The organism is Paenibacillus terrisolis (assembly GCF_056171975.1).
Map to the genome: position 1 here is coordinate 57,672 of NZ_JBKFGG010000022.1, position 41,996 is coordinate 99,667.

36 protein-coding genes, 1 pseudogene and 1 riboswitch are annotated in these 41,996 nt (G+C 50.5%); of the genes and pseudogenes, 31 read left to right on the plus strand and 6 right to left on the minus strand.

Going from position 1 to position 41,996, the window contains the following annotated elements; genetic code table 11:
* The first annotated feature begins 301 nt into the window (after nt 1–301).
* The 9 genes from ACI48K_RS17620 to ACI48K_RS17660 all read left to right on the plus strand — a co-directional run bounded on the left by ACI48K_RS17620 (nt 302) and on the right by ACI48K_RS17660 (nt 8,436).
* Nucleotides 302–1,342 (plus strand): hypothetical protein, encoded by a 1,041-nt coding sequence (locus ACI48K_RS17620; protein ID WP_475028923.1) that lies wholly within the window; start codon nt 302–304, stop codon nt 1,340–1,342.
* Nucleotides 1,343–1,355: 13 nt separating this feature from the next.
* Nucleotides 1,356–1,613 (plus strand): CD3324 family protein, encoded by a 258-nt coding sequence (locus tag ACI48K_RS17625; RefSeq protein ID WP_475028924.1) that lies wholly within the window; start codon nt 1,356–1,358, stop codon nt 1,611–1,613.
* 195 nt (nt 1,614–1,808) lie between these two features.
* The gene (locus ACI48K_RS17630) at nt 1,809–3,524 is read left to right on the plus strand and encodes a histidine kinase N-terminal 7TM domain-containing diguanylate cyclase (protein WP_475028925.1); all 1,716 of its coding nucleotides are present in this window, start codon (nt 1,809–1,811) and stop codon (nt 3,522–3,524) included.
* 31 nt (nt 3,525–3,555) lie between these two features.
* Nucleotides 3,556–4,221, plus strand: a complete 666-nt coding sequence (locus ACI48K_RS17635; RefSeq protein WP_475028926.1) for an LbetaH domain-containing protein — start codon at nt 3,556–3,558, stop codon at nt 4,219–4,221.
* A 132-nt stretch (nt 4,222–4,353) separates the two neighbouring features.
* A riboswitch (glycine riboswitch) is annotated at nt 4,354–4,433 on the plus strand.
* 147 nt (nt 4,434–4,580) lie between these two features.
* Entirely contained in the window at nt 4,581–5,957 is a 1,377-nt protein-coding gene (locus ACI48K_RS17640; protein ID WP_475028927.1) for an amino acid permease, read from the plus strand.
* Nucleotides 5,958–6,122: 165 nt separating this feature from the next.
* Complete coding sequence (locus tag ACI48K_RS17645; RefSeq protein WP_475028928.1) at nt 6,123–6,608, plus strand: pyridoxamine 5'-phosphate oxidase family protein; 486 nt, start codon at nt 6,123–6,125, stop codon at nt 6,606–6,608.
* A gap of 59 nt (nt 6,609–6,667) precedes the next feature.
* Nucleotides 6,668–7,393: a CPBP family intramembrane glutamic endopeptidase gene (locus ACI48K_RS17650; RefSeq protein WP_475028962.1), complete on the plus strand. Its 726-nt coding sequence runs from the start codon at nt 6,668–6,670 to the stop codon at nt 7,391–7,393.
* A 67-nt stretch (nt 7,394–7,460) separates the two neighbouring features.
* Nucleotides 7,461–7,802 (plus strand): hypothetical protein, encoded by a 342-nt coding sequence (locus ACI48K_RS17655; RefSeq protein ID WP_475028929.1) that lies wholly within the window; start codon nt 7,461–7,463, stop codon nt 7,800–7,802.
* Nucleotides 7,803–8,043: 241 nt separating this feature from the next.
* Nucleotides 8,044–8,436: a VOC family protein gene (locus ACI48K_RS17660; protein WP_475028930.1), complete on the plus strand. Its 393-nt coding sequence runs from the start codon at nt 8,044–8,046 to the stop codon at nt 8,434–8,436.
* 655 nt (nt 8,437–9,091) lie between these two features.
* Here ACI48K_RS17660 and ACI48K_RS17665 read toward each other — a convergent pair.
* Nucleotides 9,092–9,265 carry a hypothetical protein gene (locus ACI48K_RS17665; protein WP_475028931.1) on the minus strand — a complete coding sequence of 58 codons (174 nt, stop codon included), beginning with the start codon at nt 9,263–9,265 and terminating at the stop codon, nt 9,092–9,094.
* A gap of 148 nt (nt 9,266–9,413) precedes the next feature.
* On the opposite strand from ACI48K_RS17665, the gene ACI48K_RS17670 reads away from it, so the two are divergent.
* The 8 genes and pseudogenes from ACI48K_RS17670 to sfsA all read left to right on the plus strand — a co-directional run bounded on the left by ACI48K_RS17670 (nt 9,414) and on the right by sfsA (nt 21,237).
* The gene (locus ACI48K_RS17670; RefSeq protein WP_475028932.1) at nt 9,414–10,991 is read left to right on the plus strand and encodes a response regulator; all 1,578 of its coding nucleotides are present in this window, start codon (nt 9,414–9,416) and stop codon (nt 10,989–10,991) included.
* A gap of 5 nt (nt 10,992–10,996) precedes the next feature.
* A complete protein-coding gene (locus tag ACI48K_RS17675; RefSeq protein ID WP_475028933.1) occupies nt 10,997–12,811 on the plus strand; it encodes a cache domain-containing sensor histidine kinase in 1,815 nt (604 codons plus the stop codon).
* Nucleotides 12,812–12,983: 172 nt separating this feature from the next.
* Nucleotides 12,984–14,273 carry an ABC transporter substrate-binding protein gene (locus ACI48K_RS17680; protein ID WP_475028934.1) on the plus strand — a complete coding sequence of 430 codons (1,290 nt, stop codon included), beginning with the start codon at nt 12,984–12,986 and terminating at the stop codon, nt 14,271–14,273.
* A 77-nt stretch (nt 14,274–14,350) separates the two neighbouring features.
* Nucleotides 14,351–15,241, plus strand: a complete 891-nt coding sequence (locus tag ACI48K_RS17685; protein WP_475028935.1) for a carbohydrate ABC transporter permease — start codon at nt 14,351–14,353, stop codon at nt 15,239–15,241.
* Nucleotides 15,241–16,065 (plus strand): carbohydrate ABC transporter permease, encoded by an 825-nt coding sequence (locus tag ACI48K_RS17690; protein WP_475028936.1) that lies wholly within the window; start codon nt 15,241–15,243, stop codon nt 16,063–16,065. The genes ACI48K_RS17685 and ACI48K_RS17690 overlap by 1 nt, the downstream gene beginning before the upstream one ends.
* A 78-nt stretch (nt 16,066–16,143) precedes the next feature.
* Nucleotides 16,144–19,257: a beta-galactosidase, LacZ type gene (gene lacZ / locus ACI48K_RS17695; RefSeq protein WP_475028937.1), complete on the plus strand. Its 3,114-nt coding sequence runs from the start codon at nt 16,144–16,146 to the stop codon at nt 19,255–19,257.
* A gap of 463 nt (nt 19,258–19,720) precedes the next feature.
* Nucleotides 19,721–20,523, plus strand: a pseudogene (locus tag ACI48K_RS17700) (hypothetical protein).
* Between the two features lie 24 nt (nt 20,524–20,547).
* Nucleotides 20,548–21,237: a DNA/RNA nuclease SfsA gene (gene sfsA, locus ACI48K_RS17705; protein ID WP_475028938.1), complete on the plus strand. Its 690-nt coding sequence runs from the start codon at nt 20,548–20,550 to the stop codon at nt 21,235–21,237.
* Nucleotides 21,238–21,769: 532 nt separating this feature from the next.
* Here sfsA and ACI48K_RS17710 read toward each other — a convergent pair.
* The gene (locus ACI48K_RS17710; RefSeq protein WP_475028939.1) at nt 21,770–25,759 is read right to left on the minus strand and encodes a carbohydrate-binding protein; all 3,990 of its coding nucleotides are present in this window, start codon (nt 25,757–25,759) and stop codon (nt 21,770–21,772) included.
* Nucleotides 25,760–26,094: 335 nt separating this feature from the next.
* Here ACI48K_RS17710 and ACI48K_RS17715 point away from each other — a divergent pair, with 335 nt between their 5' ends.
* The 6 genes from ACI48K_RS17715 (at nt 26,095) to ACI48K_RS17740 (ending at nt 30,674) form a co-directional block, all read left to right on the plus strand.
* Complete coding sequence (locus ACI48K_RS17715; protein ID WP_475028940.1) at nt 26,095–26,370, plus strand: response regulator; 276 nt, start codon at nt 26,095–26,097, stop codon at nt 26,368–26,370.
* Between the two features lie 5 nt (nt 26,371–26,375).
* On the plus strand, nt 26,376–26,939 hold the full coding sequence (locus tag ACI48K_RS17720) for a hypothetical protein (protein WP_475028941.1): 564 nt from the start codon (nt 26,376–26,378) through the stop codon (nt 26,937–26,939).
* Nucleotides 26,940–27,046: 107 nt separating this feature from the next.
* Nucleotides 27,047–27,634 carry a TetR family transcriptional regulator C-terminal domain-containing protein gene (locus ACI48K_RS17725; RefSeq protein ID WP_475028942.1) on the plus strand — a complete coding sequence of 196 codons (588 nt, stop codon included), beginning with the start codon at nt 27,047–27,049 and terminating at the stop codon, nt 27,632–27,634.
* An 80-nt stretch (nt 27,635–27,714) separates the two neighbouring features.
* Entirely contained in the window at nt 27,715–28,530 is an 816-nt protein-coding gene (locus ACI48K_RS17730) for an SDR family NAD(P)-dependent oxidoreductase (protein WP_475028943.1), read from the plus strand.
* An 84-nt stretch (nt 28,531–28,614) separates the two neighbouring features.
* Nucleotides 28,615–29,382 carry a carbon-nitrogen hydrolase family protein gene (locus tag ACI48K_RS17735; protein WP_475028944.1) on the plus strand — a complete coding sequence of 256 codons (768 nt, stop codon included), beginning with the start codon at nt 28,615–28,617 and terminating at the stop codon, nt 29,380–29,382.
* A 707-nt stretch (nt 29,383–30,089) separates the two neighbouring features.
* Nucleotides 30,090–30,674 (plus strand): Crp/Fnr family transcriptional regulator, encoded by a 585-nt coding sequence (locus ACI48K_RS17740; RefSeq protein ID WP_475028945.1) that lies wholly within the window; start codon nt 30,090–30,092, stop codon nt 30,672–30,674.
* On the opposite strand, the gene ACI48K_RS17745 is transcribed toward ACI48K_RS17740, so the two are convergent.
* Complete coding sequence (locus tag ACI48K_RS17745; RefSeq protein WP_475028946.1) at nt 30,671–31,402, minus strand: DUF4386 domain-containing protein; 732 nt, start codon at nt 31,400–31,402, stop codon at nt 30,671–30,673. The two genes, ACI48K_RS17740 and ACI48K_RS17745, sit on opposite strands and share 4 nt — an antisense overlap.
* Nucleotides 31,403–31,621: 219 nt before the next feature.
* Between ACI48K_RS17745 and ACI48K_RS17750 the strand changes: the two genes are divergently transcribed.
* The 5 genes from ACI48K_RS17750 to lgt all read left to right on the plus strand — a co-directional run bounded on the left by ACI48K_RS17750 (nt 31,622) and on the right by lgt (nt 36,624).
* The gene (locus tag ACI48K_RS17750) at nt 31,622–32,602 is read left to right on the plus strand and encodes a BMP family lipoprotein (protein ID WP_475028947.1); all 981 of its coding nucleotides are present in this window, start codon (nt 31,622–31,624) and stop codon (nt 32,600–32,602) included.
* 25 nt (nt 32,603–32,627) lie between these two features.
* The gene (locus ACI48K_RS17755; RefSeq protein WP_475028948.1) at nt 32,628–34,412 is read left to right on the plus strand and encodes a methyl-accepting chemotaxis protein; all 1,785 of its coding nucleotides are present in this window, start codon (nt 32,628–32,630) and stop codon (nt 34,410–34,412) included.
* A 131-nt stretch (nt 34,413–34,543) separates the two neighbouring features.
* Entirely contained in the window at nt 34,544–34,960 is a 417-nt protein-coding gene (locus ACI48K_RS17760; RefSeq protein ID WP_475028949.1) for a BlaI/MecI/CopY family transcriptional regulator, read from the plus strand.
* Nucleotides 34,957–35,760, plus strand: a complete 804-nt coding sequence (locus ACI48K_RS17765; protein ID WP_475028950.1) for a M56 family metallopeptidase — start codon at nt 34,957–34,959, stop codon at nt 35,758–35,760. The genes ACI48K_RS17760 and ACI48K_RS17765 overlap by 4 nt, the downstream gene beginning before the upstream one ends.
* 72 nt (nt 35,761–35,832) lie before the next feature.
* Nucleotides 35,833–36,624: a prolipoprotein diacylglyceryl transferase gene (gene lgt, locus ACI48K_RS17770; protein ID WP_475028951.1), complete on the plus strand. Its 792-nt coding sequence runs from the start codon at nt 35,833–35,835 to the stop codon at nt 36,622–36,624.
* On the opposite strand, the gene ACI48K_RS17775 is transcribed toward lgt, so the two are convergent.
* Complete coding sequence (locus tag ACI48K_RS17775) at nt 36,607–37,605, minus strand: N-acetylglucosamine kinase (RefSeq protein WP_475028952.1); 999 nt, start codon at nt 37,603–37,605, stop codon at nt 36,607–36,609. The genes lgt and ACI48K_RS17775 overlap by 18 nt on opposite strands.
* 182 nt (nt 37,606–37,787) lie before the next feature.
* Here ACI48K_RS17775 and ACI48K_RS17780 point away from each other — a divergent pair, with 182 nt between their 5' ends.
* Nucleotides 37,788–38,081, plus strand: a complete 294-nt coding sequence (locus tag ACI48K_RS17780) for a GNAT family N-acetyltransferase (RefSeq protein ID WP_475028953.1) — start codon at nt 37,788–37,790, stop codon at nt 38,079–38,081.
* 68 nt (nt 38,082–38,149) lie between these two features.
* On the opposite strand, the gene ACI48K_RS17785 is transcribed toward ACI48K_RS17780, so the two are convergent.
* Complete coding sequence (locus tag ACI48K_RS17785) at nt 38,150–38,569, minus strand: pyridoxamine 5'-phosphate oxidase family protein (RefSeq protein ID WP_475028954.1); 420 nt, start codon at nt 38,567–38,569, stop codon at nt 38,150–38,152.
* 124 nt (nt 38,570–38,693) lie between these two features.
* Between ACI48K_RS17785 and ACI48K_RS17790 the strand changes: the two genes are divergently transcribed.
* Nucleotides 38,694–39,617, plus strand: a complete 924-nt coding sequence (locus ACI48K_RS17790; RefSeq protein WP_475028955.1) for a helix-turn-helix transcriptional regulator — start codon at nt 38,694–38,696, stop codon at nt 39,615–39,617.
* Between the two features lie 4 nt (nt 39,618–39,621).
* On the opposite strand, the gene ACI48K_RS17795 is transcribed toward ACI48K_RS17790, so the two are convergent.
* Complete coding sequence (locus ACI48K_RS17795) at nt 39,622–40,290, minus strand: TetR/AcrR family transcriptional regulator (protein ID WP_475028956.1); 669 nt, start codon at nt 40,288–40,290, stop codon at nt 39,622–39,624.
* Nucleotides 40,291–40,437: 147 nt separating this feature from the next.
* Here ACI48K_RS17795 and ACI48K_RS17800 point away from each other — a divergent pair, with 147 nt between their 5' ends.
* On the plus strand, nt 40,438–41,469 hold the full coding sequence (locus tag ACI48K_RS17800) for an SDR family oxidoreductase (RefSeq protein ID WP_475028957.1): 1,032 nt from the start codon (nt 40,438–40,440) through the stop codon (nt 41,467–41,469).
* The last annotated feature ends 527 nt before the right edge of the window (nt 41,470–41,996 follow it).

Consider the following 41,996-nt stretch of genomic DNA (forward strand, 5'->3'; position numbering starts at 1 on the left):
ATAAGGGCTGAGTCTTTAATCGTTTATGCCCTTTACAGGGTTATTTAAAACTCACCTTTCTAATCGGCACAATGCTCTTCATAAAAACACTTCCTTTCTCTGGAATGTAATTAATTGTAATTCACCCTATATAAGGGGTCAATGATCAAATTGTTTTTTAAAATTGCGGGCAGGAAAGTTCCCTTCGGGCAAGAATTCTTACAACAATTATCGGCATTGTTCTGAATTTCTAATGCTTCTATACTCAACTTATAAGCGAACGGCCGTTGCTTAACGTTACAAACGATGAGGTGACCAAAAAATGAAACCAACCCAAAAAGAACTGACAAACTGGGCTATCACACAAATACAGAAGAAATACAAAGACGATGTCGCTCTACTGATCGCAATCTCAGGGCATTCGTTGGAAGATGATTGCCACGGTGAGTGCTTTGACTATTTTGTACCCGCAAATGAAAATGGAAATAAGCTGGCGCAGACCTTCATCATCGACGGTGTAGGACATGATCTGTATCCTCGTTCATGGCAACGCATCGAGAATATGGCGGATTTTAATGACGATTTCACATTCGGCTTAGGCGACGCCCAAATTTTGTATTCCCGGAGTGAAGAAGACAAGAATCATTTTATAGCCATGCAAGAAAAGCTGAAGGCCAACTTGCAAGATAAAGATTTCATGTTGAAAAAGGCTCTTGAGAAGCTGGATGCCGCTATGGAGATTTACCGTACTCTGATGTTTGAAGATTCGCTTTACAAGGTGAGGATGGCAGCGGGATTTATTGCCCGTTATCTTTCAATTGCCGTCGCTTGCATCAATGGAACCTACTTTAGACAGAGACTTGATTTGGAGACCTTGGAGCTGGCACAGATGAAAGAAATACCTGAAGATTTCATCACCTATTTCGATGCAATAGTCAAAGCAAAGACGGCCCCAGAATTGAAAAGTCTCAGCCATGAAATCATCAGCACAGCTCGAAAATTTATCGCGGCTCACAAACAGTCAAAGATTGGGGAAACACAATCAACCAACTTTGAGAACTTAGCAGGCTGGTATGAGGAAGGTTCTTTAATGTGGCGAAGAATCTATTATCACTGCGAGGCTCAAAATTACAAGAGAGTTTTCCCGGACGCTATTAACTTGCAGCACGAACTCAACATAATCAAAGAGGAATTTGGATTGCATGAAATGGATTTGCTCGGGAGTTTTGATGCCGAAAATCTCAGTGTTTTTAAACAAAGGGCACAGGATGTGGAGCAGTATATCATTTCCGAAATTGAAAATCATGGCGTTGTTCTGAATAAGTATGAAACGCTGGAGCAATTTTTGGCAAAGAATAGTTAGCGGGGTGCATTTGATGAAATACAGAAATGCATCAGAGATCCTTCCGGACGAACTTTTAAAAGAGGTTCAGAAATACGCTTCCGGTGAAACCCTATATATTCCAAGCAGCCTGGAGCGTAAAAAGTGGGGGAATGGTTCAGGGGCAAGAATGTTTTACAAACAGCGCAATGAAGAAATAAAGCTCAAATATTTCCATAAAACAACTATCGATGAACTTGCTGAGGAATACAGCCTTTCAGCAGAGACGATCAGGAAAATAGTTTACAAATAATTCGTATACGTTTGGCCAGCATCGTCAGATTCGTTTCTGATAGGATACTGGCTTTTTTCTTACTGATTTCGTTAATATCGCGATAAACTTCAGTTAAATTAAATATTTTAATATCCACTATTGAAGAATATAATATAAAAGAACTACTACATAAGAACTACTATATAAAGCTGTCGGATAAAAAGGAGATGTTTTGTGAACTTATCGGTATGGTATGATCTCTTTTTGTTCCTCCTGTTGTTTGCTTTATTTTTCTATGTTTTTGCTACCGTCAGGATTACCAACTTACGCAAAGTTTACTTCCTGTTTCATTTCTTCATGATGTTTTGGCCCTTGTGCCAATTTGCCACGGACGTTACGCAGGACTCGCAGCTGCAGCTGCTATATGTCACCATGTCTTTTGTCTCCCTCTCCATGCTCGGGAGCGGCTGGCTTCTGCTTACGATTTTTCTGACCGGCAATTCGGACGAGTTTGGCAACAAAACGCTTTTTCTGATGGTTGTACCCGCGGTTATCGCTGCGGCCGGCGTGATTATGAACCCACATCATAGTTTTGTCCGTCCGCTGGAGGGCGGCTACATACATAGAGCATACGGTCCATGGTTCTGGGTCATGATCGCCATATTGTTGAGCTACTTTTTTGCTTCTCTCTATTTTCTGTTTCGGGCGCTTCGTTGTTCCAAAACGTTATTGACGATTAAAAATCAAGTCAAGATCACGTTGTGGGGAATCTTCGTACTGACCGCATTTGCTTGCACCGACCTGCTTCTTAACGTTGTCCTGAGGAAATGGCTGCCTATCATTCCGGGGCTGACTTCCGTGGGGATTTTTCTTTCCGTTCTATTTTTCGCATATGTCATTAAGAGATACAATGTGTTCGATCTGGTCTCCATCGCTCATGAGGACATCATCAATACGATTCCGTATGGAATTCTTGTATTGGACGAGCATGAATCCATTGTTGAAGTCAACAAAGCCTTGCGGTTTTTGAAAGATCTGAATTTAGGCGACCATTTTGATATCGAGGAATTCCTTGGGTCCGTTCGTACGGCCGGCAGCAGCGGGAAGTTTCTGGACCAGTATAAGCATAAAGAGGATACATTTGCTCAAATCGAAATTATCGTCAAGCAAGAAACCGTGCGGCATTTTATCCTGCAAGCTTCGCCAATTGTTGATGCGAACCGGGTGCATATCGGCCGCATCATTACGTTTCAGGATGTTTCCCAGGAGCGGTATCTTGTTCAAGAAATGAATCGGCAGAATGAGCTTCTTCAGGAGCGAAACCGTTCACTGGACAGCATTCGCCACGAATTGTTCGAGGCCAATCAAAAACTGAAGGAAATGGCGCTTACGGATGGTTTGACGAACTGCTACAACCGTCATTATTTAACCCAGCATCTGACGCTTGAGGTTGAGGCAAATATTCGATATCGGACGCCGTTTTCGTTGATTCTCTTCGATATTGATTTCTTTAAAACGATCAATGACCGATATGGACATGTGATCGGAGATGAGGTCCTTTACAGCACCGCTCAAATCGTTAAGCAATCCATCCGCAGTTCTGATATTTTGGCCAGATACGGCGGGGAGGAGTTCATGATTTATCTTCCGGATACGGACCGCCAAACCGCGGAACAATTGGCGGAACAAGTAAGACGGTTGGTGGAATCGAATCTAATTGTAGTGGAACGTGAGGACGAGCCTATTGCGATTACAGTCAGCATGGGGGTTCTGACTATCGAGGATTTCGATGACCAGCCAGTGCCCGACAACCTGGACGGGTATTTAATCAGGCTCCTAGCGGAAGTGGACAGGGCGCTTTATCAAGCCAAGACCAACGGACGCAACCGGATCGAGCTTGCCGATTTTAGGCTGTCGCCTTTCTTTAGCCAACCACATACATTGAATTAAATGTATGGTTGCAAAAGGAGGACCGAGTCATTTGCACGCCTATCCGGAAGGACCCTATAACCACTGGGTCATGTTTATCAGTCCAAATCCAGTTACAAGCTTTAACCCGCAGACGACGGAGCCGCATATTGAAGAAGGGACGTTTGTCGGTCCGTTCTCAAGCGTAATCGGAGATGTTACCGTCAAAGCTAATACTTTTATCGCGCCGAATGTCAGCATCCGCGCCGACGAAGGCACGCCTTTTTATATCGGGGAAGGAAGCAACTTGCAGGACGGAGTCATTCTTCACGGCCTAAAAGACGGCAAAGTTCAGGTTAACGGGAGGCCGTATTCGATTTACATGGATCGTTCCGTCACTGCGGCGCATGGAGCGATTATTCATGGTCCCGTCTTTCTCGGGGAAGGGGTGTTCGTTGGATTTCACTCTCTCGTTTTCCAGGCCATCGTCGGAGAAGGGACTTATATTTCGAACGACGCCATGGTCACAGGAAAGATCGTCATCGGCGATAACCGGTTTGTTCCGCCGGGCGCGATTATCGACACGCAGCAGAAGGCCGATGAATTATCCCCCGTTCCGCCGGATGATAAAGCTTTCGCGAAAGAAGTTCAGCAAGTCAACCGCGAATTTTCGTCCAGCTATCCTCTTATGTTCGGACGGCACCGGTGCTCATGCGGACTTGCCTGCAATCACCTCTGAAGGGCCGCGTTCCATGAATTATTGTTGACAAAGCATGTGACAACGAGTAGTATTGAAAAAAATTAAAGTGACCGTCAACGTTAAAAATTAAATAATAAGCAAGCTATGATTGCTATGGGTCGTACTGTAGCAGGAGCAGCTTCTGGAGAGACCGCGGAGTTCCGCGGCGCCGAAGGGTTCACAATCTCAGGCAAAAGGACAGAAGAGTATTAAATATCTATTTGTTATACGTAACAAAACTTATTTATTATTCTGATGACCGAAGAGATTGGAGCGCATCCAATCTCTTTTTTATTGTCGTTTTTCCTTGTTCATTTTTTCACATAAAATCATAAATTTCGATTAAGGGGGAGTTGGGTTTGGCGCAGCAAGAATTAAAGAGAGATTTGGCAAACCGGCATGTTCAGCTCATTGCTATTGGCGGTACTATCGGGACCGGGTTGTTTTTGGGATCGGGCAAAGCGATATCGCTGGCGGGGCCGTCTATTATTTTCGCTTATCTCATCGTGGGGATCGCCGTCTTTTTTGTGATGCGGGCACTGGGAGAACTTTTGCTATCCAAAGCGGGATATCAATCTTTTACGGACATTGCCGAAGACTATCTTGGTCCGCGGGCCGCGTTTGTCACCGGATGGACCTATTGGTTTTGCTGGATTATGACGGCGATGGCCGATGTGATTGCCGTTGGGGTATACGTCAAATATTGGTTTGACATCCCGCAATGGATCCCTGCAATCGTCTGCTTGGTCATCTTATTGGCTCTCAATCTGCTCACCGTCAAGAACTTCGGAGAATTGGAGTTTTGGTTTGCCTTGATCAAGGTTGTGACGATTCTCGCGCTCATTGCCATTGGGGTCATCTTGCTGGTGATCGGATTCAAAACGGATGCGGGCGCGGTTTCCGTCAAGAATATTTGGGGCCACGGGGGATTGTTTCCAAACGGGATCTCGGGTTTCCTGCTTTCTTTCCAAATGGTCGTATTCGCTTATGTCGGTGTGGAATTGGTAGGCGTATCGGCGGCGGAAACCTCGAATCCGAAGAAAAACATCCCATCGGCGATCAACAAAATTCCGTTAAGAATTTTATTTTTCTACGTAGGCGCGTTGATCGCGTTGCTGTGCATCAACCCTTGGACCCAGCTTAACGCATCGGAAAGTCCTTTCGTTAAAACGTTCAGCTTGGTGGGAATTCCGATTGCCGCAGGTATTATCAACTTTGTCGTCTTGACTTCAGCCGCTTCCGCATGCAACAGCGGGATGTTTTCGACCAGCCGGATTCTTTATAATCTGGGCAAAAACAACCAGGCGCCGTCCCGTTTCGCGAAACTGAATAAAAATCATGTACCGAGCAGCGCGTTGTTGATATCCACGATTGTGCTGTCTGTGGGAGCTCTGCTGAGCAAGCTGATTCCGGAGCAAGCTTTCGGCATCGTGACCACCATCAGCGCCATTTGCTTCATTTGGGTCTGGGGCGTCGTGCTCGTCTGCCATTTGCGGTATAAGAAAACCAAGCCGGAATTACAGGCAAAATCAAAGTTTAAAGCGCCGTTTACGCCGTTTATCAATTATGTGGTCCTCGCGTTGTTTGCCGTCATTCTCGTAATTATGCTGTTCGCTGAGGAAACACGTCCGGCGTTATTGTTGACGCCTCTGTGGTTTATTCTGCTGTTTGCGCTGCATGCAGGCAGAAAAGGGAAGGAAAAGAGCGACAAAGTACCGGTACAGAATCAGCTGTGATCTAAATTGGAAAGGCACCCACCCAGGTGTCTTTCGATTATAATTTTATAAATGATACGATAAGTCTGCCGCGAATGCATCTTGATATCGGAACATATGTTTGGTAAAATATGTATGTTTCTGGAAATTTACAAAATTCTTGTGCGACGATATGGAGGTTAAAGCATGGAACTCGATCTTAATACTGCTTTTCGCATATTGGAAAGAGAAAAACTCCTTTATCTAGCAACATCGAACAATAAATATCCGGATAATTCAGTGGTTTGCTTTGCATATGATGAAAGCTTGCATTTTTATTTTGGAAGTTATTCCGATACTTCAAAATGCAGAAATATTGCAGTAAATCCGTATGTGGCAATATCTGTTGGAACATTGCAAATTCATGGGATTGCCAAGATGGTTCCATATGGCAGTATGGAGTATGGAAATAAGAGAGGAATTTATGATAAACGTTTTCCCCAATATGCTTCAGTATTTGAAAAGACGAACAACGAATTATATGAAATAAGTCCTCTGGTAGTTTGGAACTATAATCCATCGTTAGGAGAAATGAATAGAGATGAACTGATATTTGATTTAGAGTATTATCAATCAATTTCCCCTTATAAATTTCATAAATATGATGAGCGTTCATCGCACGATTCGTTATGATTTTAATCAAGGTTAAAAGGATTATTCATAGAATTGCGTGGGTCATTATTTTGCCGGTTGTGTTATATGCTATCCAACATTTAGTCAACTTTCTTTCTAATGACTACCGGGGGCCGTCAGGATATTTTGTTACGGTTTTTTCCTTGCTGGGAATTGAAGAAGATATTGCTCGATTCATTTTATGGTATATCTTTCAGGTTGCCGTAACTTTCATTGGTTATAAGCTGGTTTTCAAAAAGACGCTTAAGGAATTAGGGTTTAATCTTCAAAATTTAAAAATGGGCATTAGGTACATCTCCTTTTTTTTAATAGCGTTCCCTATCGCTGTGGCCATTTCATGGTTCGCTATTTACAAATGGATCGGAATTGATGCTTTAACAGCAGGAGTGTCAAACGAGTCGATTTTTCATGCCGTTCAGGATATTCTTGCATATGGTTTATTGCCGGGCGTAGGTGAAGAACCCTTATTTAGAGTTTTTGTGATTCAGTTTCTGCTTCTCACAGCGTTTAAGGACAAGGATTTGAGCGATAGAAACACCAGGATATGGGTTGTGCTTATCTCAGCGCTGTGTTTCTCCTATGGACATATCTATGTTGCGTCATGGTCGCCATTAACCATCACATATGATGTTGTTCAATTAATGACTGCTTTTATTTTGGGTGTGTTTTATGCATTTACATACATAAGAACAAAAAGTATATTAACTGCAGTGGTTTGTCATAACTATTCCGATTTTATTATTAGATTGGTAAACTATCTTACATTTTATTTCATGGTCAAGTAGAAGAACGAGTCGTTTTGCATAGTGGATGGGAGAAAATGACAAGGTTCTTAATCAAAGGAGAATAGGTATGATATTTTTTTACTTATGCGCGGCGGTTACTTTGATCAGTGCTGTCACAAGCTTTGGGTTTTCCATAGATGCCTATTTAAAAGCGAAAAAACAAAGTGACCACTCCCTTCTGAATGCGATGTACGCGGTATCCAGGAGTTTTTCGCTTGTGTTGGCAAGCGTCGTTGCTTTTATTTACGAGAGTGATCCCTATTTATTTGCCGTATCGATTGCCATGATTGGCGTGCAATTTTTTGATGGATTTATAGGTATGAAGGCGAAAAATACGTTTAAAACGTGGGGTCCTTTTGCGACAGCTATAGGTAATGGAATCGTACTGCTATTATTGGTTATGAATTAAAGGTGCTTCCCGGCTACCAATGTGCCCCATTTTCGGTTCGGCGGCCTGGGCGGCCTAAACGAGCGGAGAGTGTGGTTTTTGCCGCTAGTTGAAATGCATTGTCGTCATCACTTGCTGCAGCTTGGCAGGGTGAAGCAAGCTTTGTTCGAGTAACAAGTTTCCGAGCAAGCGATTGCAGGATAACATAATGCTGACATAGAATTATTGAACAATACTTATCGCCGAGGGAGGAGCCATATTAGTGAGGAAGGTTGCCCCGTTTCTCATGTTTCAAGGTAAAGCGGAAGAAGCTATGAACTATTACGCGTCTTTGTTTGAAGACTGCACGATTTCAAGCATCACTCGCTACGGACCGGATGGACCGGGCGCGGAAGGCAGCGTTATGCTGGCCTCCTTTACCTTGATGGGACAGGAATTCATGTTTATTGACAGCATTGTCAAACACGAGTTCACATTTACGCCTTCACTCTCGATTTACGTCAACTGCGATACGGAAGAAGAGGCTCAGCGGCTGTATGACGGTTTATCCGTAAACGGCAGTGTTTTGATGCCCCTTGGCGACTATGGCTTCAACCGGAAATTCGGCTGGGTGACGGATCAATTTGGCGTTGCTTGGCAAGTGAGTTTGCTGTAAGAACGTCGAAGAATCAGGATCACCGATCGGTGATCCTTTTTGGCATTTTTGGAACACCCCATTGACTTTGACGCCGCGGTGCCCTGTAGACTTTGGGTGAAAGGAAATGAAGCAGAGGTTCATTCATCATATCCGTGTTAGTTATGATATAATACCCAAAAATCGGAAAGGTGCGGATGATTCATGTCTATTGTTTTAATGCTGCTTATTGCCGTGATTACGGTTTTTCTTATAGCATGGTGCGGAATACATCTATTCTTAAAACGCACCAACGATGTCCGGCGTACCGGAGCGTTTCTCTTAATAGGCGTTGTCAGCACCGGAGTGCTGGTAGAATCAATCCAGGCCTTTCTTTATAAAACTTACTCGACAAATTACTCCTTAATGCTAATGTATTTTATTATGGTGGTTATCGCTATAACGCATTTGTCACGGAAGTCAAAGTAGGATTGATCGGTAAAAATCAGTCGGCAAAGAACGCTTTTAGGTGCACGGCGACTTGTTCCGGTGCTTGCTCGTCGGGAGCGTTATGGATAAGACCTTCCGGTACGGTCCCCAATAGCTGGATGTTTTCTTGCCAATCGTCTCCTTTGGCCATCATTTTGAAGAACACTTTCCGGATAAAGCGCCAGTTTCCCCAAGCGAATTTCCTTTCTCAAAACGCCGCTCCGGCGAAGCAGCGTCTCCAAGCGTTTAACAAGAATGGTATAGAAAACGGTTTTATCACATAATCGTCGGCTTCATTGGTAAAAGCCGTCAATTGATTGTCTTCGTCCCCTAATGCGCTCATCATTAATACCGTCGTATCCTGGATTTTGCGTAGTTCCATGAGCAGTTCTTGTCCGTTCATGCCGATGAAACGGTCGAACTCGCTTCTTTGACAATTGACGAAAAATAGACGCTATAATATGAGTATTCATTATACTAAATCGATTACATGAACGCATGGACAACGAATGCGAGAAAGGCGGCCACTTGTGGACAATTACTGCAAAGTGCTGATCGTGGATGATGAGATACTGGTCCGGCAGGGCATCAAGCATTTGTTTGATTGGGAAAGCGAGGGTTTCACGATAGCGGGGGAGGCCTCCAACGGTCGGGAGGCACTTGAGCTTATTGATCGGATAAAACCGCACATCGTGATCATGGATATCGTTATGCCCGTAATGGACGGCGAGGAGCTGGCCCGGCTGATTAAGGAAAATTATCCGGGCGTAAAAATTGTCGTGCTCAGCAGCTTCAGCGAATTCGAATATGTTCGCTCCACGTTTCAGAGCGGAGCTGCGGATTATATTCTGAAGCCCAAGCTGGATGCGACGCAACTGCTGCTGATTTTGAAAAAGATTGCGGGCTCGATTCCGTCCCTGAACGCGCCTCAAGAGACGGACAATCGGGAACGTTCCGTAGATGCGCTGTTAGATAAGCTGTTGGCGGGCTATGCGCCTGAAGAAGTCAAACAGCGTGAAATGCTGGACGGCGTTTTTCCGTATCCGGCTTTTTTCTTGCTGGCTGGGGAGCAGACGGACTCCGGGGCAATGCTGCTGGCGGAGGAGGCCAGCAGCATTCTGGTGTCAAAGCTGGCTTTGCTCCTCGCCGAAGCCTCCGTGCCAGTGGTCAGCCGGTCGCTTAGCCCCGAAAATGGCCGGTTGCTCGTACTAATCAATATGGACGGCGCAGCCGCGACGCGGCTGATTGAAGTCTTGAAACGGCTGGTGGAAGCATGCGCCCGGGAGCAGTTGCACCTTGATTTGGCTTTAAGCGAAGCGTTTGAGAGCTTAAGCCGTCTGCATCAAGTCCACGCGGAACAGCTTCCCGAGCTGCTGGAAAAACGCTTTTTCCTGCCGGATTGCCATGCGCTGATTGCGGATGTGCTGCATCGGCGGGAACGGCAGCAGGCTGGTGCGTTTGACTCGGACGCCTTTGCGGAAGAGCTGGGCGCGCAGCAGTTCTTTACCGCTTTTGACCGGCTCAGAGTCTATGTTTCGTCTATGCCCGGAAGAACGGATACCGGGATGTACGAGTTTAAGTCTTTTTTGGGCCACAGCGTGTTTAACGTCATTTTGGCGCTGCTTCGCTTTCATTACGAGGCCGGGAAATTAGAAGCACGCAAATACGATTATTTCCGCAGCATCCATGAATCGCGGCATATCGGGGAGGCGGAGGCGATCATAAGCGATTTTTTGGCGGAAGCGGGGGAATGCGTCATGGAGCGCAACCGTTCGATGGGTGACAAGGCGCTACAAAACATGCTGGCGTACATTCAGGAGCATTACGCCGAGCCGCTTAGCCTGACGCAGATCGCGCATCATTTCCATTTTAATCCGTCCTATTTGTCCAACTATTTTGTAACGCACAACAAAGAGGGGTTCAGCGAGTATCTCAGCCGGATCCGGATTGAAAAAGCGTGCGAGCTACTGCACTTAAACGATACGCCGATCTCGGACATCGGCAGCCAGGTGGGTTATTCCGATCACAGCTATTTCACGAAGGTATTCCGCAAGCAAATGGGCGTTTCCCCGAGCGGATACCGTAAACAATTTACGGAGGGACAATAACCACCATGAGACGAAGATGGGGAAAACCGTCGCAGCTCAGCCTGTTCGGCAAAATGTTTGTCGTGATGGTGGTTAGCACGATTGCGGTGGCGTCGATGACGTCCTGGGTCACGGTGCAGGTCTCCCAGCGGCTATTCATGAATACCTTCAGCATCACCAATTCCAAAGTCATCCAGCAGATTAAACGCGGATTCGAATCCTATAACTATTCGATCGTCACGGTTGCCAATGAGGTGCAGCAGAGTCCCGCGATCAAAGCCTTTCTGACGCAGGGAGACCAGGGCTCCCTGTCCAATATCCAGGCGTATTATCGGATGAATGAGCAGCTCAAACGAATCCAGAGCGGGCTTGACATCAACGAGGTAGGCACGACGATTCTCGGAGTGAACGGGCGCAGCTTTTTCAGCGACCGCTCGTATTGGGACGGGCCCGCCGAGGATTTGAGGACGAATCCGATCACTCAAACTACGCTGAATCAGCCCGGAAAGCTGTCCTATCATTTTATGCGGGACGACGTCGGTACATCGGGCGAATCCCTGATCGTAGCCACCAAAGCGTTGATGGTGCCCACCACCAAAGAAATATACGGCACGCTCTACATGATGATCCGCGAAAGCGACTTTAAGCAGATGTATGAGAATTTTACGAGCCTAGGCAACGATGTGCTGATTCTGGACCATACCGGCCTCATTCTATCCAGTAACCGGACCGAACTGATCGGCCAAACGTCGCCGGATATTTTGCAAAGCGCTGACCGGATTCGGGAGCGGGCTTTAAGCTACGACACCATTGATTCCAAACGCCAAAACGTGATCGTGCTGGCCGACTACCTGCCGACCTACGACTGCTATATCGTCAATTTGATCGACAAAAAGATAGCGCTGCGCGAAATGCTGCCGGCCAAACAGATCATCCTGATCGGCGCGGGCATCGTGTCGGTTTCGCTGCTGATCTTGTTCATCATCTCCAGGAGGCTGACGCAGTCGCTCCGCATGCTGGTCAGACAGATGTCGAGTGTGGCCAAACGAAATTTGCACAATTATATTCCCGTGACCGGCAGCTATGAAACCCGGCAGCTCGGGACAGCCTTCAACTATATGCTGGACGAGCTGAACGATTACATCGCGCAGCTAGTCGAAACGCAGCGAGAGCAGCGGAACGCGGAGCTGACCGCGCTGCAAAGGCAGATTAACCCCCATTTCCTGTATAATACGCTCGCTTCCGTCAACATTTTGGTGCAGCGCGGCAACAAGGAGAAGGCGACGGAAACGATCCATGCCTTGACCTCCCTGATTCAGCATACGGTTAGCAGCGTGGCCGAAACCTTTACGGTTGAAGAAGAGCTGGCTGTCCTGAAGCATTACGTGTTCATCAATCAGGTCCGCTACGGACCGGGCATCCAGGTCGATTATTTTGTCGCGCCCGAAGCTTTAAAAGCAAGGCTACCTAAGCTGATTCTGCAGCCTTTTATCGAAAATGCCTTTTTTCACGCTTTTCAGGAACGGAGCACGGGTTTCATCTACGTGATGATTTCTAAGGAAGGCGATACACTGGTTTGCGAGGTTGTGGACAACGGAGAAGGGATGAGTCTGGAAAACGAAACGGCTAAACTTCCCAACCCGAAAAGTAAACGCCAGCTGTTTACCGGAATCGGGATCCGCAACGTGCATGAACGTCTTTTGCTGCTGTACGGGGAAGACTACGGCGTTACCATGCAGAGCAGCCTGGGACAAGGCACCAAAGCGACGATCCGGCTACCCTGGCAGATCGGCGGTGAATCGGGACAGGACGGAGAAGGTCCGATGGATTCCAAAAAATAAAACCAAAATCCAAAATAGTTACCAAAACGCAAATTGTATGCGTTTGCAAAAGCTAATAATATCGCCAATCCGCATCGATATATTCCTAACGGGCCCCTGCCGGCGAGTGCTACCATAATTACAGAAACAGCAAGCGTTTTCATAGAATGAATACCGATAAGGGGGATTTACGTTGAGAAAAACAATGGTTGTCCTGCTGGCCGCTTTTTTGCTGCTGACGGCATGCTCCAAGGGGTCCGGCGATCAGGCTTCGGGTGGAAACGGCGACGCGGTCAAAAATATCACCGCCTGGGCCTGGGACCCGAATTTCAACATCGCCGCGTTGAAGCTGGCGAAGGACGCTTATGCCAAAGAAAACCCGGATCAAAATATCGACATCGTGGAATACGCGCAAAATGATATCATCCAAAAGCTGAATACGGGGCTGAATTCGGGCACGACAAACGGCCTTCCCAACATTGTGCTGATCGAGGACTACCGGGCGCAAAGCTTTTTGAAAGCGTATCCGGACGCTTTTTACGACATGTCCAGCCTAATCAAACCCGAGGATTTCGCGGATTATAAAATCGGCCCGACCAGCCTGGACGGCAAGCAGTACGGTGTACCGTTCGATTCCGGCGTTGCGGGGCTTTACGTCCGCACCGACTATTTGCAGCAGGCCGGTTATAGTGTGAACGATGTGACAGGCATCGACTGGGACAAATTCATTGAAATCGGCAAAGACGTCAAGGCCAAAACGGGCCATGACATGCTGACTCAAGATCCGAACGATTTGGGGATCATCCGGATGATGATTCAGTCTGCCGGCTCCTGGTATCTGGATGAAGACGGTACCACGCCAAGCCTGAAAGACAACGCGACGCTCAAGGACGCGTTTGAAACCTACAAAGCGCTGATGCAGTCCGATATCGTCAAAGTCGTATCCGACTGGAGCCAATTCTTAGCCGGCTTCAACAGCGGCGATGTGGTTTCCATTCCTACAGGCAACTGGATCACGCCGTCCGTCAAAGCGGAAGCATCCCAATCCGGCAAATGGGCCATTGTTCCTTTGCCCAAGCTGAAAAATACGCCTAATTCCGTGAACGCCTCCAACCTGGGCGGCAGCTCCTGGTACGTGCTGAATGTTCCAGGCAAAGAACAAGCCGCGGAATTCCTGGCCAAAACGATGGGCTCCAATGTGGATTTGTATCAGCAAATGCTGCAAAACATCGGCGTGATCGGCACTTTGAAAGCGGCAGCCGACGGAGAAGCCTATAAAGCGGCCGACGACTTCTTCGGCGGGCAAAAAACCGTGCAGGATTTCACGACTTGGACGCAGCAAATTCCAAGAGTCAACTACGGCATGCATACCTACGCCATCGAAGACATTCTGGTCGCCGAAATGCAGAACTATCTGAACGGCCAAGACCTTGACAAAGTATTGGCAGATGCGCAGTCCCAGGCGGAAAGCCAGCTGCAATAGTTTAGCGATATGAACCCGCATGCCGTCCTGAATCCTGGGGCGGCATGCTTTTCTAGAGAAGAAAGGAGCTGGAGAAGATGGGAAACGGGGCATCCGCTGCGCGCCGCCGATACGGCGCCAGGCTGACCGGCTGGTTATTCATTGTCATCGCCATCGTGTTGATCTGCGCGTTTTATTTTTATCCGATGATTCAGGCGCTTCTGCTTTCGTTCAAAACAGGTACGGGCGCAAGCATCCACTTTAACGGAGTGCATAATTATAAACGGTTATTTACCGACCAAGTCTTTATCACCGCATTAAAAAATACGTTTATCTTTCTCATTATCCAGGTGCCGATCATGATCGTGTTGGCGATTTTTATTTCGGTCCTGCTTAACGACAGCAAACTGCGGTTCAAGGGCTTTTTCCGCACCGCGATTTTTCTGCCCTGCGTCACTTCGCTGGTCGCCTATTCCGTCGTATTCAAATACATGTTCGGCGCGGACGGGCTCGTTAATCTGGCTTTGACCAAGCTGCATTTAATCGCGGAGCCGATTCAGTGGATCACTGACCCGTTTTGGGCCAAAATTACGATCATTATCGCCATCACCTGGCGCTGGACCGGCTACAATATGATTTTTTACCTGTCGGCGCTACAGAATATCGACGCTTCGATTTATGAAGCCGCACGTATTGACGGCGCATCCGCCTTCCGGCAGTTCGGTTCGATTACGATTCCGCTGCTCAAGCCGATTATCCTGTTCACCTCCATCACGTCGACGATCGGGACGCTTCAGTTGTTCGACGAGGTGATGAACATTACGAAGGGGGGACCCGGCAACGCGACGTTGTCGATCTCCCAATATATTTACAACCTGTCGTTTAAATACACGCCGGACTTCGGCTACGCCGCAACCGTGTCCTATTCGATTGTGATCCTGATCGTGCTCTTGTCCATCATCCAATTCAAAGTGGCGGGTGATAAATAATGGTCAAGCTGAAACGCGTTTCAATTTATACTTTTCTGATCCTGGCGGCGGCGGTTTCGATTTTCCCTTTCCTGTGGATCGTGGTCAGCGCGACGAACGTGTCCACCGACGTTTCGAACGGTCGGCTTTTGCCGGGGGCGCATATGCTGGAAAATTTCCGGCATTTGACCCAGTCGATCAATTTGGGCCAGGCGCTCTGGAATTCGGCCAAAATTTCGGTGACAACGACCATGCTGGCGCTGCTGGTCGCTTCATTGGCCGGATACGGCTTTGAAATCTATCGCAGCAAAGCAAAAGATATCGTGTTCAACATTTTGCTGCTGTCGATGATGATTCCGTTTGCGTCGCTGATGGTGCCTTTGTACCAAATGTTCGCGAAGTTCTCGCGCGCCGTGCCGTTCATCGGCGTAGATACGGTCGCTTCCGTGATCCTGCCTACGTTTACGACGGCGTTTCTCATTTTCTTCTTCCGGCAGAGCACCAAAATGTTTCCGCGGGAGCTGCTGGAGGCAGGACGGATCGACGGCCTGTCCGAACTGGGCCTGTTCTTCCGCATCTACTTGCCGACGATGAGAACGACTTATGCCGCAGGGGCGATCATTACGTTCATGTCGAGCTGGAACAACTATCTGTGGCCGCTGGTCGTGCTGCAGTCTCCTGAAAAACGAACAATTCCGCTGCTAATCTCGAATCTCGGCTCCAGTTATTCCCCGGATTACGGGATGATCATGATGGCGATCGTCATTTCGACGCTGCCAACGGCGCTTGTGTTTTTCCTGATGCAAAAGCATTTTGTCGCGGGTATGACCGGCTCAGTCAAGTAAGGGCCGACCTGACCGGATCTGGAAATGGATTGATACCGTAATCATAATCGCAAGTTTTTTTATAAGGAGTGTGGACCTATGACAAATATCCGACCCACGACGGACTGGCTGAACGATCCTGCCGTGTTCCGGGTGAACCGGCTGGATGCCCATTCGGATCACCGCCACTACAAAACGATGGCGGAAGCCGAGCGGGGCGAGTCGATGGCGATGCGGCACAGCTTAAACGGCACATGGAAGTTTCATTATGCCGTGAACGCCATCTGCCCTCCGGCGGAGTTTTACCTGCCCGATTTCAGCACCGAGGGCTGGAGCGATATCCAGGTTCCCGGCCATATTCAGCTCCAGGGATGGGGGCATCCGCAGTACGTCAACACGATGTATCCCTGGGACGGACTTGAAGGTGTGCGTCCGCCGGACATTCCGCAGGAGCGGAACGCGGTAGGCAGCTATGTCAAAATGTTTGAGCTGCCGGAAGACTGGAAGCCGGGGCCGGTTTGTATTTCGTTTCAAGGCGTCGAATCGGCCTTTTACGTTTGGCTGAATGGCTATTTTGTCGGATACAGCGAAGACAGCTTTACGCCGTCGGAATTTGAACTGACCCCTTATCTGCGGGAGGGTTCCAACAAGCTTGCAGTTGAAGTGTTTCAGCGCAGTACGGGCGGTTGGCTGGAGGATCAGGATTTTTGGCGGTTTTCCGGTATTTTCCGCGACGTTTATTTGTATACCATGCCGAAGCTGCACATCCGCGACCTGTGGGTACGGACGGAACTGAACGACGAGTTTACGGAAGGAACAGTGCTGGCCGAATTTCAGCTTGGCGGACCGGGCGCAGGGAGTGAATCCGCAGCGGCCAGAATGGAGTTGAAAGATGCCTCGGGCGTGATAGTTTTAACGGAGACGGGCGCGTTCCGGAACGGCTCGTTGAGTGTAAGCCTGCCGACAGGTCAGGTGTGCTTATGGAGCGCGGAACTGCCGTATTTGTACAGCCTGTGCGTGTCGGTGCTGGACGAAAAAGGTGAAGCGGTGGAGGCCATTGTGCAAAAGGTAGGCTTCCGGCGTTTCGAAATGAAGGACCAAATAATGACGCTGAACGGCAAACGGATCGTGTTTAAGGGCGTGAACCGACACGAGTTCAACTGCCGCACTGGCCGGGCTGTCACTGAAGCGGATATGCTCTGGGATATCCGGGCGCTCAAGCAAAACAACATCAACGCGGTACGCACATCCCACTATCCGAATCAAAGCCGTTGGTACGAGCTGTGCGACGAATACGGAATATACGTCATCGACGAAATGAATTTGGAGACGCATGGGTCCTGGCAAAAGCTCGGCACAGTTGAGCCGTCCTGGAACATTCCGGGCGACAAGCCGGAGTGGGAGGCGATCGTGATGGATCGGGCGATCTCCATGCTGGAGCGGGACAAAAACCATCCGTCCATCCTGATCTGGTCCTGCGGCAACGAGTCTTATGCCGGCGAAGTGATTCTATACGTGTCGAACTATTTCCGGCAAAGGGATCAGGGGCGCCTCGTCCATTACGAGGGCGTGTTCCATAACCGGAAGTTTGACGATACGAGCGACATGGAGAGCCGGATGTATGCCAAACCCGCCGATATCGAAGCGTATTTGTCGGGCAACCCGGCAAAACCGTACATCAGCTGCGAATACATGCACGCCATGGGCAACTCGGTCGGCGGGCTTCATAAGTATACCGAGCTTGAGCGGAAATACCCGATGTACCAGGGCGGCTTCATCTGGGATTTCATTGACCAGGCGCTCATTCATAAAAATCGCTTCGGCGAGGAATATCTGGCGTACGGCGGGGACTTCGGCGACCGTCCGACGGATTACAATTTTTGCGGCGACGGACTGGTGTTTGCCGACCGGACGGTCAGCCCGAAAATGCAGGAGGTCAAATTCCTGTACCAGAATCTGAAGCTTAAGCCGAGTCGGGACGCCGTTCGGATCGTGAATGATGGGCTGTTTGCCGGAACGGAGGATTTAGAGCTTCGCGTCAGACTTCTGCTAGAAGGGCAGGAAATCTATGCCGAACGGCGACGGGATGTCAGTGTTTCGCCGCAAGGGGAAACTTCCGTCCCGCTTGACCTGGCGGAAGCGCTGGCTGCCGGCGGCTTCGGCGAATACTGCCTGCAGGCGTCCTTTCACCTGAAGGAAGCGCAGCTTTGGGCTGAAGCCGGATTTGAGATCGCGTTCGGCCAATATATCTTTACGGTGGAACCGGAAACGGAACAGGGGGCTGATCAAGGTGATCTGCAAGATATCGTTCAGGGCTCTGCTGCTTTGACTTCGTCAAAAGGTAAAGTGAAAGTGACCATCGGCGACGTCAACATCGGCGTGGCCGGAGACGGCTTTCAGGCCTTGTTCTCCAAAGGCGTCGGTTCCCTTGTCTCGCTCCGCTACGGCGGGCGGGAAATGATCGAAGTGCCGCCGTCCCCACTGTTTTGGCGCGCCACGACGGACAACGACAAAGGAGCGGGTCTTGCATATACAGCTGGAATATGGGCTGCGGCCAGCTTGGCCCGAAAATGCGTCCGAGTCGATGTCCGGCAGGAAGAAGCGGGGAGCGCCTCCGTCATGTTCGAATATGCGTTTGGCATCCACCCGGATATCCGCTTTGTGGCGGACTATACCGTTTACGGGGACGGAAGCATCCGGGTGAACGCGACGTACAAGGGAGCGGAAGGGCTGCCCGATCTGCCGATTGTAGCCTGGTCTTTCAAAATAAGCGCGGATTACGGCCGTACGGAATGGCTGGCGCTCGGTCCCGAGGAAAATTATGCGGACCGCAAGGAGGGGGCACGTCTTGGCTGGTTCCAGCGGAAGGTGGGCGAGCTAGCGTCTCCGTATCTTGTGCCGCAGGAATCCGGCAACCGGACCGGCGTTCGCCTCCTGAGCGTAACGGACGAGGACGGGCGCGGCCTGCAAATCAAGGCGAAGCCGTCCGCTCCGCTGGAATGTGTCGTTTCGCCTTACACGGCTTTTGAGATCGAAAACGCAGCTCACCGTTGGGAACTGCCGCCGGTGAATTACACGGTGATCACCGTGGCAGGACGGCAGATGGGTGTAGGCGGGGACGATAGCTGGGGCGCCCCGGTTCATCCGGAATACCTTATTCCGCCCGACCGCGATCTGGCGTTCGAGTTTATACTGAGTCCTGCTCGCAAGTAACATCAATTCAGGAGTTTAAATTGTAAGCATTGGTAGACAACTCGTTGAACAGAATTAGGTGTGATAAGAAGACGGCTCTCGGGAGGTTATCCTTTTGCGCCGTCTTTTTGCTTGATATCATAAAGCTTTCTCTGATTTGCAATTTCAAGAATGGTACAATGATATTCAATTAGAGGCTGTAAGGAGAGCGCCGTGGTAGGCATACTTATGACGGCGCTAAAGCCGCTTTCAAATTTCCTGTTAGATACGGTATTTCAATGGATTCCAAGCGGGTATAATTATATTCAAGACATGAGTGAGTTCAGTAGAAATCTGTTAATACTGACCATAGGGGTAAACTTCTTCTTTTTTACGCTGATCGGACCCATCGTTGAGGAATTTTATTTTCGAGGATTATTATTGGCCCTTAGATTATTTCAATATTCATGTATTGAATATCAGCAGAGAGTAGGATTAGACGAAAATGGCAAAACAGAAACAACAATGCTATCGCTTTAGTGAAGCGCCGATTTGGAATCTACAGCGGGCTTATTATGAAGAAGAAGGAACGAAGGCTTGGAAAAATGACCAAGTTCCTCAATATATAACGAGTAATCCGATGATTGCCTATTCCTATGCGGAAATGATTTTCGGGTTTCTTCAAGATCGGGCTAGTCAGGGGTATCATTCAGAGCCTGTTGTCATTGTGGAGCTGGGTGCAGGAGCAGGACGCCTGGCTTACCATGTATTACACCACTGGACTACTTTAATACAAGATTAGCGTATCGCCGGTTTATTGAGCGATTTGGTCCGGATGAGTTTTTTAGTATGAAGGAATGGATCGATCGCCATTTAGATAGCATGGAGTTGCCCCAGATATTAAGCTTCTGGCGTTTAGGGGGATACGACGCGGAATTTTTCATTCAAAGTACGAAGCAGATCTCCAGACTATTGCCAGACGCAAACGATGAGGAAATACAGGATCTTTCGAGAGGCATCCGGATGATGTGGTCGTCGTACTACGTTATGGAGCAGCGTTATGATTTGACGCTTGATGCTGGATTGGTACTGTTTGAGATGGATATGTATGAAGATTCGAAGCGTTATTTAGAAATATCGATAGCTTCAGAACAAGATGAGATCGTGCCAACCGTATTTTATTGCCTAGCCATTTGTTGCTTCGAGTTGGATCTGGAGGAAGATGCATTACATTACATCCGAAAATTAATTGAGGTCGAGCCTGATCATCAAGAGGCATTGGAGTTATTGAACCGATTTGAGGAATAGGGCTCACTGGAATAGGGTGAAACGATGAAATACGGGGAAATCATCCATGGCCGGCTGGTCAAGCGGGTGAACCGGTTTATTGCCGAGGTTGACGTGAACGGGATTAAGGAGCAGGCGCATGTCAAAAATACCGGCCGCTTAAAAGAAGTGTTAGTGCCGGATACAGAGGTTCTGTTGGAGGTTAGTGATCAGCCTAGCCGGAAGACCCGATTTTCGCTGATCGCGGCTACGAGGGACGGAGGTTGGGTCAACGTAGATTCCCAAGCTCCCAACCGAGTCGCTTTTGAAGCGTTGAAGGCGGGGAAACTGACAGAGATCGGCGTGGTGTCATTAGCCAAAAGGGAAGTGACTTACGGCGATTCCCGCTTCGATCTTTATTTCGAGAAAGACGGTGCAAAAGGATTTATCGAGGTCAAAGGCGTGACGCTGGAAAAGGACGGGACCGCCATGTTTCCCGATGCACCGACTTCACGGGGGACGAAGCACGTTCTGGAGCTCGCCAAGGCGGTTCAAGAGGGGTACATCGGCGCCATTCTGTTCGTGGTGCAGATGAAAGGATGCCAGGCTTTTACCCCTTATCGGCAAATGGATCCGGTTCTTGCGGATGCTTTGCTTCACGCATCGCAGCAGGGGGTGCGGATTTTGGCCTACGATTCGGTGGTGACGGAGGACGAATTGACGCTGGGCGAGCCGCTCCCGGTTCGCTTAACGTAAAGTCAACTTTTGGGACACAGGCACCGGATCGACTTCGGGGATTTGCGTTAGAGCAAATTGGCTGGTCCGGTCTGATCTAAATCAACGACGTCCCCAAACTCAGCATCCCATCCCTCCGACGCATAAATAGCGGTTTTATATGGCCTTATTTCTACTGGAGAGGCCTCATCCTGAATGAATAGCGCCGTTTTATGGCCTTATTTCTTCGGAAGAGTTCTTTTTTCCTTCGGTTTTGGACGTTTTGCCGAAAATAGGACCATTTTGTACCGCTATTTTCAGGAAAATGCGGTTTCGGAGCGAAATAAGGCCATTTTATACCGCTATTCGAGAAATCGCCGTTTGCCGTTTATTGCTTGCTTCGAGCCAGGACGGCTCCATTCAGAGCCCGCCGCCCCCGTTCAGCAAAAGCAAAGGTTGTCGCTTTATAAGCTAATAAAGAAATTTTAAACCCCCTGCCCAAAAAACAGGGGGTTTCTTGACAGTTAGAAAGGACACCCGAAAGGGTGTCCTTTGCCGTTATAACTAAAGCGGTTTACCAGTTGTTCCCGGAAACGCGGTTAACATTGAAGTTCGGGCATTGGTTCTCGCCGTAAATGGCCGTGATGCCCGGGTTATTGACCTTGACGTTAGTGAAGCTGGCTCCACCGACCGCCGGTCCTTGGCCGTTTTCGGCTTTGACTACCAGCTTGATACCGTAGCGGGTTGGGTTGTTAATGTTGATGTTCTCCAGGCGAATGTTCTGCATCGGCAGATTTTCCGGAGATTTGGATTGGAACATCAAGCCGAAGTAGACCGGGTTGTTGATATCGACGTTTTTCACCAGGATGTTCTTGAGGTCTCTGTCGCCGCCGAAGAACCAGATCGCCCCGAAGTTTTGGTAATCGTTGATCTTGTCGTCGGCTCCGACGCTGGTCCAGAAGTCGCCGCCCGTACGGTCCAGCGTAACCCCGTCGATAACGGTATCCAGAGCGCCGAATCCTAATGTGTTGTATCCGAAGCTAAGGCTGCTGACCGTGAAGCCGGGGTAAGTCAGCGTATCCGCGCCGTACAGATTTTGGAACAGGTTATCCTGTCCGCCGTATACCGCAAAAGCGGCTGCGCGTCTCACGTTGGTGGCGGTCAGGTTGGTATACTTGTTGCCTACATTGTAAGAACCGCCCGCGTCGATGGCGCTGAACAGAGCGAACGAGTCGTCGCCGGTACCGCGTGCATAGTTGTTATCGATGATGTTGTAGGAGGAGCCGTTGGTCATGTTGATGCCGTCCGCAAACATGTTCTTGATCCGGTTATTCTTGAACGTGTTATGCGAAGAGTTTACGCCCCAATACAGGCAGACAAAGTGTTCGGCCCAGACGTTCTCGATGGTGACGTTTTGCATGCCGTTTCCGTCGATGAACTTGCCGGGTCCGTCTTGCCGGTAAATATAGTTGCCCCAAGCGGACAAGTCCTTGATGGTGGAACCGTTCGCCGCGGAGCTGATATTAAATCCGACGTCCGTGTTCGTTTGATTTTGCGGCGCCATGAGCTTGGTGTACCATGGGCCAGCGCCGATAATCTCGGTTGCACGGCCGTACAGGAAGATCTTGGACGAGATGGTCCATTCGCCGGCCGGAATGAAGATCCCTTTCTTGGTCGGATCTTGACGGAAATCGGTCAACGCTTGCTCGATGGATTTCGTGGCGGAAACCTGGACGTATTTGCTTGGGTCCGGGTTGGTTGCCGGCGGAGCGACGTTTTCCGTCTCGATCATATCCACATAGATCCACGGAACGTCTCCTGCGTCTTTTTGAATCTTGATCTTCGTTCCAGCCGGATACACTTGATCCAGCATCAGCTGCGAATCTTCATACAACCAGTAAGCCTTGGAGCCGGAGTTGTCGTATCCGAGCTGTCCGAGCGTCGAAGGCGTTGCGTACAGATAGGAGAACTTGGAGGTCACGTTAAAATTGCCCTTGTCGACGCCGTCCGCGTAAATGCTGACCGTTCCGTTGGTGCTTTCGGCAACGGCGCTCCGAAGCACGAACGCGTTGGCCGGCGAAGTCAGCGTAAATTCCACATACTCACCGTTAGCGTCAAGATAGACGGCTGAACGTCCCGAAGCTTCACCGGCAAAATCGCCCGGCGTAAAGTTCGGAGCCAGCTTCGTTCCGTTGGTGCCGTTCGAGGCAGACTCGGCTTCCAGAATGGTAAACGGCATATTCGCGCCGCGGCCGGAATATAGGCTCGAGGTGCTGGTGTTGTTGGATTGCTTGATAGCCACTTCATTGGCATCCGGCGCGATCGTTGTCGTCACCGTGTAGCTGCCGTTCACCGCGGTCCATGTTCCTACGGATACATTTGAAGAGGCTCCCGCAGCCAGGCTTCCGTTGTAGGATCCGTTAAAGGTTTGCAGGGTAGCTCCCGCAGCGTTCTTCAGCACGACCGTGATGGCGTGAGCGCCGCCGGCCGAGGCGATATTCCCTTGGTTTTTAAGGTTTAAGCTGAAGGTAACGGTATTACCTGCGCTTGGATTGCTTGGCGTCCAAGAAGTCGTTCCGATGAGGTCGGCGCTTTGCACTTGGCCGACGACTAGCTGAGAAGGATTCGTGTAGCTGTTGTTCGAATTATCGGTTTCGACCACCGTATTGCTCTCGTCGACCTTGGCGGTCACGGCATATGAAGCGGCATCTTTTGGCCCGATGTTTGCGGAGACGTTCGTCGACGCTCCAGGAGCGAGCGCGCCTACGGAAGCCGTTCCGGTCAGGGCGCTGCCGAGGTAGAAGTTCACATTCGTAGCGGCGGATGCCAAGGTGCCGATATTTTGAACGGTTGCGCTCAATGTGATGGCGCTGGTTTCAATCGGAGAAGCCGGGGACCAGGAGATGCCGGTTACCGTTAAATCCGGGTTTGGAGCCGGCGTGCCGATAATTTGGAATTCGGCGACTTGTCCGCCAGGGGCTCCGGAGTTAGCCGTGAACCGCAGTTGCAGGCTGCTTGCCGTTGCGTTCACGGGAATCGTTACGGTGTTTTGCGAAGCCGGGTTAAACGTGTAAGAAGCAGCGGAGACCAGGTTCGTGAAGGCCGTGGAGTTTTGATCGTGTCCCAGCACTTGAATCGTTTGCGTGCGTGTTGCCCATGCGCTGGCCGGGTTCAGCTTGAGGACGACCGACGAGACGCTGGCGTTGGCTCCGAGATCGACGGTGAGCGTGCTTGGATGTCCGCTGCCTTCCCAGTAGGTGTTAACGTCGTTATCGTTGGCATTGGCGGCTACAAAAGTGAATGTCGAAGAAGAAGCCGAGATTTGCTTGCCGATAGCAAGGTTAGATTCATTGCCGCCTCCCGAGCCGTTCCGCGTTACGGAGTTGCTGGACGCGGAGACGTTGCCGGCGGTGTCTTTGGCGACAACGTAATAGGTCACCGTTAAGCTCGCAGGCTGCGTATCCGTATACGCAAGCGTAGATCCGTTTACGCTGCCGCGAAGCTGATTGTTCGCGAAGATGTCGTATCCCGTGACGCCTACATTATCGGTGGAGGCGTTCCAGGCGAGGCTGATTGTGCCCGAAGTCGGCTGCGTGTAAGCCAGGTTGGATGGAGCCGAAGGTGCCTGGGTGTCCGCCGTGCTGCCCGGCACAAAGTTGATCCAGTTGATGTTGAAATCAAATCCGCTGGCGTAAACGCGAAGCGTTTGCGGTCCCGCATTAAGCGTTACGTTCGCGGTGACGGTTTGCCAATTTTGCCAGCCGCCGGTGTTAGGTACCGTGGTGGTGGCCAGCGTCGTTCCGCCGGACTGGAGCTGAATAGCGCCCGCGCCGGAGTTGCTTGCTACGCGGTATTCAACGGTGTACGTGCCTGCGCTTTGCACGTTTACGCTATAGTCGAGCCAGTCGCCGGTTTGAATCCAGCCTACGTTAAGGCCGCCGCCGGTATCTGCCGTCGGTTCGGTTTGGATTCCGTTCATTGCGCTGAAGCTTTCCGCTTCGATTTTACCCGGAATTACCGAAGGTTCTGCCGGAGAAGAAGTGCCGTAGACTTCCAGTTCGGACAGCTGCGCTGCCGGCCAACCGGTGTTGGCGGTTACGTTAACCCGAACGTAACGCGCGCTGGCGGCAGGGAAATCGATCGTTACTGTATTCCCCGCATTCGGATTAAACGTATAACCGGCAGAAGCCTTGAGATCCGCAAAGCTGGTTCCGTTCGTGCTTCCTTGCACGGACAGGGTTTGCGTGCGGCTTTCCCATCCGGCCGGCAGCTTCAGTACAACTTGGTCGACTGTGGCTGCGCTGCCGAGGTCGACCTGAGCCCATTGCGGGAAGGCATTGTTGGTGCTTTCCCAATATGTGCCCGAGTTTCCGTCCGTCACATTGGAAACGACGTAAACGTCGGTATGACCTGATTCCGACGCGGTTTTGCCCGCAGCCAGATTCGGGCCTCCCGCCGCATGGACGGACTCGGACCATCCAAAGGATGTGAAGAACGTTCCTGCGATCATCGTTAAGATACATACCCAGGCGCCGATGCGTCTTTGACTTTTCACGAATTTCATTCTCCCTTCGTTATGAAAGATTCGATAGAGTACCTGACAACTAATCGTGCTACAACAGTCGCTCCTCACTTACTGTAATCTCTTAAAATTTCAATGAAAGCGGTACCACAAATAGGCATTCCTCCCTTCTTTGTTAAGTTGTTTAAATGTATTACATAATGATCATAAATCAGGTATTAATTCCAAATAAAGGGGTATTTCTATGAATTGTATGTGCGAGATTATGCAGTTCTTCAATTCAAATTCCGACACAAGTCGCCCGGTAAGGATCGATTCCCATAAATGTTCTTCTGTTGTAAGATATGGTTGATTGTCATCAGGGAAGGATGGGAGCTATGTATACCGATTCGATTCTAATAGTCGACGATGAGGCGGGAATTTCGGAGATGTTGGCTGCAATGCTCCGCAAGGAGGGATTCACCAACATTCGCGCCGCGGTAACGGGCCAAGAGGCGATACGGATCGTAAATACGACGCCTGTCGATATCATTTTGCTGGATGTGATGCTTAGCAGCCGGCGCTCCCGGATCAGATCGGCGCGTGGAATGATGAGACGCTCCCTCCGGCAGAACTGCAGCGCCGAATGGGGGATTTGCTCTACGTCGAGCTAAAACTGATGGGAAAAAGCCACCCCTGGTGGTGGACTGCAATCTCGGTCGCAGGCATCGCGAGCTGCTTGCTCCTTCCTTTTAACGTGGTCCGCGGATTTGTAGGCCCCTTGTGCTGGGTATGGCCTACATTGCAATGGTCTTCTTTGGGAGTGAGGGAGAGGCTTCACGGAACGGAACAGCTTCTGTTCTCCAGTCCTTCTCCGGACCGCAGGCAGTTATTGGCCGCATGGCTCGCCGGCTGGATCGCGGCTCTTTTGACGGGAAGCGGGTTCGGGCTTCGGATGGCGCTGGCCGGAGGCGCAGGGGAAGGGGCAGCTTGGCTCGTAGGGTCGCTTTTTATTCCGACGCTGGCATTGGGGCTCGGACTCTGGACCGGAACGTCCAAAGCCTTCGAGGTCACTTATCTCTTCTGGATCTTCGTCGGACTTCTGAACGGAATCGAGATTTTCGATTTTATGGGGAGCATCCCGTCCACGGTTCCAAAAGGCCAGTTTGCGGTTTATTTCGGACTTGCCGTGCTGATGGTTCCGCTGATCGTCTGGGGGCGAAGACGCCGGATGCGGACGTAGCGGGTACAACTATTACAAATGTCGCTCGTCCCTGCTTGTATATTTTCGGAAAGCCGATTAATATAACATTAGAACGATCGTTCAGAAAAAACGGGTGGCGGATAGAATTGAAACGACATTACGACAGCGAGCAGACGCGAAAAATTATCGCAGAGAAAGCGGTGGAGCTCTTTTCGCAAAAAGGGTTCGCGGGCACTTCCATTTCCGACATCTCCAGAGCATCGGGTTTCAGCAAAGGCCACGTGTATTACCATTTCGAGAGCAAGGAAAAGCTGTTCGTCTATTTGGCGCAGGACACGATGCGGAATTGGGGGGAGAAGTGGGCCGCGGTGTCCCCGAATTATTCGACCGCAACGGAAAAGCTGTATGCCATGGCCACGTTCGTCATGAACAACTATATCACGCCGCTGCTCAAGGTCGGGCAGGAGCTTGCGGCGAACCCGGCGACAAGTCCGGAAACCTTGCAGCAATTGCAGGGCCTTGCGGTAACCCCGATGGAGGCCTACGGGGCCATTTTTCAGCTTGGCGTGGAGAGTGGGGAGTTCGCTATCGAGGATGTGCAGGGCACGACGTTTTTGTTCGGAACCTTGCTCGGCGCGTTGTGTCAGTACATTTTCACCATGGAGCAGGGCAAACTGCATGCTCTTTTTCAACAAAGCGTATCGACTTTTCTGGAGGGAATCCGGAGGCGTTGAGCGCTTCGTTCTTTTTATGGAGATTAGAACGATCGTACTAAATATTCTAATTTTTGCAAAATTAAAGGAGCGGTGCTGTGATGACAAACGATCAAGTTGCAATTGTAACCGGAGGGGCTTCGGGAATCGGAAGAGCTATTTGCCTGGAACTGGCAAGCAAACATGTCTATGTGATTGTTGCCGATTTGGATGAACGGGGCGGTAAAGAAACGGTAGCCCTGATCGAAGAAAAAGGGGGAAAAGCACGCTGCAGCGAATTAGATGTAGTGGAAGCCGAAAAGGTGGAATCTCTGTTTCGTCAAGTATATGAGGAGTTTGGACGCCTTGACTATGTTTTCAACAATGCCGGGATTACGATGTACGGGGAATTGTTCGACATGACGCAGGAATACTGGGAAAAAATCGTCAACGTGAACCTTTGGGGCGTCATCAACGGGACTCAGTCAGCTTACCGCATCATGAAAAAGCAAGGCTTCGGCCATCTCGCCAATACCGCCTCCGCAACAGGGTTAGGTCCGGCGCCGACGACGGCGGCCTACGCCACGACCAAGCATGCGGTCGTAGGACTCACCACGTCGCTTCATTACGAAGCCGAGGCGTTTGGCATCAAGGTCAGCACGTTGTGCCCGGCTTTCGTCGATACGCCGATATTTTCGAAGGCCGACGCGATCGGGATGGATAAGGCGAAAGTAACCGAGCAAGTCAAAAAACAAAAATTGATGAGTCCGGAGCGGTTTGCGCAAATCGCCGTCAAGGGCCTGCACCGGAATGAGCCGATCATTTGCCCGATGCCGCTGCGGCGGACGATGGATGTGTTCTTCATTTTGTTCCCGGCGCTTCACCGGAAGCTGATGCGGCTCGTCTGCAACGTATCGCGCAAAGCGCATCTGGACTAGGCGGGGGAGCCGTTTTAATCTTGCGGTTACTAGTTCCGGCGCCCACTCATTAACTCTATTTTGGAAAGCAGCGGTGATTCCATAATGGACACAAAAACGTACAAAGCGGCTCTGGTGCAAATGAACAGCGAAAAGGGAGCCATTGAACGCAATTTGATTTTAATGCGGGATTATATTGCTGCAAGCCGGGAACAAGGGGCCGATTTTGTCGTGTTCCCTGAAATGAACGTCACCGGATACATTGATCCGGCGAAATTCGCGGACGCGGTCATATCCAGGGATCACTCGGCAGTCCATCAAGTTGTCCGGCTCAGCGGCCTTTATTCCATTTGCGTCATCGCTGGTTTTGTGGAACGCAACCCCGGAGGCAAGCCTTTTATTACCCAATTTGTGGCCCGTAACGGAGAATTGCTGGGATTTTACCGAAAGAAAACGATCAAAGAAGGGGAAGAAAAATGGTTTGCGCCCGGGGGGGAGCAGCCGTTATTTTCGGTGTCCGGCTTGACCTTCGGGTTATCCGTCTGTGCGGATATCGACGATCCGGACATCTTTGGCGAATATGCCGCAAAGGGCGCGAAGGCCGTTTTTGAGAGCGCCGCTCCCGGACTGTACGGAGAGCAGGCCACCCGGAACTGGTCGTCCGGCTACCAGTGGTGGCGAGGCAAATGCATCGAGCAGCTCGGCAAATACGCTGCCGACGCATCGCTGTTTATCGGCGTTTCCACCCAAGCGGGTCGTACGGTTGACGAGGATTTTCCGGGAGGCGGGTACCTTTTTGATCCGTACGGGAAATGCGTCGCCGAATCCGAAGATTGGAGCGCGGGCGTTCTTTACGTTCAGTTCGAGGTTTGATCGGACTTGGAGGGGCGCCGCTTGAGCGGCAGCTTGCTTTTTGGTCTTCAACCAGTTGAGCGCGAGAAACGCGGGAAAATCATAGCCACCCGTCAAACGGTAGGGTTGCTTCTGAATCGATGTGTCGGGATCGGGCTAGTTGCATAACCTGCAGTTAAAGATGCATTTTCGGTGCAACTTGGCCAATATCGATCACTTTGGCTGCAAGAAATGCAACTATTCACTGGACCCTGTTACTTTTGTGCGAAATAACGGTACTCCATGCAACTACTCAGCGATGGAACCACACTAGCTGGAAATCCTCCTGTTATTTGCAGGCTTATTGAATCTGGCCGAACACGAACTGGAAATTCTCCAGCTAAATCATCGATGTAGGCCGTAGACGGACTCGTTTGCCGATATTAGTAGGAGCATTTCCAGTTAAATTGCCGTAGATCCTCATTTTGCTGAAATAACGGGAGCTTTTCCCTTTATGGATCGCAAATAAGATGACTTCGAGCTCCAGATGGGAATTCACTGAATAGGCATAGCAGGTTATGATTTTCCATTCCGGACAAATCAAAGCATTCCAAATCAGGCATTCATGCGGCGGCTCTTTTACACTAAAGGCGAAAGGAGATGTGGGAGATGGAGGCGCTAAGACTGCTTCGCAAAGCTATTGATTATTCAGCGATTATCGGCCGTTCACACGAAAGGAGCAATAACCCGTGAAAAGTTTGCTGCTGAAGTACCTGAGAAAATACACCTCCCTTACCGAAGAAGAACAGCAAGCCATTCTTGCCGATGTGGCGGTCGAAGAATACAAAAAGGGGACCCTCCTTCTTCGGCAAGGGGAGGTTCCCGCGAAATGCTATTTTGTATTAAAAGGATGCCTCCGGCAATATTCGGTTGATGAGTCGGGAAAAGAAGTCACGACCCATTTCTACACCGAAGAACAGGCCTTTGCCAGCTTTAATCGCAATAAACCGGATAAATCGTCTGAATCCTCTTTAATGTGTCTGGAGGACTGCGTTTTGGTCGTGGGCGACCTGGAGACGGAGCAGGACATGTACGATAAACACGCACAGCTGGGGATGATGACGCGCATGATGGTCGAAGAACGTTTTGGCGAAATGCAGGATCAATTTGCCGCTTTTATCGCTTCCTCGCCCGAAGATCGTTACAAGGCCCTTCTATTGGAACGGCCGGATTTAGCGGATCGGGTACCCCAGCATCAGTTGGCCAGCTACTTGGGGATCACCCCGGAATCGCTCAGCAGAATGAAGAAACGGATCGGCCGGCGCGAGAATTAGGCCGCCTTCCCTGCGATTGCCGAAACTTTCCCTCCTTTGACAATCAACCAAACGCCAAAACCCAGCTCCCCAACCATCATAGGCACAGTGAATATAAGCTCCAGCACTCGAGTCGCCCCGGCATATTGGGGAAGAAACGCGTTGCACGCATGAACGGCGATATAGCCCGCGGCGGAAATCAGCAATAAGATGCTGATCACTTTAGGTATGCTGCCCGAGGTGTACGCTGCGCAGCCTATAATCAAAAGATGCCCCCCGAAAATAATTAAACCAAGCGACCAGATTAAATCGAATGCTTGCAAAAACAGCATTGTTAACGCTTGAAGCTGACTGTTGTCAAATGCGGTCAAATCCTCGGCGCGGCTCGACAGGAGCATCGCAACGATCAATTGGAGGACGGAAAACCCCAGTACGGCCGCATAGACGAGGCGGAACCAAGCCCCAAGCAGGGCAAGCTGCCTATGAACGGGTTTCAGAAAAATATAAAAGGCCCAGGCCACGACAATGTCCAGGATCAGGATGATCAGCCAGCCCAAAATTTCGGCTCTGAACAGCATCATAGACGATGCGAGGTTATTCCATGTGGCGGCGGCATCGCCGTCAACCACCAGATTTCCATGGACGAAGCCATAAGAAAAGAATGAAACCATCGCCATGAGGAGCAGTGAAACTCCCCCAATCAAAGCTGATTTTCGCAGATAGGATGATTCTTTTACCGAGGCAGTCATAACGTATTCCCTCCTTGTTTTGTTGCTTTCATTGTAAGGAGGGGATCGTGGCGATTCATTGACTTAAGTTAATTTTCGATAAATCCGCGTGATCCAAACGACCTACGCATATTTACACAAAACTCGACAAATTCCCCCGCCAAAATTGATTTTCATCAAACATTCCACAAGTATCATTAGAAAGTACCTAGTGCAAATAAGTAGGGGGTATTTTCAAAGATGAAACCGGTTCGGATGATGTGGGCGTTACTATTGGGACTTGCCTTGTCGATCAGCGGATGTTCGCTGCAGAGCGGCGCTCCCGCCAAGGAGAAACAGCGGATGAAGATCGGCATTATGCTGTCCGACGTAGGTCTTGGGGATCAATCGTTCAGTGACGCGGCTTTTACGGGATTAACGCAAGCCCAGGAAGATCTGGACGTTTTCTTCGACTACCGTGAGCTTGCCGATACCAAAACCTACGAACAGGGACTAACCGAGCTCGTAGAAGAAGGCAGTGATCTGGTGATCGGCCTCGGGTTCATGGTGAAGGAAGACTTGGAGAAGGTGGCTCAAAAATATCCGGATAAAACGTTCATGCTCATCGACGAAGTATCCGAACAGCCTAATATCATTTCACTGGCTTTTAAAGAAGACGAGGGCAGCTATCTTGCCGGGATTGTGGCGGGACTCAAAACTAAATCCAACGTTGTCGGATTTATCGGCGGCGTCGACGCTCCGATTATCCGCAAATTCGAAAAAGGATATATGGCCGGAGTCAAAGCGGCGAATCCGCAGGCCAAAGTGGTTTCCGAATTTGCCGGAGATTTCGGCAAGGCCGAGCTAGGCACGGAAATCGCCAGCCGCATGTTCGGTCAGGAGCAGGCCGATATCGTTTATACCGCCGCCGGCTTCACCGGAACGGGCGCGCTGGAGGAAGCGGAGAAACGCGGCAAACTGGCCATCGGCGTCGACTCCGACCAGTTCTTTTTAGCGGAAAAGGCGGTTCTCACCTCCATGATGAAAAACGTGGATGTGGCCATTTTTTCGGCCGTCAAAACCTTCAAGGAGCAGCATAAATTCCCTCAGCAGCATCTGGAGTTCGGTCTGAAGGAGAACGGCGTCGGTCTGGCCCCGATCCGGGTTGAGCCGATGACCCAGCAGGAAGAGCAAACCTTCGAAACGTTGAAGCAGCAGATGCTGGAGAACGGTATTCAATAACCTATTTCGGTAAGGGGGGAAAATCATGAAACTGCAGATGAAGCTTTTGATTAATACGATGATCTCGCTGCTCATGCTGTTGGCGGTGTTGATCTATGTCGTAGCGAATGTGTCCGGACTGCAATCTTCGAACGGAGAAGTGGTTCGGACGATGACCGATAGCCAGCAGCTCAAGACCGAGCTGATTCTTTCACAGCTAGCGTTGTCCAACGCGTCCACCAATATGACGGAAGCCAACAAGGCGGAAGCGCTCGATCGTATTAGCAAAGCGGGGACCCGGTTGGCCGATATGCTGAAGACGGTATCGAGTGGCGAGTACCAAGGCATTCTGGAAACCGCCAAGAAAAGATTTGATTTGGTAACCGCGGAAGGAACTAAGGCGCTGAACGAACGCAACGCTTCCGAGATCAAGCGCCAATCGGTACGGATTCTCGGTGTTTTGAACGGGATCAATACCTTGAATATCCTGTCGTCCGAGCTCCAGCAAAGCACGACCGAACAGATCGACGCCAGAATCCACAATGTGTACCTGTTCTCCCTGATTGGCGGAGCCGTGCTTTTCTTGGCCGCCGGTTTGTACAACTACATCATGACCGGGCGAATCGTTCAGCCGATTAAGCGGCTGAGCGAACATACACAGGAGATTGCGACCGGGAAGCTGTTCGTGAGCATTGAAGAATACCGCCAAAAAGACGAGGTCGGCGAGCTGACTCAGGCTTTTTCGACCATGATGCTGAATTTGCGCGACATCGTCGGAACCGCTCAGCATGTGAGCGAGCAGGTGGAGAAGCTGACTCACGAGCTCGAAGGGGAGAATGCCGTCATGTCCGACATTTCCAAGCAGATTGCGGTCTCCACGAATGAACTGGCTGCCGGGACTCAGGCGATTACGGAAGATCTGCAGCATACCGCGACAAATATGGAGGAAATGAAACGCGGATTCCAGACGAATCTGCAGGATTCGCTGCAATCCGTCGAATACGGCGAGGAAGCGGTTCAAACGATTGAGCAAGGAACGCAGGCGATCGAGACGCAGCGCGGCATCATGGATCGGAACATGGAAGCCATTCACCGGATGGAAGAGGCCGTGCGGCAGCTGTCCGGCTCGATTGAAGATATCCGCCAAATGACGGGATTTGTCTCGGACGTGGCGTCCCAAACGAATCTGCTGTCGCTGAACGCGGCGATCGAAGCGGCTCGCGCCGGCGAGGCGGGCAGAGGTTTTGCCGTGGTTGCGGATGAAGTGAAGAAGCTGGCCGGTCAAAGCGCCGAGACGGCCGGTCAAATGATGAACGTGCTTGAAAATGTCTCTAAAGGCATTGAGCAGGTAAATATCACGATGCAGGGCTGCCTGGATCAAACCATGCAGCAAGCGCATGCCGTCGGCACAACCAACGACGCATTCGGCAGCATTCACGGCAAGGTTCTGCAAATCGCGGATCATTTGCGGGGACTGTCGGAAGAGATGCAAGCCTCCGAAATAAAAAGCAACGAGGTGCTGCAATCGTTTGAAAGCATCAGCGCCATCACGGAGCAATCGGCGGCGGGCAGCGAAGAGATTTCCGCGTCAACCTCCGAGCAGCTAACGGCCTACCTTTCGATCAGCGAGAAGGTAAAACAGCTTCGAGGCGTTTCGGACAAGCTGTTTATGACGCTCGAGCAATTTGTGCTGGAGGGACCGAAGAACTTGGAGAAGCCAGGCGATTCCGATACAAGCCGTCCGGTTAAATCCGGCGCCGGAGAGTTTGCGAGCAAGTTGAAGAAACAGGTGGCTGGACTCGATTTCAAGAAAATGTTTGGACGAGCTTAACCAAGGGCGAGATCGGGGCTACCGCTGTCTATCGCGGAGGCCCTTCATATCAGGAATTGACATTGACATGCCCCGCTCAAATACACTACAATGCGTAGTATAATGAGGTGATCAGGATACAGATCAAGCGAATGAACGTGAACGGCGAAGGATTGAACCGTTTTTTCGGGCCGCTGGAGGCTAAAATCATGGAGCTACTGTGGTCGTCCGGGGAGCTGACCGTCCGGGAGGTGCAGTCCGTATTGAGTCAGGATGCGCCGATTTCGGTCAATGCGGTCATGACGGTGATGAACCGGCTGCGGGACAAGGGCCATCTCGACAAGATTTCCGGTCCCATCGGCCGGGTGCGAGGCGCCAAATTCAAGCCGGTGCAGACCAGGGACGAATTCCTCTCGGAGCAGATGCGGGCAGTCTCGCAGGGCCTGATTCAGGAATACGGCAGCCTGGTCGTCACCCATATGATCGATGTGCTGGATGAAGCCGACTCCGAAATCATCGCCCAATTGGAGCGAAAGTTAAATGAAATGAAGCAGGGGAAAAAACCATGACTCCGGCCGCCAAAGTAAAGGCCAGCTATGGCCTGATGCTGGTTTGCGTCGCGGCGGTATTTTCCCAAATGGCGTGGGTAGTGCTGCGTCATCAGACGGAAATTTGCCGGGAGACCTGGATGGTCCCGGTGATTCTCTTTGACTTTCTGCTGTCCTTTACGATCGTTCGTATATTGTGGGCGGCGGTGCGGCAGTGGCATTTAACGCGGCGGGGACTGCGGTTTTTCCATGCACATGCCGATTGGGCGGAAACGAAGCGGCTTCGGGAGAAGCACCGGACATGGAACACGGAGATGATCGTCGTGCGGGACGAGGCGTTCGTTGCGCTTACGGTTGGGCTGTGGCGCCCCCGGATCGTGGTGTCCACCGGCGTGCTGGAGCGGTTTAGCGAAGAGGAGACGGAAGCGATATTGCTGCACGAATGGCATCATTGCCGCAGCCGGGACAACCGGAAGCTGTTTTTGTCCACGCTGCTGGCCGAGGCTTTTGTCTACTTGCCGATCATCCGGCCGGTTCTCGCTTACGCTAAGACTTGGCAGGAGCTCTTTGCCGATCGTTATGCCATCCGGCAGATGGGGTCGTCCTTGCCTCTTGGCAGCGTGCTGCTGAAGCTGGCTCAAGACAGTAAAGCCTCGCGGCGCGAAGCGGTGGCGGTTCACTTTGCGGGAACCACGCTCGATTATCGGATGATGCAAATTATTGAACCCGATCATACGGTAAAAGTGCCGTTGCAGTTGTTCCGGCCTTTATTAATAACCTGCTGCTTCATGCTGTTGATTATGGTGAGCGGGAGCTCTTAATGCCCGCTTTATTTATGGAATTAAATACTACATTGCGTAGTATTCAGACTTTTAAAATTCAGGAGGGATTCGATGAGAGTCATTTTATTCACAATCGGCGGATTTTCCGTCCATTCTTACGGGGTGGTCGTCGCCCTGGCTATGCTGCTGGCGATGGGGATGGCGCTGTTCCTGGCCAAAGACACCCCGTATCAAAAGCATATCCCGAACCTGATGTTCTATCTCATTGTAGGCGGGATTCTTGGCGCGCGGGTATGGCATGTTTTCTTCTTTCAATGGGGGTATTACTCGCAGCATTTGGCTGAAATCCCGGTCATCTGGAACGGGGGTCTGTCCATTTTGGGAGGATTGGTCGGCGGGTTTGCGGCGGGCGCGATTTATTCGTGGAGGCAGCGTATCTCGTTTTGGGAGTTTGCGGATATTCTGGCTCCCGCGATTGTTTTGGGTCAATCCATCGGCCGCATTGCCTGCTTTCTGAACGGCGATGCCTTCGGGTCGCCTACCGGATCCGGGTTCGGCATTGTCTATCCGCCGGGAACGATTGCCTTTGATACGTACGGCTCCCAGCCCCTATGGCCGGCAGAAGTGTGGGAGGGCCAATGGGATTTGATCGTCTTTGTCCTGCTGATTTTGTTCAAATCGCGAAAATGGCCGAAAGGAACCTTGTTCCTGGTCTACAATATCCTGTATTCCTTCGGCCGGATGATGCTTGAGTTTTTGCGGGGAGACTCGCCTCGTTATGCGTTAAGCTGGACTGCGGGGCAGTGGTCGAGTATCGCGGTAATCGCGGTCAGTTTGGCGTTTATGATGTACCTGGTGATCCGAGGCCGCTCCGCCAGTAATGCTTCAGGGCTGCCCGAGTGAGCCCCGCAACAAGGCGCTGCTATCTTGCAAGTTCCGGATTACTTCGTCCGTCACGGGGTGATCGAGCTTATTCATGGCGTGCAGTACAGCGCCCGCTACTGGCGGCAGGCTGGGTTTCACAACGGCAAATTGCTTGTTATGACCTCGTTCCAGCGCTTCGCTCAGCGTCTGATCGATGTACGGGCTTTTTATCACGCTCCCAATAAAAGCCACGTTCACGATATCTCTCGCAAAAGCGGCGGACAGAAGTTCAATCCCCACTTTGATCTGGTGAACGGCCCGGCTGCATACTCTGACCGCTACGGAGCTGCCTTGCCCGGCGGCTTCCGTAATCAGGGGAGCAAGCAGGCCGAACCGTTTGTCGCAGGCTTGCCGGTCTTCCATAAACCCCGCCTGTGACAGACGGGACAATTCAGATAGGCCCGGAGCATTCCAAAATCTCAGCACCTGCCCGATGAGATCAGTGTCCGTCTCATTTGTATTTCCCGCCAGGATTTCAAAGACCGCGTCATAGGCCAGGTGTCTGGCGCCGCTGGCGGCATAATGGCGGTAATCGTAATTGCGTAAATATTGATCGGCTTCGGTAATGCCGGCAATAATGGACCCGGTACCGGCGATGACGATGATGCCGGGTTCGGCGAGAAGGGCTCCGTAATGCGCGATCCAGGCATCGTTGACATGCCACTTGGGACAAGTTAGCCCCGGAACTTCGGTGAGGGGGATCACCCACGCCAAATCCGCCGGATCGTCATAACCGGCAATGCCCGCGGTCAATCCGGCTATCTGCCGCATCTCTATACCGGCTGAACACAGCGCTTCGGTTATGGCAGACTGCACATTTAACGCGGCGGACGGATTCCGGTAGATGGACGCACCGTCCTTTTCGCAATAAGCGAGCACGCGGCCTGCAGGATCGCATACCATCACCCGGGTATAAGTACCGCCGCCGTCAACCCCGATCACAACCTCATCCGTCAACATTCCCACCACACCTCTTCATTTTCGATTTCAGCTCTTCCTGGAGTTTGTTTTCTTCATTATAACGTTCACTCATGACGGCAGTAACTCTAATTATGCCTTAGCGCATGGAATTCAAGTGAAATTTTTAACGAAGTGCATACGTTTTTGCGAAAGGTAGCGGCATTGACGGGCAAGCTTCAGACTTGGGAATTTGTCCGCTGGAGTTCTGGAAGTGGCGGGGCCGGCATGTGGCTTTCTGCTTCGGCCTTGTTGATCCCGGCCAAAGGTTGGCCATCATTGAAACCGTGGGAACTCACCCGGATTACCGGCGGCGGGGGTTCGGCAAAGCGGCGATTTCGGCATGCTTTCGAGCGCTTCGAGAGCAGGGCGTAAAAACGGCCTACATCATGGGTTTTTCCGAAGCGGCCAACGCCTTGTACCCATCCTTGCGGCCCGTGGAGATTTTTCCGATGTTTTCTTATATCGACGAGGGTTAGGCTCATTTTGGGATAATAACAGGACATGGAACTCAGGCGGCGATCGCCCTGCTCCATGTCCTGTTTCATTACAGCGTCACTTTCTCCGTTTGTTGAGGCCCTATGGTCACAAGAGCTTCATTAAAATGGAGCTCGTACACGTCGAACATATTGCCTGCATTCAAAACAAACGCAAAGTTGGGATTGTTTCTCGCAAATCCGTCCTTTAAATCAAAAACGGACAGATCGCTCTTTTTGACGGTGGCGCTAGTTACCCTTACAACCTGTCCCGGTTCCTCGGGAATGGTGGTGAAGGCCACCTTGTTGTTTTCCGCGAACTCCTGCGTTTTTGGAGATTGCTTGAACGTGGATACATAAACGACGCCTTTGTTTTGCGCATCATAATAGAAGCTCACCAGTCTGACGTTCGGAATATCGTGATTTGAAGTTGCCAAAGCAATATGCGCGCTGCTCTCCAGAATCGCATTGAATCCTTGTAAATAATCCATTTTTACTCTCCCTTGTACATGTATTAACCTTCATGGCTCTCGGTTATGGTGACATGTTATCACATACAACTATGACAACAGTATGTCATGGTTTTTCTGATAAAATAAAAAAAGGTGATGACATATGAGAGTAGATCGATTGATATCGATCATTATGGTGCTGCTTGAGCGTGAAAAAATCAGCGCGTCCAAGCTCGCGGAGATGTTTGAAGTAACGCATCGTACTATCTTCAGAGATATCGATGCGATAAATATGGCGGGGATTCCGATTGTTTCCTATCCCGGGGTTCACGGCGGCATTGGCATTATGGAAAAGTACAAGATCGAGAAAAGACTGTTCACCATATCCGATATCACGGCTTTATTAAGGGGATTGGGGAGCATTCATTCCACGATGTCCGGTGAGGAAATCCTGAATGCGATGGCTAAAGTCAAGGGGTTGATTCCGGAGGAACGGATCAGGGAGATTGAATTGAAATCCGGGCAAATCGTCGTTGACCACACGCCTTGGTTCGGAAATAAGAATTTGAAGCATCTGGATGACATCAGAACCGGACTCCAAGAGAGAAGGCTGCTGTCTTTTAAATATAACGATCAGGTAGGCAAGAGAACCCAAAGGAAGATCGAACCTTACAGGCTTGTGCTTAAGGATTCGAATTGGTATTTGCAGGGCTACTGCCTCTCCAGACAAGATTTCCGCACGTTCAGGCTATCCCGCATTTCAGCGCTGGAGCTCCATGACGAGACTTATGTGCCTAGGGAGTTTAATCCCAAGCCGATGGACTCCTCCGAGAAAATAACGATTCCTATCAAACTTCGGGTAGACGAATCTTTACGGGAAATGTTCCTCGAACTATGCGGAGAAGAGAACATGGAGCTTGGCGAGAACCGTAAATGGATCGTCCGATTTCCATTCACGGAAAATGATTTCGGATATCATATGCTGCTTCGTCTCGGCGATAAATGCGAGTGCTTGGAACCGGAGCATGTCCGGTCCGAGCTGGTTCGAAGAATCAAGAACATATTGGCGATATATGAAAAAAGATAACGATCTACAGTTTATCCCACAGCACTCTTCTGAACTTCTCGTCAATATGCTTGATCCGGGCTTCGACATGCTCCTGGTTCACCAAATTCCGGTGTTCGGGGAGGATCATCTCCAATACCCGCAACTCCAAATAGTCGCGGATGGCTTGGGAGGGCAGCAGCCCGTTCGTGAATAAAAACTGCGGAATGACCAATACTGCCAGCGTGGACTGATCCTGGATATGCAGGAGCTTGGCGTTCATCCCGGAATGGAAAACGCCTTTCTCCATGCCCGCTTCATAAAAAGCCAGGATGTAGGAGTTGCGCTTTTCGATCGCGTTCGAGAAAGTCTCGTACAAATCGGGATACACGTCTTTTAAATCATTGACGTAGATATCGGTTGCCGAACCTGCCAGCGTGACATTTTGCAAAAAAACCGAGACAAATTCGTCGACGAATTCCCGAGGCGTTTGCGGGTCCCCAAAGACTGACGTTTCCTCGATATACCGGATATAACGGGCCGTTACGGCGGCGATAACCTCGTCTTTGGACGAGAAGTATTGATACAGCTTTCCGCGGCTAATTCCCATGATTTTGGCAATTCCGTCCATAGTGAGCGACTTGAAACCATTTTTGACCACTTCATCGTTAATTTTGCTGATCATCTGGGATCGGCGTTCATTTTCGGTTACCATCGTTTTTCACCTCGTAACATAATACCTCCAGTATAACATATTGCGTTATATGAACAATATGAACACATTTGGATATCCTTGTTGATTTTGTGTAATATATGATGTACGATACTTTCAGCAATGAACTTTATTGAGGAGGTTATGGATGTGACAGATCAAACGAACAAGACGGTTCTGATAACCGGAGGCACGGGTTTTGTGGCGGGATGGGCCATTTATGAGCTGCTGCGACAGGGATACAATGTGCGGACTACCGTCAGAAGCAAGGAGAAGGAAGAGTCGGTTCGGAAGACCATTTCCGGAGTGGGGGCGGATGCCTCCCGATTGTCTTTTTATATAGCGGAGCTTACCGCCGACGAGGGCTGGGACGAGGCTACGGCAGGAGCCGATTACGTGCTTCATATCGCATCGCCTCTTGTGGCGGGGAATTTCGACGATCTGGACGCCTTCGTGATCCCGGCTCGTGACGGAGCCCTTCGCGTGATTCGGGCGGCGGTAAATGCCGGGGTGGAGCACGTAGTTATGACTTCTTCGCTCGCCGCGGCAACCCCGGATATCTCAAACGAAGACCAACAGGTCGACGAGTCGCTATGGTCCGATCCGAACGATAAGAATCTGAACGCTTACCGTAAATCCAAAGCGATCGCCGAAAAAGCCGCGTGGGATTTCGTGAAAGAACATGGCGGGAAAACCAGCTTGTCGACCGTTCTTCCGGGCGCCATCTTTGGGCCGGTTCTTTCGGCCTCCGTTCCGAGCTCCATCGAGGTGATTCAGAAAATGGTGCAGGGGAAAGGCCCCGGCAATCCGAAAATCGGCTTCGAGATCGTTGACGTGCGCGACCTAGTAGATCTGCATATACGGGCGATGACGAATCCGAAGGCTCATGGGCAGCGGTATGTGGCCAGCAGCGAATACATGGGAATGGGCGATATGGCCAAGTTCCTGAAGCAAACGTTAGGAGAAGCCGGGCAAAACATCTCGACGCGGTCCATTCCGGATTTCGTGCTCAGAAGCGCCGCCAAGATAACCCCGTCCCTGTCTTCTCTGGTGCCGATGCTGGGGCGAAAATTCCGCTACACTTCGCGGAAAGCAAGAACGGAGCTCGGCTGGGCTCCACGTTCGGCGGAGGAAACCGTGCTTGACAGCGCTAAAAAGCTGATCGAGTTCCATTTGATTTAATTTAGCGCCTTCGAAAAAGAAAGGTTGTCCCAAAAGTAAATTGGCTCATTTGACGAACCGCTCGCTTGACGAACCACTCACTTAACTATTGCGTCTATTGCCGCTTCTTAAGCAAATCGCCGGCAAGTGAAAGCCGTCCGATCTCCAGGCTGGGCCCCATCGGGTTCGGCCCGGCATACTTTGCTTGCTTCGCGGGGGTGGCGGGTACTGAACGGGACCGCCCTGGCCTGGAATCAACAATAACCGGCGATTCCTCGAATGTTTCTCGAATTGCGGTATAAAATGGCCTTATTTCACTCCGAAAGCGCATTTTCCTGAAAATAGCGGTACAAAATGGTCCTATTTTCGGCAAAACGTCCAAAACCGAAGGAAAAAGAACTCTTCCGAAGAAATAAGGCCATAAAACGGCGCTATTCATTCAGGATGAGGCCTCTCCAGTGGAATTAGGGCCATAAAACCAGCTAATACTTGTCAAGCTATTCGTTGTTGGAATACGTCAGGTTAATTGATATACTATTTTATAGGTA

Excerpts from the sequence above, each read along its gene's own strand:
- ACI48K_RS17620 (WP_475028923.1), top strand. The coding sequence starts at position 302 with ATGAAACCAACCCAAAAAGAACTGACAAACTGGGCTATCACACAAATA.
- ACI48K_RS17625 (WP_475028924.1), top strand. The coding sequence starts at position 1,356 with ATGAAATACAGAAATGCATCAGAGATCCTTCCGGACGAACTTTTAAAA.
- ACI48K_RS17645 (WP_475028928.1), top strand. The coding sequence starts at position 6,123 with ATGGAACTCGATCTTAATACTGCTTTTCGCATATTGGAAAGAGAAAAA.
- ACI48K_RS17655 (WP_475028929.1), top strand. The coding sequence starts at position 7,461 with ATGATATTTTTTTACTTATGCGCGGCGGTTACTTTGATCAGTGCTGTC.
- ACI48K_RS17665 (WP_475028931.1), bottom strand. The coding sequence starts at position 9,265 with ATGGAACTACGCAAAATCCAGGATACGACGGTATTAATGATGAGCGCA.
- ACI48K_RS17675 (WP_475028933.1), top strand. The coding sequence starts at position 10,997 with ATGAGACGAAGATGGGGAAAACCGTCGCAGCTCAGCCTGTTCGGCAAA.
- ACI48K_RS17685 (WP_475028935.1), top strand. The coding sequence starts at position 14,351 with ATGGGAAACGGGGCATCCGCTGCGCGCCGCCGATACGGCGCCAGGCTG.
- ACI48K_RS17690 (WP_475028936.1), top strand. The coding sequence starts at position 15,241 with ATGGTCAAGCTGAAACGCGTTTCAATTTATACTTTTCTGATCCTGGCG.
- lacZ (WP_475028937.1), top strand. The coding sequence starts at position 16,144 with ATGACAAATATCCGACCCACGACGGACTGGCTGAACGATCCTGCCGTG.
- sfsA (WP_475028938.1), top strand. The coding sequence starts at position 20,548 with ATGAAATACGGGGAAATCATCCATGGCCGGCTGGTCAAGCGGGTGAAC.
- ACI48K_RS17710 (WP_475028939.1), bottom strand. The coding sequence starts at position 25,759 with ATGAAATTCGTGAAAAGTCAAAGACGCATCGGCGCCTGGGTATGTATC.
- ACI48K_RS17715 (WP_475028940.1), top strand. The coding sequence starts at position 26,095 with ATGTATACCGATTCGATTCTAATAGTCGACGATGAGGCGGGAATTTCG.
- ACI48K_RS17720 (WP_475028941.1), top strand. The coding sequence starts at position 26,376 with ATGGGAAAAAGCCACCCCTGGTGGTGGACTGCAATCTCGGTCGCAGGC.
- ACI48K_RS17730 (WP_475028943.1), top strand. The coding sequence starts at position 27,715 with ATGACAAACGATCAAGTTGCAATTGTAACCGGAGGGGCTTCGGGAATC.
- ACI48K_RS17735 (WP_475028944.1), top strand. The coding sequence starts at position 28,615 with ATGGACACAAAAACGTACAAAGCGGCTCTGGTGCAAATGAACAGCGAA.
- ACI48K_RS17745 (WP_475028946.1), bottom strand. The coding sequence starts at position 31,402 with ATGACTGCCTCGGTAAAAGAATCATCCTATCTGCGAAAATCAGCTTTG.
- ACI48K_RS17750 (WP_475028947.1), top strand. The coding sequence starts at position 31,622 with ATGAAACCGGTTCGGATGATGTGGGCGTTACTATTGGGACTTGCCTTG.
- ACI48K_RS17755 (WP_475028948.1), top strand. The coding sequence starts at position 32,628 with ATGAAACTGCAGATGAAGCTTTTGATTAATACGATGATCTCGCTGCTC.
- ACI48K_RS17760 (WP_475028949.1), top strand. The coding sequence starts at position 34,544 with ATGAACGTGAACGGCGAAGGATTGAACCGTTTTTTCGGGCCGCTGGAG.
- ACI48K_RS17765 (WP_475028950.1), top strand. The coding sequence starts at position 34,957 with ATGACTCCGGCCGCCAAAGTAAAGGCCAGCTATGGCCTGATGCTGGTT.
- lgt (WP_475028951.1), top strand. The coding sequence starts at position 35,833 with ATGAGAGTCATTTTATTCACAATCGGCGGATTTTCCGTCCATTCTTAC.
- ACI48K_RS17775 (WP_475028952.1), bottom strand. The coding sequence starts at position 37,605 with ATGTTGACGGATGAGGTTGTGATCGGGGTTGACGGCGGCGGTACTTAT.
- ACI48K_RS17785 (WP_475028954.1), bottom strand. The coding sequence starts at position 38,569 with ATGGATTATTTACAAGGATTCAATGCGATTCTGGAGAGCAGCGCGCAT.
- ACI48K_RS17790 (WP_475028955.1), top strand. The coding sequence starts at position 38,694 with ATGAGAGTAGATCGATTGATATCGATCATTATGGTGCTGCTTGAGCGT.
- ACI48K_RS17795 (WP_475028956.1), bottom strand. The coding sequence starts at position 40,290 with ATGGTAACCGAAAATGAACGCCGATCCCAGATGATCAGCAAAATTAAC.